The 57,671-nt window shown below is 39.0% G+C and carries 32 protein-coding genes, 2 tRNA genes and 3 rRNA genes (2 of these 37 running past the window's edge); 13 read left to right on the top strand and 24 right to left on the bottom strand.

Going from position 1 to position 57,671, the window contains the following annotated elements; all coding sequences use genetic code 11:
• The 10 genes from CYTFE_RS0120890 to CYTFE_RS0120840 all read right to left on the bottom strand — a co-directional run.
• A protein-coding gene (locus tag CYTFE_RS0120890; RefSeq protein ID WP_044212175.1) for a lipoprotein signal peptidase crosses the window boundary here: on the bottom strand, window positions 1-241 show its start. It extends 362 nt beyond the left edge of the window; only the first 241 of its 603 coding nucleotides appear in the window; the start codon lies at window positions 239-241; the stop codon falls past the left edge of the window.
• Window positions 242-311: 70 nt separating this feature from the next.
• Window positions 312-689 (bottom strand): TraR/DksA family transcriptional regulator, encoded by a 378-nt coding sequence (locus tag CYTFE_RS0120885; protein WP_027473414.1) that lies wholly within the window; start codon window positions 687-689, stop codon window positions 312-314.
• 16 nt (window positions 690-705) lie between these two features.
• Window positions 706-4,152, bottom strand: coding sequence for an isoleucine--tRNA ligase (gene ileS, locus CYTFE_RS0120880; RefSeq protein WP_027473413.1), 3,447 nt, complete (start codon window positions 4,150-4,152; stop codon window positions 706-708).
• Window positions 4,153-4,480: 328 nt separating this feature from the next.
• Entirely contained in the window at window positions 4,481-5,530 is a 1,050-nt protein-coding gene (locus tag CYTFE_RS0120875) for a 3-deoxy-7-phosphoheptulonate synthase (protein ID WP_027473412.1), read from the bottom strand.
• Between the two features lie 2,450 nt (window positions 5,531-7,980).
• Window positions 7,981-8,090, bottom strand: a 5S ribosomal RNA gene (gene rrf / locus CYTFE_RS0120865).
• Window positions 8,091-8,167: 77 nt separating this feature from the next.
• Window positions 8,168-10,965, bottom strand: a 23S ribosomal RNA gene (locus CYTFE_RS0120860).
• A 194-nt stretch (window positions 10,966-11,159) separates the two neighbouring features.
• Window positions 11,160-11,233 (bottom strand) — tRNA-Ala (locus tag CYTFE_RS0120855).
• A 6-nt stretch (window positions 11,234-11,239) separates the two neighbouring features.
• Window positions 11,240-11,313, bottom strand: a tRNA-Ile gene (locus CYTFE_RS0120850).
• Between the two features lie 65 nt (window positions 11,314-11,378).
• Window positions 11,379-12,900 (bottom strand): 16S ribosomal RNA (locus CYTFE_RS0120845).
• Together the 16S, 23S and 5S rRNA genes with 2 tRNA genes alongside form the textbook arrangement of a ribosomal RNA operon.
• Window positions 12,901-13,673: 773 nt before the next feature.
• The gene (locus CYTFE_RS0120840; RefSeq protein WP_027473411.1) at window positions 13,674-15,233 is read right to left on the bottom strand and encodes a sigma-54 interaction domain-containing protein; all 1,560 of its coding nucleotides are present in this window, start codon (window positions 15,231-15,233) and stop codon (window positions 13,674-13,676) included.
• A gap of 425 nt (window positions 15,234-15,658) precedes the next feature.
• Here CYTFE_RS0120840 and CYTFE_RS27505 point away from each other — a divergent pair, with 425 nt between their 5' ends.
• From CYTFE_RS27505 to CYTFE_RS0120770, 13 genes are all read left to right on the top strand, one after another.
• Window positions 15,659-16,297, top strand: coding sequence for a YiiX/YebB-like N1pC/P60 family cysteine hydrolase (locus tag CYTFE_RS27505; protein ID WP_044213962.1), 639 nt, complete (start codon window positions 15,659-15,661; stop codon window positions 16,295-16,297).
• A 12-nt stretch (window positions 16,298-16,309) separates the two neighbouring features.
• The gene (locus tag CYTFE_RS27500; RefSeq protein WP_044213961.1) at window positions 16,310-17,503 is read left to right on the top strand and encodes an aldo/keto reductase; all 1,194 of its coding nucleotides are present in this window, start codon (window positions 16,310-16,312) and stop codon (window positions 17,501-17,503) included.
• Window positions 17,504-18,188: 685 nt separating this feature from the next.
• On the top strand, window positions 18,189-19,013 hold the full coding sequence (gene nifH, locus CYTFE_RS0120820) for a nitrogenase iron protein (protein ID WP_027473409.1): 825 nt from the start codon (window positions 18,189-18,191) through the stop codon (window positions 19,011-19,013).
• 276 nt (window positions 19,014-19,289) lie between these two features.
• Window positions 19,290-19,616, top strand: a complete 327-nt coding sequence (locus tag CYTFE_RS0120815) for a P-II family nitrogen regulator (RefSeq protein ID WP_027473408.1) — start codon at window positions 19,290-19,292, stop codon at window positions 19,614-19,616.
• 210 nt (window positions 19,617-19,826) lie between these two features.
• Complete coding sequence (locus CYTFE_RS0120810) at window positions 19,827-20,204, top strand: P-II family nitrogen regulator (protein WP_027473407.1); 378 nt, start codon at window positions 19,827-19,829, stop codon at window positions 20,202-20,204.
• Window positions 20,205-20,239: 35 nt separating this feature from the next.
• Window positions 20,240-21,880 carry a nitrogenase molybdenum-iron protein alpha chain gene (gene nifD, locus CYTFE_RS0120805; protein ID WP_027473406.1) on the top strand — a complete coding sequence of 547 codons (1,641 nt, stop codon included), beginning with the start codon at window positions 20,240-20,242 and terminating at the stop codon, window positions 21,878-21,880.
• A 19-nt stretch (window positions 21,881-21,899) separates the two neighbouring features.
• Window positions 21,900-23,282 carry a nitrogenase molybdenum-iron protein subunit beta gene (nifK, locus tag CYTFE_RS0120800; RefSeq protein WP_027473405.1) on the top strand — a complete coding sequence of 461 codons (1,383 nt, stop codon included), beginning with the start codon at window positions 21,900-21,902 and terminating at the stop codon, window positions 23,280-23,282.
• Window positions 23,283-23,545: 263 nt separating this feature from the next.
• Window positions 23,546-24,877: a nitrogenase iron-molybdenum cofactor biosynthesis protein NifE gene (gene nifE / locus CYTFE_RS0120795; RefSeq protein WP_027473404.1), complete on the top strand. Its 1,332-nt coding sequence runs from the start codon at window positions 23,546-23,548 to the stop codon at window positions 24,875-24,877.
• A gap of 142 nt (window positions 24,878-25,019) precedes the next feature.
• On the top strand, window positions 25,020-26,432 hold the full coding sequence (locus CYTFE_RS0120790) for a nitrogenase component 1 (protein ID WP_044262971.1): 1,413 nt from the start codon (window positions 25,020-25,022) through the stop codon (window positions 26,430-26,432).
• 59 nt (window positions 26,433-26,491) lie between these two features.
• Window positions 26,492-27,757 (top strand): radical SAM protein, encoded by a 1,266-nt coding sequence (locus CYTFE_RS0120785; protein ID WP_027473402.1) that lies wholly within the window; start codon window positions 26,492-26,494, stop codon window positions 27,755-27,757.
• A 76-nt stretch (window positions 27,758-27,833) separates the two neighbouring features.
• Window positions 27,834-28,139, top strand: a complete 306-nt coding sequence (locus CYTFE_RS0120780) for a (2Fe-2S) ferredoxin domain-containing protein (RefSeq protein ID WP_027473401.1) — start codon at window positions 27,834-27,836, stop codon at window positions 28,137-28,139.
• An 84-nt stretch (window positions 28,140-28,223) separates the two neighbouring features.
• Window positions 28,224-29,333 carry a homocitrate synthase/isopropylmalate synthase family protein gene (locus CYTFE_RS0120775; protein WP_027473400.1) on the top strand — a complete coding sequence of 370 codons (1,110 nt, stop codon included), beginning with the start codon at window positions 28,224-28,226 and terminating at the stop codon, window positions 29,331-29,333.
• Window positions 29,334-29,345: 12 nt separating this feature from the next.
• The gene (locus CYTFE_RS0120770) at window positions 29,346-29,723 is read left to right on the top strand and encodes a hypothetical protein (protein WP_027473399.1); all 378 of its coding nucleotides are present in this window, start codon (window positions 29,346-29,348) and stop codon (window positions 29,721-29,723) included.
• 244 nt (window positions 29,724-29,967) lie between these two features.
• On the opposite strand, the gene bglX is transcribed toward CYTFE_RS0120770, so the two are convergent.
• The 14 genes from bglX to CYTFE_RS0120700 form a co-directional block, all read right to left on the bottom strand.
• A complete protein-coding gene (gene bglX / locus CYTFE_RS0120765) occupies window positions 29,968-32,244 on the bottom strand; it encodes a beta-glucosidase BglX (protein ID WP_027473398.1) in 2,277 nt (758 codons plus the stop codon).
• A 64-nt stretch (window positions 32,245-32,308) separates the two neighbouring features.
• Entirely contained in the window at window positions 32,309-33,844 is a 1,536-nt protein-coding gene (locus tag CYTFE_RS0120760; RefSeq protein ID WP_027473397.1) for a RagB/SusD family nutrient uptake outer membrane protein, read from the bottom strand.
• 18 nt (window positions 33,845-33,862) lie between these two features.
• On the bottom strand, window positions 33,863-36,922 hold the full coding sequence (locus tag CYTFE_RS0120755; protein WP_027473396.1) for a SusC/RagA family TonB-linked outer membrane protein: 3,060 nt from the start codon (window positions 36,920-36,922) through the stop codon (window positions 33,863-33,865).
• Between the two features lie 134 nt (window positions 36,923-37,056).
• Window positions 37,057-39,498 carry a GH36-type glycosyl hydrolase domain-containing protein gene (locus CYTFE_RS0120750; protein WP_027473395.1) on the bottom strand — a complete coding sequence of 814 codons (2,442 nt, stop codon included), beginning with the start codon at window positions 39,496-39,498 and terminating at the stop codon, window positions 37,057-37,059.
• 50 nt (window positions 39,499-39,548) lie between these two features.
• Window positions 39,549-41,162 carry an MFS transporter gene (locus CYTFE_RS0120745; protein ID WP_027473394.1) on the bottom strand — a complete coding sequence of 538 codons (1,614 nt, stop codon included), beginning with the start codon at window positions 41,160-41,162 and terminating at the stop codon, window positions 39,549-39,551.
• A gap of 27 nt (window positions 41,163-41,189) precedes the next feature.
• Window positions 41,190-41,918: an NUDIX hydrolase gene (locus CYTFE_RS0120740; RefSeq protein ID WP_027473393.1), complete on the bottom strand. Its 729-nt coding sequence runs from the start codon at window positions 41,916-41,918 to the stop codon at window positions 41,190-41,192.
• Between the two features lie 852 nt (window positions 41,919-42,770).
• A complete protein-coding gene (locus tag CYTFE_RS0120735) occupies window positions 42,771-44,267 on the bottom strand; it encodes an acyl-CoA dehydrogenase family protein (RefSeq protein WP_152541842.1) in 1,497 nt (498 codons plus the stop codon).
• Between the two features lie 287 nt (window positions 44,268-44,554).
• Window positions 44,555-46,417: an alpha-amylase family protein gene (locus CYTFE_RS0120730; protein ID WP_027473391.1), complete on the bottom strand. Its 1,863-nt coding sequence runs from the start codon at window positions 46,415-46,417 to the stop codon at window positions 44,555-44,557.
• A 68-nt stretch (window positions 46,418-46,485) separates the two neighbouring features.
• Complete coding sequence (locus tag CYTFE_RS0120725; protein WP_027473390.1) at window positions 46,486-48,873, bottom strand: glycoside hydrolase family 31 protein; 2,388 nt, start codon at window positions 48,871-48,873, stop codon at window positions 46,486-46,488.
• A gap of 1,021 nt (window positions 48,874-49,894) precedes the next feature.
• Window positions 49,895-50,416 carry a lipid-binding protein gene (locus CYTFE_RS0120720; RefSeq protein ID WP_027473389.1) on the bottom strand — a complete coding sequence of 174 codons (522 nt, stop codon included), beginning with the start codon at window positions 50,414-50,416 and terminating at the stop codon, window positions 49,895-49,897.
• Between the two features lie 18 nt (window positions 50,417-50,434).
• The gene (locus CYTFE_RS0120715) at window positions 50,435-51,148 is read right to left on the bottom strand and encodes a BT_2262 family domain-containing protein (protein ID WP_027473388.1); all 714 of its coding nucleotides are present in this window, start codon (window positions 51,146-51,148) and stop codon (window positions 50,435-50,437) included.
• A gap of 27 nt (window positions 51,149-51,175) precedes the next feature.
• Window positions 51,176-52,660, bottom strand: a complete 1,485-nt coding sequence (locus CYTFE_RS0120710) for a SusD/RagB family nutrient-binding outer membrane lipoprotein (RefSeq protein ID WP_027473387.1) — start codon at window positions 52,658-52,660, stop codon at window positions 51,176-51,178.
• Window positions 52,661-52,671: 11 nt separating this feature from the next.
• Complete coding sequence (locus CYTFE_RS0120705) at window positions 52,672-55,917, bottom strand: SusC/RagA family TonB-linked outer membrane protein (RefSeq protein ID WP_044262964.1); 3,246 nt, start codon at window positions 55,915-55,917, stop codon at window positions 52,672-52,674.
• An 827-nt stretch (window positions 55,918-56,744) separates the two neighbouring features.
• Window positions 56,745-57,671, bottom strand: the 3' portion of a protein-coding gene (locus tag CYTFE_RS0120700) for a sodium ion-translocating decarboxylase subunit beta (RefSeq protein ID WP_044214046.1). The gene runs 324 nt beyond the window's last position; only the last 927 of its 1,251 coding nucleotides appear in the window; the start codon falls outside the window, past its right edge; it ends in the stop codon at window positions 56,745-56,747.

The raw sequence follows: 57,671 nt of genomic DNA, 5'->3' as shown, positions 1-57,671 counted from the left end.
AACCAATACCAATAACCGCTACAATTCTAAATACACTGAGAATGACTTTACCAAACTTACCGGCCAATTCCATTCCAAAGGCCATTCCATTGTTTTCAATAAAATGAATGATAAACCAATCTCCAAAAACGCTGAATTCCTCACCCAGCATCATATGGGTTTTCACCCAAATCTTTAAAGCCTGATCCACCAAAAGCACCAAAAACACAATGACGACTGGCTTTTTTAATATTGAAAGCATAATAAATATTTACACAAAGTGACCTCTCCATTAGAGAGATCACTCTTTATTTTTAGGTTAAAACTACAATCTACTTTTGATTTCTTTTGGCATCAATACTTAGGGTAGCATGTGGAACAGCTCTCAGTCTTTCTTTAGAAATAAGCTTACCGGTTTCACGACAGACGCCATATGTTTTATTTTCAATGCGTACAAGAGCAGCTTGTAAATGCTGTATAAATTTCAGCTGACGCTGCGCCAGTTTACCTGCCTCTTCTTTAGAAAGCACAGCAGCCCCTTCTTCCAGAACCTTAAAGGTTGGAGAGGTATCCTGAGTATCATTTCCATCACCTTGCGTAATGGTATTTCTCAATAACTCATAATCTTTTTTTGCCTTACTTAACTTGGCATTTATAATTTGCTTAAATTCTTGTAATTCCTCATCGGAATATCGGGTCTTCTCAGCCATAACAGTTAAATTTGAATTACAACGTATTTTTTGTTACAAAGATGTAGGTTTCAACGTCATTGTCGACCTCTACGCGTTTGGCATCGGATTCGTTACATTTATCAACCAAATTTATCTCCTCAGCCAATGTTTGCGATGCAATATAATCTTTATAGTTGATTACAGCTTGATTAATTGCATCATTTTTTTCAATTTTCAGATTTATTTTATCTGTTACTTCAAAACCAGAATCCTTCCTCAAATTTTGAATTCTATTCACAAACTCTCTAGCAATTCCTTCTTGCTTTAGTTCCTCTGTAATATGTATATCCAATGCCACTGTAATTTTTCCTTCACTGGCTACCAACCAACCGGGAATATCTTCCGACATAATTTCAACATCTTCTATTGAAATTTCTACAGTTTGTCCATCAATTTGGGTACTTATTTTTTCCTCTTTCTCAATCAACGCGATTTCTTCCTGCCCCATCTGGTTGATAAATCCAGCTATCTGCTTCATCATTTTACCATACTTAGGCCCCAGGGTCTTAAAGTTTGGTTTAATCTTTTTCACCAATACACCAGATGTATCTGTGAGAAATTCCATCTCCTTAACATTCACCTCAGAAAGCACCAAATCTTTAATCTTATCCACCTGCTCTTGAAACTCCACATCTAAAATAGGTATCATCACCTTCTGAAGTGGCTGGCGAACTTTGATACTTTCTTTTCTTCTAAGTCCAAGAACCATGGACGAAATATTTTGCGCATAAAGCATTCTCTGTTCCAAGGCACGATGGATTCTATCTTCATCATGTTTAGGGAAAACAGTCAAATGTACCGAATTAAATGATCCTTCATCTTTTACAGAGAGTAAGTCATTATACAGTTGGTCCATATAAAAAGGAGCTATGGGTGCTGACAACCTACTCACTGTTTCCAAACAAGTATAAAGTGTTTGGTAAGCAGCTATCTTATCCTTAGAATATTCACCACCCCAAAATCTTTTTCTATTCAATCTCACATACCAGTTACTCAAATTCTCGGTTACAAAGTGTTGTATTGCTCTTCCAGCCCTGGTAGGCTCATACGACTCAAAGCTATCTGTCACTTCTTTAATCAGACTATTGAGCAAAGAAATAATCCACCTATCAATTTCAGGACGATCTTCCACCGGTACTTCCTCCTCTTGTCCTGTAAATCCATCCACATTGGCATATAACGCAAAGAAGGAATAAGTATTGTACAATGTACCAAAGAACTTACGTCTTACTTCATCAATACCATTGGCATCAAACTTCAGGTTATCCCATGGCTGTGCGTTGGTGATCATATACCACCGTAATGGATCAGATCCAAACTTATCAATCACCTCAAAAGGATCTACCGCATTGCCCAGACGTTTGGACATTTTGTTACCTTTTTTATCCAATACCAATCCGTTAGAAATGATATTCTTAAAGGCTACTGAATCAAAGAGCATTGTTCCCAGCGCATGTAAAGTAAAGAACCATCCTCTGGTTTGATCCACTCCCTCTGCAATAAAATCGGCAGGAAATACCAAGGCTGATCCATTCTTATCTTCGGTTTCAAATGGATAATGCATTTGTGCATAAGGCATAGCACCGGAATCAAACCACACATCAATCAGATCAGGCTCTCTAAACATTTTTTCACCATCATCCGATACTAAAATAATATCATCTACAAAAGGACGATGAAGATCCACTTGTTCATAATTTTCTTTTGAAAAATCACCTACTTTAAAGCTACCATAAGGACTTTTTTCCATGACACCAGCAGCAATTGCTTTATCAATTTCCTGGGTCAGTTCCTCAATAGAGCCAATGCATTTTTCTACTTTTCCATCTTCGGTTCTCCAGATAGGTAAGGGGGTTCCCCAATATCTCGAACGAGATAAATTCCAATCTACCAAATTCTCCAACCACTTTCCAAACCTACCTGTACCAGTGGATTCAGGCTTCCAGTTAATGGTCTTATTTAACTCCATCATCCGCTCTTTAACGGCAGTTGTTTTAATAAACCAGGAGTCCAACGGATAGTAGAGAACGGGTTTATCGGTTCTCCAACAATGGGGATAATTATGTGTATGCTTCTCCACCTTAAAAGCTCTGTTTTCCTGCTTCAACATCACAGAAATATCCACATCCAGAGTAGGATCTTTTTCGGTTAGTTGCTCATCATAATCGTTTTTCACATAACGACCTGCATATTCTTTATAGCTTTCTACATGAACAAAGTCCTTCATAAAAGATGGATCCAAATCTTCTAACAAGAAATACTTACCGGTTTTATCCACCATCGGGTTTTGTTTACCCTCTTTATCTATTAATATTAATGGTGCAATACCCGCCATTTTGGCAACCCGGTCATCATCGGCCCCAAAAGTAGGTGCAATATGCACCACCCCGGTACCATCTTCGGTGGTTACATAGTCACCCAAGATAACCCGGAAAGCATCTCCATCGGGTTTTACCCACGGAATCAATTGCTCATATACAACACCTTCCAACTGCTTTCCGCTATATTCTTCCATTATCTCAAATGGAATTTTCTTATCACCTGGCTTATAATCATCCAATGACAAATCCGCATTTTTAGGGTTAAAATGAGCGGAGACTAGTTTTTTTGCCAAGATGACCACCATAGGCTTTCCTGTATATGGATTAAAAGTCTTTACCTTTTGGTAAACCACTTGAGGCCCCACAGCCAAGGCTGTATTTGAAGGTAAGGTCCATGGCGTTGTTGTCCATGCAAGAAAAAACAGCTCGCTATCTACGCCTTCAAATAAAAAGTCTGACTTTTCATCTTTTACCACTTTAAATTGTGCCGTACATGTGGTATCCTTAACATCACGATAACAACCAGGTTGATTCAGTTCATGCGTACTCAATCCGGTTCCGGCAGCTGGTGAATATGGTTGTATGGTAAAACCTTTGTATAAATAACCTTTACTATAAAGTTCTTTTAGTAAGTACCATAATGTTTCAATATATTTATTGTCGTAAGTAATATATGGATGCTCCATATCTACCCAATATCCCATTTTGTGGGTTAAATCCTCCCACTTATCGGTATACTTCATCACATCTTTTCTGCATGAAGCATTGTATTCAGCGACAGATATTTTCTTGCCAATATCTTCTTTGGTAATCCCCAAAGATTTTTCCACTCCCAATTCAACAGGAAGTCCATGCGTATCCCAACCGGCTTTACGCTTCACCTCAAAACCTTGTTGTGTTTTGTATCTACATACAATATCTTTTAAAGACCGAGAAATAACATGGTGAATACCCGGAAGTCCATTGGCAGAAGGAGGTCCTTCGTAAAAAACAAACGTAGGATTACCTGCTCGGGTAGTCATACTCTTTTCGAAAGTATCATTCTCTTCCCACTTTTTTAACACTTCCCTATTTACTTGGGACAAATCTAATCCTTTGTATTCTTTGAACTTAGAACTCATCTGCAATTATTCTCCTAATTTTTAAAAAGTGTACAAATATAATAGATAGCATGATACTTGACAAAAGAGAGACCGTTTATTTATAGCCAAAATAATTTGAATACATTAAGCCTATAGTATTGACTCATTTATCGTAGTGATTTTAAGGCATACCTACCTGAACATATACAGCTCTACAACTAAACCTTTATTACATATATAACGTAAGCTTTTTTTTGTTTCCAACTATTCCTACTTCATGGCGTAAAAGAACAATCGTTCATTTTGAAAGATCCAAAATGAACGATTGAACAGGTTTCTTAACACAAAGAAGTATTCTCAAGGGAAATTATGACTGGATGGAAGTAGCAAAGGCTTTTAATAATTCTTCGGTTTCATCCCATCCAATACACTCATCGGTTACCGAAACACCGTATTGCAGGGTAGTAATATCAGCTGGAATAGATTGTTTCCCTGCAAAAAGATTACTCTCAATCATAACTCCCATAATAGATTTATTTCCTGTCTTTATCTGTTCTTCAATACTTTTTAGAACCAACCTTTGATTGGCAGCCTTTTTATTGCTATTGGCATGACTACAGTCAATCATCATCCGGGTTGGTAAACCAACCTTCGCCAGATACTTTTCGTACCGCGCAACACTATCGCTATCATAATTGGGTTCTTTACCTCCCCGTAGGATAATATGCGTATTCGAATTGCCCTTGGTTCTAACAACAGCCACATGACCATCCGGATCAATACTAATAAAATTATGAGGTGATGCGACAGATTCCAAAGCATTCACCGCAATCTTAATATTTCCGTCTGTCCCATTCTTAAAACCAACGACAGAGGAAAGACCACTGGCCATTTTTCGATGGCTTTGCGATTCAGTGGTTCTGGCTCCAATGGCTGTCCAGGAAATAAGATCTTGAATATACTGAGGCGTTACAATATCAAGCGCCTCTCCCGCCACAGGCAAACCTATTTCAGCTATATAAGTTAATAGTTCACGTGCTTGCTTTAAACCTTCTTCTAACTGATGGGAATCATCCAGAAAAGGATCATTAATTAATCCCTGCCATCCGACAGTAGTCCTCGGCTTCTCAAAATAGACCCGCATCACCAAGTATAAAGTATCACTTAGTTCGTCGGCTAACTTTTTTAACTTTTGTGCATAGGCTTTCGCTACATCTATATCATGAATAGAGCAGGGGCCAACAACCACTAATATTCGCTTATCCTCCCCACTAAGTATATTCTTGATTGTACCTTGCCCTTTTTCAATGGTTCTAATAATATTCTCATTTAAAGGATAAAGATCTTTTAGCTGGTTAGGAGTGATGATCGCATCCTCAGCACTGACGTTTATATTCTCAATTCTCTTATCTGTCATCTTCAGTCATACTTTTGTTTTTTGCAAATTCAATATGCACGCCGAAAATAACTGATATTTCTCATATTTAATAAGTAATTACGAAAAATCATGTTTTTAATGCTTAAATTTATCTTTCAATGGTCACCTGAAACCAGCCACCTTAGTCCTTCTTTTGTGTAAGAAAAGGTTTTCAATGCCCGAGAAACACAACTTAGCAACTATAACAACTCGCCATCTTAAAACTTCTCGCCACCGCCGGCCACGGCTATTGTTCTGGCCTGCCCTGCGGTCTTTTACTGATTGTTGTATATTTAAATGGGGATTATTCATTCATTGAGAGTTATTGAATATGGTTATGGATACGTTGTCACCCTCTATGTTTTACTTGAATGCATTTATTAAATTGGAAATATTGATTCTGTATAGAGAGGATAGATTGATTCTTTTGATACACACCTTGCTCTTGCTGCTTATGTACACGTCCTTTTTATTCGGGAAGGTAAAATTTTAAAAGGCCCTCATGATAACTTCGTTATTGTCATTGCCATAAAAAGAACCAAAAAGGTCTAGAACAATAGATCACTACCTCCCCGGCATCAGCGAACCCAAATGATGTATTAGAACTTCGTCATGAGAATTAAAAGTGCAATCAATCAAGAACTTGTTGAGATGAGGCATAGCACCAGCTATGGTGAATTGAAACAAGTTAGCTGGCGACTTGATTGGCAGCAATTTTAATTCGTAATAGATTTTCTAATGCAGCTTTTGGGTAATAATTCCGTCCGGCGCACAACCACCTCAAGTGCGCCCTTGAAACTCTCTCGCCACCGCCGGCCACGGCTATTGTTCTGGCCTGCCCTGCGGTCTTTTACTGATAGTTGTATATTTAAATGGGGATTATTCATTCATTGAGAGTTATTGAATATGGTTATGGATACGTTGTCACCCTCTATGTTTTACTTGAATGCATTTATTAAATTGGAAATATTGATTCTGTATAGAGAGGATAGATTGATTCTTTTGATACACACCTTGCTCTTGCTGCTTATGTACACGTCCTTTTTGTCATTGCCACAAAAAGGACCAAAAAAGTCTAGAACAATAGATCGCTATCAACCCGCACCGAGCTCCAATTCCATCCTGCACACTCTTCTTTCGCGCTAGGCCAGCCACACTACCACCTCGAGTGCGCCCTTGAAGCTCTCTCGCCACCGCCGGCCACGGCTATTGTTCTGGCCAACCCTGCGGTCTTTTGACTGTTAATTTTGTATATAAATAGAAGATATCCTTTGGGTGAGAGAACTTAAATATAGATTTTTATAATTGAGAAATTCTATGCTGTACTTGAAGTTCTATTAAAAAAGAAGGCTTGCAATACCTGAGAAACACAACTTCCCAACTCGTCAACTACAACGATTTAGACAACTCGCCAACTAAATAGCAATAAAAGAAGGCTTTTCTGAGATGAGGCATAGCACCAGCTATGGTGAGTTGAAGAAAAGTAACGAAGTGACTTCTTTTGAAGCCATTTTAAGGCGTAATAGATTTTCTAATGCATTTTCCGGGTTATAGCCTCTCACCAACGCCGGCCCCGGGGCTATTGTTCTGGCCTGCCCTGCGGTTTTTAAATTGAAACTTTCTTATTTAAATGGAAGATATCCTTTAATTGAGAAATCTTAAATACGGATTTTTTATAACTGAGAGCTTCTATGTTCTACCTGGATTTATATTTAAAACGTAGGTTACCAATATCTGAGAAACACAACTATAACAACTTCAACAACTCCACGACTTTAACAACTCCGCAACTTTACCAGCTCACCAACCTAACAAGCTAAAAACTTTACCAACTTCAACAACTCGCCAACTTCAACAACTTAACAACTCGCCAACTTCAAGCTTCTCGCCAACGCCGGCCCCGGGACTATTGTTCAGGCCTGCCCTGCGATCTTTTAACTGATAATTTTGTATATAAATAGAAGATATCCTTTGGATGAAAGAGCTTAAATATAGATTTTTATAATTGAGAAATTCTATGCTGTACTTGAAGTTCTATTAAAAAAGAAGGCTTGCAATACCTGAGAGACACAACTCAACAACTACACGACTTTACCAGCTAACAAGCTAACAAGCTAAAAACTTTACCAACTTCAACAACTCGCCACCATCAAGCTTCTCGCCAGCGCCGGCCACGGGGCTATTGTTCTGGCCTGCCCTGCGGTTCATTAATTGATAGCTTTGTACATTAATGGAAGATATTTATTAAATGAGAAACACAACTATAACAACTTCAACAACTCCACGACTTTAACAACTCCGCAACTTTACCAGCTCACCAACCTAACAAGCTAACATCTTTACCAACTCGCCAACTATATCAACTCGCCACCTCATGCGTCTTGCGTCTTGCACCACTTATAAAGCAAAAAAAAAGAGCAACTGGATAAAATCCAATTGCTCTCTTGTAAGATGGGCGGCGACCTACTCTCCCACTGTACGCAGTACCATCGGCGCTAACGGGCTTAACTTCTCTGTTCGGAATGGGAAGAGGTGGAACCCCGTCGCTATAACCACCTGAATATTGTTATATTCCTTTATATTTTTTTATTGTCACATCGGCTACAATCAAAATCACATTTCGGCGCTTAATGCTCCAACTAAAAGTTTCGGGCAATTAGTACCGCTCGGCTTTGGTGTTACCACCTTTACACCTACGGCCTATCAACGTCGTAGTCTACAACGTCCCTAATAAGGATATCTCATCTTGAAGCAGGCTTCGTGCTTAGATGCTTTCAGCACTTATCCCTTCCACACATAGCTACCCAGCGATGCTCCTGGCGGAACAACTGGTGCACCAGAGGTATGTCCAACGCGGTCCTCTCGTACTAACGTCAGGTCTTCTCAAATATCCTACGCCCACAACAGATAGGGACCGAACTGTCTCACGACGTTCTGAACCCAGCTCGCGTGCCACTTTAATGGGCGAACAGCCCAACCCTTGGGACCTTCTCCAGCCCCAGGATGTGACGAGCCGACATCGAGGTGCCAAACCGCTCCGTCGATATGAGCTCTTGGGAGCGATCAGCCTGTTATCCCCGGAGTACCTTTTATCCTTTGAGCGATGGCCCTTCCATGCGGAACCACCGGATCACTATGTCCTACTTTCGTACCTGGTCGGCTTGTCGGCCTCACAGTCAAGCTTCCTTGTGCCATTACACTCCACGGACGGTTACCAATCGTCCTGAGGAAACCTTTGAAAGCCTCCGTTACTCTTTTGGAGGCGACCACCCCAGTCAAACTACCCACCAAACAATGTCCGGATTAATCCGTTAGGCCACAGATAAGCAAAGGGACGTATTTCAAGGGCGGCTAAACTACACCTGACGATGCAGCATCAAAGCCTCCGTCCTATCCTACACATTACTTACCCACAACCAATGTTAAGTTGCAGTAAAGGTTCACGGGGTCTTTCCGTCCCGTTGCGGGTAATCGGCATCTTCACCGATACTACAATTTCACCGAGCTCATGGCCGAGACAGTGCGCACATCGTTACACCATTCGTGCAGGTCGGAACTTACCCGACAAGGAATTTCGCTACCTTAGGACCGTTATAGTTACGGCCGCCGTTTACTGGGGCTTCAATTCAATGCTTCGTCGAAACTAACATCTCCTCTTAACCTTCCAGCACCGGGCAGGTGTCAGGCCTTATACCTCTTCTTTCGAATTTGCAAAGCCATGTGTTTTTGATAAACAGTCGCATGCGCCATTTCTCTGCGGCCAGCCTAAACTGGCGCCCCTTTTCCCGAAGTTACGGGGCTAATTTGCCGAGTTCCTTAGCCATGAATCACTCGAGCGCCTCAGTATACTCAACCCAACTACGTGTGTCCGTTTACGGTACGGGTCCCTGTACTCGCTTTTCTCGGTACCGTTTGCTCTGCTTCGCTTCGGCCGAAGCCTAGGCTCTACGTACTATTCCGTCAGTACCTAGCAGTCTCAACAATACGTCACTTTTATTGTACAGGAAGTGCAGGAATATTAACCTGCTATCCATCCACTACCCCTTTCGGGTTCGCGTTAGGTCCCGACTAACCCTGATCCGATTAGCGTTGATCAGGAAACCTGAGTCTTTCGGCGTGCGGGTTTCTCGCCCGCATTATCGTTACTTATGCCTACATTTGCTTTTCCAATTACTCCACCGGACATCGCCATCCGGCTTCTGCGTCATTGGAATGCTCCCCTACCACTGTTAATAAATTAACAATCCATAGCTTCGGTAATATGCTTATGCCCGATTATTATCCATGCTCGATCGCTCGACTAGTGAGCTGTTACGCACTCTTTAAATGAATGGCTGCTTCCAAGCCAACATCCTAGCTGTCTCTGCAATCAAACCGCGTTTGTTCAACTTAGCATATATTTGGGGACCTTAGCTGATGGTCTGGGTTCTTTCCCTTTCGGACACGGACCTTAGCACCCATGCCCTCACTCCTGTTCATCATTATACAGCATTCGGAGTTTATCAGGAGTTGATAGGCGGTGAAGCCCTCTCGTCCAATCAGTAGCTCTACCTCTGTATAACTAAAACAAGGCTGCACCTAAATGCATTTCGGGGAGTACGAGCTATTTCCAGGTTTGATTGGCCTTTCACCCCTACCCACAGTTCATCCGAAGACTTTTCAACGTCTGGCGGTTCGGTCCTCCATTCCGTGTTACCGGAACTTCAACCTGACCATGGGTAGATCACCTGGTTTCGCGTCTAGCGCAGCTGACTTATTCGCCCTATTAAGACTCGCTTTCGCTTCGGCTCCGGGACTGAGGCCCTTAACCTTGCCAACTACGACTAACTCGTAGGCTCATTATGCAAAAGGCACGCCGTCACTGATTAATCAGCTCCGACCGCTTGTAAGCGCACGGTTTCAGGTACTATTTCACTCCCCTGTTAGGGGTACTTTTCACCTTTCCCTCACGGTACTGGTTCACTATCGGTCTTTCAGGAGTATTTAGCCTTACCGGATGGGCCCGGCAAATTCAGACAGGATTTCACGTGTCCCGCCCTACTCAGGATACCACTATCCTATAAAATATTACGTGTACTGGACTATCACCTTCTTTGGTCGTTCTTTCCAAAACGTTCTACTTCTATTTTATATTCATGTTGTGGTCCTATAACCCCTACAATGCCTAAACATTGTAGGTTTGGGCTAATCCCCGTTCGCTCGCCGCTACTAGGGGAATCATTATTATTTTCTTCTCCTCCAGGTACTTAGATGTTTCAGTTCCCTGGGTTTGCCCTCCTTGCGGAGTGACCGGTCATCAACCGGACGGGTTGCCCCATTCAGAAATCCACGGATCAACAAATATTTGCTTCTCCCCGTGGCTTATCGCAGCTTATCACGTCTTTCGTCGCCTCTGAAAGCCTAGGCATCCACCGTGCGCCCTTGCTTACTTTCTTGTTGGTTGATCCTTAACGATCTGCGTTAAGGCCAACTTATGATTTTGATTGTTTTGCCAATATGTCAATGTACGTTTTGTCCCGTTTTGGACAACGTGATTGATGCAATCACTCCTGATTTCATCCATCATTTTTCACCACAAAGCCACTATTATCATTATAATAGTACCAGTAAACTTTATAATTTTAAGGAGTGGAGAATATCGGAGTCGAACCGATGACCTCCTGCGTGCAAGGCAGGCGCTCTAGCCAACTGAGCTAATCCCCCTTAAAGTAGTCCTGCGCAGATTTGAACTGCGGACCCCTACATTATCAGTGTAGTGCTCTAACCAACTGAGCTACAGGACTATGTTATAATATGAAATACACGAAAAATAACAGTTCATCTTTAATAATTGTAAGTCTCTCTCCAGAAAGGAGGTGTTCCAGCCACACCTTCCGGTACGGCTACCTTGTTACGACTTAACCCTAGTTACCAGTTTTACCCTAGGCCGCTCCTTGCGGTAACGGACTTCAGGTACCCTCGGCTTCCATGGTTTGACGGGCGGTGTGTACAAGGCCCGGGAACGTATTCACCGCATCATGGCTGATATGCGATTACTAGCGAATCCAGCTTCACGGAGTCGAGTTGCAGACTCCGATCCGAACTGAGACCGGGTTTAGGGATTAGCGTCATGTCGCCATGTAGCTGCCCTTTGTACCGGCCATTGTAACACGTGTGTAGCCCTGGACGTAAGGGCCGTGCTGATTTGACGTCATCCCCACCTTCCTCGCGGTTTACACCGGCAGTCTTGTTAGAGTCCCCACCTTTACGTGCTGGTAACTAACAATAGGGGTTGCGCTCGTTATGGGACTTAACCCGACACCTCACGGCACGAGCTGACGACAACCATGCAGCACCTTGTAAGCAGTCCGAAGAAAAGAATATCTCTACTCTATGCAGCCTACATTTAAGTCCAGGTAAGGTTCCTCGCGTATCATCGAATTAAACCACATGTTCCTCCGCTTGTGCGGGCCCCCGTCAATTCCTTTGAGTTTCATTGTTGCCAACGTACTCCCCAGGTGGATTACTTAATGCTTTCGCTCAGTCGCTGACCATGTATTGCCAACAACGAGTAATCATCGTTTACGGCGTGGACTACCAGGGTATCTAATCCTGTTCGCTACCCACGCTTTCGTGCATCAGCGTCAATTATAGCTTAGTAAGCTGCCTTCGCAATCGGTGTTCTGTGTTATATCTATGCATTTCACCGCTACACAACACATTCCGCCTACCTCAACTAAATTCAAGACTAACAGTATCAATGGCAGTTTTACGGTTGAGCCGCAAGATTTCACCACTGACTTATTAGTCCGCCTACGCACCCTTTAAACCCAATAAATCCGGATAACGCTCGCATCCTCCGTATTACCGCGGCTGCTGGCACGGAGTTAGCCGATGCTTATTCGTACGGTACCGGCAAATATCTACTCGTAGATACGTTTCTTCCCGTACAAAAGCAGTTTACAACCCATAGGGCCGTCTTCCTGCACGCGACATGGCTGGTTCAGCCTTGCGGCCATTGACCAATATTCCTCACTGCTGCCTCCCGTAGGAGTCTGGTCCGTGTCTCAGTACCAGTGTGGGGGACCTTCCTCTCAGAACCCCTAGACATCGTCGCCTTGGTAAGCCGTTACCTTACCAACTAGCTAATGTCACGCATGACCATCTTTTACCGCCGAAGCTTTATATAATTTACCATGCGGTAAAGTATAACCATGGGGCATTAATCCAAATTTCTCCGGGCTATTCCCCTGTAAAAGGTAGGTTTCATACGCGTTACGCACCCGTGCGCCGGTCGTCATCTGTAGCAAGCTACAATGTTACCCCTCGACTTGCATGTGTTAGGCCTGTCGCTAGCGTTCATCCTGAGCCAGGATCAAACTCTTCGTTGTATAAAAATTATCTGTATAGATCTAGTAAACTATTTCTATAACTATTATTCTTTACAAGAGCCTTACTCAAAGAATCACTCTGTTATTTTTCCTTTTGTGCATTCCAATATTTTCAAAGAACGTCGATAAGTCTCCTTATCGTCTTTATATCTTTTAGGCCTTAAACCTAAGTTCAATCTGTTTATTTAAAACCAACCGATGTTAGTCTATGGCTGTAAAAGCGGATGCAAAGATAACAACTTTATTTCCTTAATTCCAAATGTTTTTTCAAGAAAAATTAAAAAATAAATTTTTTAATTTTTAACTCCTTAACCCTTTGTAATTAAACAGTTCCAAAGTTTCTCATCATCTCAGTTTTTGATCATTTTGCTACCGTTTTAGCGGCTGCAAAGATAAAAGTTTTTATTGAATCTGCAAAATATTTTTTTTAAAATATTTTAAAGCTCTTTTTCGAAACTTATGACCTATCCTAAAAACGTATCACTAAATACGTTTTCTACTTCCCTTTTGTCGCTCACTATCTCAGCTTATTACTACGCCTTTCGTTCAAAGCGGGTGCAAAGATAATCACTTTTTATTTTAATCTCCAAAAATTATTTTCACTTTTTTACAACAAATTTTATCCTCGTTATATTTCAAGTTAAAGCTAAGAAATAAGAAAATACTAAATATGAGTACATTACCAGATCAACACTAAAGAAAAACAATTCGTCCTTATACCCCCAAAAAACCATTGGGAAAACATCTTCGAAGTTCCATTGTAACATCCACATTCAAACTTTGTATCTCCACGCCTCTATCCTATACTTTTTAATACGTGTTCCCAATTTACGTTCCGTTATCTTTAATCTATCTGCCGCTTTACTTATATTTCCTTTTGTACTGGTTAATCCCTCAATAATCAGTTGTCTTTCCAGTCTTTCCAATACTCCAGTCATACCTTCCTGTGTACCCGTTGCTGTAGAATCGGCTGTTTGCAATGTCGGAGGAAGGTTATGACTATGGATGACATTATCACGAGCCAATATACATGCCCGCTCTATAACATTCTCTAACTCTCTAACATTACCAGGCCACGGATACACCATTAACATATCAATAGCTGAGGTAGTAATTCTTTTTATAGCTGCATTATTTTTTCGATTGAATTTATGAATAAAATGATCTACCAATAAAGGGATGTCATTTCTTCGTTCTCTCAATGAAGGCACAAAAATCGGGAATACATTAATTCGATAAAAAAGGTCTTCTCTAAACCTACCCTCCTCAATCAGTTTTTCGAGATTACAATTCGTCGCACATACAATACGCACATCAATTTTAATAGTGTCAGATCCTCCTAGCCTTTCAAATGCTCGCTCCTGAATTACCCGCAAAAGTTTCACTTGCGTAGATAAAGGCAAATCACCAATCTCATCCAGAAATATGGTTCCACCATGAGCCATTTCAAACCGTCCTTTACGCATCTGATCAGCACCTGTAAAAGCTCCCTTTTCGTGTCCAAAAAGCTCGCTTTCTATTAAAGAGTCGGGCAAAGCAGAACAGTTTACTTTCACCATCTTTTTGTTTTTTCGATTACTTTCTGAATGTATAGCATCCGCAACTAACTCCTTACCAATTCCACTCTCTCCTCTCACAAGAACGGTACTATTGGTTCGAGCAACCATTTCAATCAAAGAAAACAAATCTCGCATTTTACTACTATTCCCAATAATGTTGGTTGTAAAATTATTCGCCTTCACCTCCGACTCCAATTCTTGGTTCTTTTGCTTTAATTGTTCCAGTTCTTCAGCTTTTTCCTGACGTAATTTTACTGTTTTAGCAATCAAGGAGCCAACTATCGAAAGCAGATGGATATCTTCTTCATAAGTAATATGCGGATTAAAAGGCCGAACCACGCTTAGTGCTCCTGTTGTTTTATTTTGCACAACCACTGGAATACAAATAAAGCTAAGTTCTCGACCTTCTTTATTCAACTCAGACCGTGTTTTATTCAGAAAAAGGTTTGACTTAGATATTTCCTGTATAACAATGGGTTGTCCTAATTCTACAACCTTTCCAATTACACCTTCCCCCAAGCGATACTTTCCCAACATCTTCTGTTTCTGGCTCATTCCGTATGCCGCTTCAATATAAATATTGGAATTGTTGCGATTGAAAATAGTTAAAAAGCTTCGCTCTGCACCCAAATACTCCACTAACATTCTTAATATGGGAGACAGATCATTCTTGAGCTCTTTACTGGATATTAAACGTTGACTAATCTCAAAAAGCAAAGTCATCTCTTTAAGACCATAACATTCTCCACCTCCTTTTTTACAATGTGCATGCATAATTACTTCCTCTAATTACAATTCAAAACAAATATCGACTCAAATATAACAATTAAACACATCAACCCCATTTTCAATAGGGCAAGTGGAGCTTATTTATATCTTTTCTAACTAACACCCTATACATTTAAACTTGTCATTGATAAGTTTTGTATATTCTCCCCAAGCCATATAGCCCAACACCATGAGTAACTCCTTGTATATATAGTGGCTGCAAGAAAACGACGGTTTTTTCTATCTTTGATAAGAAAGCTTCAATGACAAGGCTTTCGATATTTTTGAAACCAAGGAGTTTACTAATGGTAAATGACTGTTTCAAAAATGAGAATAACACAGTATTTGGAGTTTTCTTGCAAAGACTAGATAAAAAAAATATACACCCCTATATGCTTTAATATTCATACTAAAAGTTATAATATTGCGCCATGCAAAAAATAACTATTAACATTATCATAATACTCTTATTAACTGTGGCTTGCTCTCATCAAAACAAAAACAAGCTTATTAAAACCGGTGACATCCTCTTCAGAGCTAATCACAAAAATGGTTTATCGAAAGCAATCAATGAGGTAACCCAAACCCAATCAAAAACCAACTATACTCATATGGGTATCTGTAAAGTGCTTGATGATTCGGTTTTTGTTATCCATGCACATCCATCCATAGGAGTATGCAAAGAACCACTCACAAACTTTTGTCACCCCAATGGTGACAGCTCTTACATCACTGATTTGTATAGAATAAAAGCCGAACTAAAGCCGAACATAAAACAAGCACTCATTCAAGCTGAAGATTTAATAGGAGAACCATACGACCACACCTACATATTATCTGAACCGGGCTACTACTGCTCTGAATTTATATATGAAATATTCAAGTCAGACACTCTATTCTCCCTAAACCCTATGACCTTTAAAGATCCAGCAAGTGGGAAATTTCATTCAGGATGGCTTGAACATTATCAAAAGCTGGGGCTTACTATCCCAGAAGGACTACCCGGCTGCAACCCCAATGAGATGGCAGCAGAAGGCAAACTAGATTTTATACTCAGATTAGAAAAATAGCAATACTTATTCATGGAATATCGCAGATTTGGAAAAACAGAGAAGAACATTAGCGCTATAACACTAGGCGGGATGAGATTTAAAAATGGGTGGGATAATCCAAAAGAAGAAATTCCTGCACTTACACAAGCACATTGTAATCACATCGTTGATTTAGCCTTCAAAAATGGAATTAACCATATTGAAACCGCACATGGTTATGTCAAAAGCGAAAAGGTATTAGGTATCACATTAAATGAGGAATTAAAGGCAGACCGATCGTCCTATTATTTAATGACTAAAGGAAACCCGCAGAATGCCAGTGAAACAAGAAAATTAGTCGAAGAACAACTCCAAACATTACAGACAGACTATTTTGATTTTTATGGATGGCATGGCATCAACACAAGCGAGCTCCTTCATACTTCTTGCAAAACAGGAGGACCTGTTGAAGAGTTATTAAAAATGAAAGAAGAAGGCATCATTAAACATGTTGGATTTAGCACCCACGGCCATTTAGAAACAATTGAAGAAGCCATTGGTACCAATTTATTTGAATTTGTAAACCTCCATTACTATTATTTTTATCAACGAAACCGAGCTGCTATACGGTTTGCTGAAAAAAAAGACATGGGTGTTTTTATCATCTCTCCCAATGACAAAGGAGGACAACTTTATAAAGCGCCCAACAAAGTAAAAAAAGCAATTCCACACGCTACACCAATTCAGTGGAATGCTCGGTTCTGCCTAAATACCCCGAATGTTCATACACTATCCTTTGGAATGACAGAAGAAGCTCACTTTGATGAAATGCAAGGAATATTTCAAAACAAACTCAATTCAATAAGCCTTCTTGATCAGCAAGCGAAAGAAAGACTGGACAAGATGCTAAATGACGATTCTTATTCATATTTTGACGGCTACAACATAGAAGATAAAAACTCACCTTTGGATCTACCTCAATTATTACATTGGAGAAAATTATGGAAATGTTATGATATGCTAGACTTTGCCAAATATCGTTACAAAGAACTTAAAACCCCCAATCATTGGGTTCCCGGAGTTTTTGCAACATCCGAAAACATAAACAAGTTTGATTTTTCAGCAATTCCAGATCATATCCCTCTTAAAGCAATGTTAAGCGAATTACACAAAGCTTTACACCAGGATTTTAAGCACCCAAAATCAATTAATGCAAAAGAACTTTCTCTGGCAAAAAAAGAATAAATCGATAAATAATATTGAAACATTCTTTAAGCTTGGCCTTGAAGGATTCCGCTGAAGCATTTGTGCTCCTGTTATTGAAAAGAAAATTATCTACCGATTGAGAAATATGGAATATAGTTATTGCCTAGTTTTGGCCCCTACGCTTTCCTTGTATAACTTTTCAAAATTGAACGTCCTTTTTTCTCAATGCGTGAACATGGATCAAAGATTCTCATAAATAGACAGCCCTCAACTTTTCAACTATTGACCTTCTAAACCCATAAACGCTCAAATCTCCTTAGCTCCTCACCTTAACAGAACACCAAACTAAACCATTAACCCAGTTCCTTCATATGTATAGATACACAAACCAAGGTAACGTTCATTTTCCTACACGAATGTAATTAAGCAAACAAGCCCTTAATTACATCACACTGTATTACAGACCATTACCTATTTTGTTACACATAAACTAAAAACAAGCACCTTTTCTACATATTTGTAATTCCCATTTCTGGCTCATCATTTACATGCCAAAAAGCAAACACACTACTATACACTATATATCAACCAATTACAACCAGTCCCTATTCAATCTATAATCACCCTATGCGCATTTTGGCACATCCTATGAAATACAAGAAAACACTCAAACTAAAAAGTAGAGCAACAGACAATTAGTATAAACCTATTAAAAATTTTAGAGATGAGAAAAATTGCGATTTACGGAAAAGGTGGAATTGGTAAAAGTACAACTACACAAAACACAGTAGCTGGTTTAGTAGAACTAGGCAAAAACATCATTGTAGTAGGATGTGACCCTAAAGCTGATTCAACTCGTTTATTACTAGGTGGACTTGCACAAAAAACAGTATTGGACACACTTCGTGAAGAAGGTGAAGATGTTGAGTTAGAAGATGTAGTAAAAGAAGGATATGGTAACGTTCGTTGTGTTGAATCAGGTGGTCCTGAACCAGGTGTAGGCTGTGCAGGTCGTGGTATTATTACTTCAATCAATCTTCTAGAACAATTAGGAGCATGGGATGAAAAATACAAAACAGATTATACCTTTTATGATGTACTAGGAGATGTGGTATGTGGAGGTTTTGCCATGCCGATTCGTGATGGTAAAGCAGAAGAAATATACATTGTTGTATCTGGAGAGATGATGGCCATGTATGCTGCCAATAACATTTGTAAAGGTATTCAAAAATATGCACAAGCAGGTACTGTTCGCTTAGGAGGCTTGATTTGCAACTCTCGTAAAGTAGACAACGAAAGAGAGATGATCGAAGAGTTGGCTAAACAATTAGGAACTCAAATGATTCATTTTGTACCTCGCGATAACATGGTTCAACAAGCTGAGATTCACAGAAAAACAGTGATCGAATTTGCACCTGAGCACCCCCAGGCTGATGAATACAGATCCTTATCCAAAGCTATTGACGCCAATGAAATGTTCATCATACCCACTCCTCTGGAAATGGAGAGCCTTGAAAAACTATTGATAGACTTTGGAATTGCCAACTAAGTATCATAGTTAGTAGCTGCAAGAAAACTACTGTTTTTTTCTGTCTTTGATAAAAAGCTTCAAAGACAAGGCTTTCGATATTTTTGAAACCAAGGAGTTTACTGATGGTAAATGACTGTTTCAAAAATGAGAATAACGCAGTATTTGGAGTTTTCTTGCAAAGATTAGTTACTAAATAAAGCCATAACATTTATAAATAAACAAACCAAGGTTTTTGAGATAAGTGCTATCTCTTATCTCAAAAACCAATTATCTAAAAAAAAGGAGACCCAGTATATGTTAATGATAAAAGCAATTATCCGTCCAGAAAAATCGAGTGCTGTTCTTAAAGCCTTATTTGAAGCAGGTTATATCGCAGTTACCAAAACACCAGTGGTAGGTAGAGGTAAGCAGCGAGGAATTAAAATTGGAGATGTAACCTACGATGAATTACCCAAAGAACAGCTCTTCATGGTTATAAAAGATGAAGACAAAGACTTTGCAGTCTCCACTATCATGGAGGCAGCCCGTTCAGGAGAAAAAGGAGCGTTTGGAGATGGTAAAATATTTATCACTCCTGTTGAAGAGGCCTATACTATATCAAGAGGTGTTAAGGAACTATAATGAAACGAGGTACAAAGAAGTTTTATACATGAATATAACTACTCCAAAAAACTTCATTCCATCCTTGGTAACCCGTTGGGATATCATCTCTTAATTCTTAAGCAATAAGTTTAAAATGGATGAAACGAGCCAAAACAAAGCCATTCTCTCATAGGGAAATAATTAAGATGGTGAGTTTCATCTAACCATTGAAAAGCAAAATTTAGACACATGAAAAAGGTAATGGCCATCATCAACATCGACAAGATGAATGCAACCAAAAAAGCACTCCTTGATGTCAATATTACTTCGATGACAGCATCGGGAAAAGTATTCGGAAGAGGAAAAGGTCTTTGGGAAGCAAAAATACTAGAAGGGGTTAAAAACGATCAACCAGAAGCACTTGAACACTTAGGAAAAGAACCCCGTCTCCGCCCACAAAGAGTATTGGAGATAGTTGTAAATGACTCTTTTGTTCAACCTGCTGTAGAAGCAATTATTGAAGCTAATCAAGATGCCCAACACGGATGTGGCAAAATATTTATCATGCCAGTAATGGATGTAATTCAGGTCAGAACCGGTATTACAGGTAGTAAGGCAGTCGATTAGGCTAAGTTTTTATAACGCATTAAAAACAAGAAAACATGGTTAAAAAGAAAGATTATTCAGCAGGATTACCAGATCCTACGCCCATAATAGATGAAATCATTAGCAAATACCCTAGTAAGGTTGCCAAGAAACGAAAAAAGGCGATGGTTGCTAACGATCCAGAGATAGATCAACCCGTTCAAGCCAACGTTCGTACCATTCCTGGAATTATCACACAACGAGGTTGTACCTATGCCGGCTGTAAAGGGGTAGTACTAGGCCCTACCAGAGATATCATTAACTTGGTTCACGGTCCTATTGGTTGTAGCTTTTACGCCTGGCTCACACGTCGTAATCAGACGAAACCAGAAACAGAAACCGCAGAGAACTATATGATGTACTCGTTCTCAACAGATATGCAGGATGAAAACATCGTGTTTGGTGGAGAAGTAAAGCTTAAGGAAGCGATACGAGAAGCTTATAAGCTATTTAACCCCAAGGCCATCGGGGTATTCTCAACATGTCCGGTTGGACTGATCGGAGATGATGTGCATGCCGTATCCCGCGATATGAAAGAAGAATTGGGAATCAATATTTTTGGTTTTTCTTGCGAAGGTTATCGGGGAGTATCTCAATCGGCTGGTCACCATATTGCGAACAATGGTATTTTCAAGCACGTGGTAGGAAACAATGATCGTCCACGCGAAGGTAAATTTCAAATTAACCTTTTAGGTGAGTACAATATTGGTGGTGATGCCTTTGAATTAGAACGATTATTTGAAGAAGCGGGCATTACTCTTGTATCTACCTACTCAGGAAACTCAACTGTAGAAAGCTTTGCCTACTCACATACGGTTGACTTAAATGTGGTAATGTGTCACCGTTCTATCAATTACATTGCGGAAATGATGGAGGAAAAATACGGTATTCCATGGATCAAAGGTAACTTCATAGGAGGAAGCTCCACTGCCAAAACACTTAGAAAAGTAGCCGAATTTTTCGACGACGCTGAACTTATTGAAAAAGTGGAAGAAATCATCGCTCGAGAAGAAGCTAAAGTAGAAGCAGTAAAGGCTGCTATTAAACCCAAAGTAGAAGGTAAATTGGCCATGATGTTTGTAGGAGGATCACGTGCCCACCATTACCAAGATCTTTTTGAAGAGCTGGGAATGCTAACCGTTTCAGCCGGATATGAGTTTGCACACCGCGATGACTACGAAGGACGCCATGTAATTCCTGATATCAAAATTGATGCAGACACCCGTAACATCGAGGAGTTAACCATCACTAAAACAGACAATCCAGAATTATGGCGTGACGACTTGGTGGCGAAAAAAGCAGAATTGGAAAAAAAAGGATACGAATTTAGTCACTACGCTGGCATGATGCCTCAGATGAAGAAGAATTCTTTGGTCATCGATGATGTATCTCACCACGAAACTGAAAAGTTAATTGAGTTTTATAAACCTGATCTATTCTGTGCAGGCATCAAAGAAAAATATGTAGTACAAAAGTCCGGTGTACCTTTAAAGCAGCTTCATAGCTACGATTATGGCGGGCCCTACGCTGGATTTGAAGGAGCCATCAACTTTTATAAAGAGATGGAGCGCATGTTGGTAACAAACGTTTGGAACCTGGTAGACACACCATGGAAAAGCGAACCTGAGATTGTAGGAAGCATGACTATTAACGCATAAACATTAGGAGGACTTTATTATGTTATTACGACATACAACAGAAAAAGAAATAGACAGAAAAGCGCTAACTATTAACCCGGCAAAAACCTGTCAGCCAGTAGGTGCCATGTACGCAGCCTTAGGCGTTCACGGATGTTTACCGCACAGCCATGGTTCACAAGGATGTTGCTCTTATCACCGATCCGCATTAACCCGTCACTACAAAGAGCCCGTGATGGCTGCTACCTCTTCATTTACGGAAGGATCTTCAGTGTTTGGAGGACAAGCCAACCTATTACAAGCCATAGGTACCATATTTTCGGTATACGATCCGGACATTATTGCTGTTCATTCAACCTGCTTATCAGAAACCATCGGTGATGACTTGAAGCAGATTGTTGCCAAAGCCAATGCAGATGGGAAAGTACCTGATGGAAAACATGTGATCGAAGCCTCTACACCCAGTTATGTTGGTTCTCATGTAACCGGATATCACAATATGCTTCAATCTATCGTTCAGCATTTCGCCATAAAAACAGACGAGGCTAAACGTCAGGTCAACCTATTGGCTGGTTGGGTAGAACCATCGGATATGCGAGAGCTCAAACGAATAAGCAAAATGATGGGTATCAAAACCGTTTTAGTTCCGGACACATCAGATGTACTAGACGCTCCTATGACCGGGAAATTCGAGATGTACCCCAAAGGAGGAACCACCATTCCGGAATTAGTAAGCATGGGAGATAGCATGAAAACAGTAGCTATTGGCGAATGGGCTACCAAAGGAGCTGCCATTGCCTTAGATAACAACTGCAAAGTTCCATTTGACATGCTTGATCTTCCTATTGGCGTAAAAGCAACAGACCGTTTCATCATGTCTTTATCAAAAGCAGGCGCTGTAGCAGTGCCAGAAGAGATTGATAGAGAAAGAGGTCGTTTGGTTGATATGATTACCGACATGCACCAGTACTTCTATGGAAAACGTGTTGCGCTATTCGGAGATCCTGATCAGCTACTTCCATTGTGCGAGTTTTTATTGGACCTGGATATGGTACCTGCTTATGTTGTTTCTGGTACTCCAGGAAAAACTTTTGGTAAAAGAATGAAGGAAATATTCGGTGACAAAATAGACCAAGTCAAATTCAAAAATGGTGCAAATGCCGATATGTTCCAATTACATCAATGGATTAAACAAGAAGGTGTTGATTTATTAATAGGTAACACCTATGGAAAATATATCGCTCTTGACGAGAAAATTCCTTTTTTAAGAATGGGATTCCCTATCGTCGACCGGGTAGGACACTCTTACTTCCCAACACTTGGGTATATGGGTGGTATCCGAATCCTTGAAAAAATATTGGATTTATTGATGCAATACCAAGACGAAAACAGTCCTGAAGAAAAAGTAGAACTTGTCATGTAATAAATGTAGATACAAGCATTCAGATCTCAGGTCAGCCATACCTACTATTGAAATGATCTTGATGCTTATGTCTAATCATCTAAGCTTGATTTAGCAAGCGACCTGTTTGTGTTTGCCAAAGGTTAAGACTGGTGAGGCAATTCTACTTTGGAACGCCAAAGTGTGAAATAATAGGTGGTATAATATTTTAATTGCCTCGCCAGCCTTTATCTTTTTTAGGTCAAATGTCTAAAAAATAATCTTTCTATTAAAAACAGTATTTCATGTCAAAATATATTAAAGATAGAACACCCCAGATTGTTACCATAGGCGAAGACCAACATGATTTAGCCTGCGAAAAAAAATCAGCCGCAGGTTCCGTAAGTCAAAGAGCTTGTGTATTTTGTGGTTCCAGGGTAGTCCTTTACCCCATAGCCGATGCCCTTCACCTTGTACATGGTCCTATAGGATGTGCCGCCTATACCTGGGATATCAGGGGAGCCATGTCTTCAGGCCCTCAATTGCACCGTTTAAGTTTTTCAACCGACCTACGAGAAAAAGACGTTGTTTTTGGAGGAGAAAAAAAATTATACAGTGCCCTGACCGAGCTAATTGAGTCATACAAACCCGAGGCTGTTTTTATATACAGCACATGTATAGTTGGTGTTATTGGTGATGATGTAGAAGCTGTTGCCAGACGACTAAGCAACGAAACAGGAGTTGATGTACTTCCTGTGATGAGTGAAGGCTTTAAAGGAACCAAAAAAGATGGCTACAAAGCGGCATGTGACGCTTTGATGAAATTGGTTGGAACGGATGATAACTACCTACCGCCCAAATACAGTATCAACATACTGGGAGATTTTAACTTGGCCGGTGAGCTTTGGATATTAGCCGAATATTATAAGAGAATTGGAGTAGAAATTATTGCGTGCCTGACAGGCGATGGCCGCGTGGAGCAAGTACGCAAATGCCATAAAGCATCATTAAATGTGGTACAGTGCTCCGGCAGTATGATGCATGTAGCCAAAGAAATGGAAAAAAAATACGATATACCCTTTAAGAAGGTATCTTACTTTGGTATTGAAGACATGTCGGATGCTCTCTACGAGGTGGCTCAACATTTTAACGACCCGGAATTAATGGCCAACGCCAGAACCTTGGTATCTGAGGAGATCGCAAAACTCATACCTGCTCTGCAACCTTATCGCCAGAAACTAGAAGGTAAAAAAGCTGCCATTTATGTAGGTGGTGCATTTAAGGCCATCAGCCTAGTAAAAGCCTTACGACTATTGGGCATGCAAACCGTAGTGGTGGGTTCGCAAACCGGAAACAAAGACGATTACAATCTACTACAAAAAATATGTGACAAAGGAACTGTAATTGTTGACGATTCAAATCCAAACGAATTATCCGACTTTGTAAAACAAACCGGAGCCGACCTCTTTATTGGAGGTGTAAAAGAACGCCCCATAGCCTATAAACTAGGACTTGGATTTTGCGATCATAACCACGAACGTAAAGAAGCACTTGCCGGATTTGTGGGAATGCTCAACTTCGCTAAAGAAGTGTACGCCTCAGTCTGCAGCCCGGTATGGAAGTTTATTCAAAAATAGTATCGCATAATATAATGAGTATCAAACAACAAGTTAGGTGAGATACAGAACGAACAAACGTGATACAAAAGTTTAACTGTCCTTCGTTGTCAACTATACATCAGTATATAAATAATGAATAAGGACTCCAGATACTAAAAAAATGGCCGACAAGATACCTGTATTAAAAGAACGTAAAAACTTCGTTGCCACGCGGAATGCCTGCAAAGTGTGTTCTCCACTGGGAGGAAGTATCGCATATAAAGGAATCAAAGGATGTGTTCCGGTAATACACGGCGGGCAAGGGTGTGCCACCTATATCCGACGATATTTAATAAGCCACTATAAAGAGCCGGTAGATATTGCCTCATCTAATTTTAGTGAAGAATCAACCATTTTTGGGGGTGAAGCGAACTTAAGCACCGCCATACAAAATGTGATTGCTCAATATAAACCTGAAGTAGTAGGTGTATGCACTACTTGCTTAAGCGAAACCATTGGTGACGATATTGGGCAAGCTTTAAAAAATTATCGTGCAGCACACAAGAACGAGCCCGAAGTGCCAGAGTTTGTATATTCATCTACGCCCAGCTATCAAGGATCACACATGGACGGTTTTCATGAGACAGTAGCAGCCATCACCAAAACCTTTGCCTCAAAAGTAGATAAGAACAATAAGGTGAATATTTTTCCTGGATTTATCTCCACCGAAGATTTAAGAATTTTAAAAGCTATTCTAGAGGATTTTGGCATCGACTATATCATGGTTCCTGATTATTCCGAAACATTAGACAATCCGGTATGGGATACCTATCACAGAATCCCCGATGGAGGAACTCCTGTGGATGAATTAAAGAAAATGGGAGGAGCCAAAGCCAGTATTGAATTTGGCCCCATATTAAACAAAGGAAATCTAGTGGGAAGAATCAAAAGCAAAAATATGGCGTACACAGGCGCCGAATATTTGGAAAAGGAATTTGGCGTGAAAAAACATACCATCAATCTACCTGTAGGCATTACACAGAGCGATCAACTTTTTCAAATATTAAGTGATATTAGCCAACAAGAAGTGCCCACCCAATACACCATGGAACGCGGCAGACTCATTGATGCTTATGCCGATGGACACAAATACGTCTTTGGAAAAAAAGCAGTGGTTTACGGTGAAGAAGACTTAGTCATAGCCTTGACAGGCTTCTTAGACGAAATAGGTGTTGAAGTGATTCTTGCTGCTTCTGGAGGAAATAGTGGTGCATTGAAGGAACAAATTGAAATATGTGCTCCTACACATGGCAAAACCATTCGGGTGATGGGTGATTTAGATTACGAAAAAATAAACGAACTATGTATTGATATGAAACCCGATTTTTTAATCGGCAACAGCAAAGGCTACTACATAGCACGTGAACTCAAGATACCTATTATTCGGGTAGGCTTTCCCATTCACGACCGGATGGGTGGCTCCCGGCTCAAACATGTTGCTTACAAAGGAGCACAGGAATTATTTGACAAAATTGGAAATGCCATGATGGAGTACAAGCAAGAAAACTCAGAAGTGGGCTATAAATATATATAAAAAGACTTAGTAACCATCAAGATCAAAACAGTAACACCTTGATACTAAAACACAAGCATATGATAGACTTCAAAAAACACCCCTGTTTCAATAAAGAAGCTAAAGGACAATATGCCAGAGTGCATTTACCAGTCGCCCCCAAGTGTAATATCAGTTGTAATTATTGCAACCGAAAGTTCGACTGCGTCAACGAGAGTAGACCCGGTGTGACCTCCAATATACTATCGCCCGAACAGTCTATCATATACTTAACAGCCCTACAGAAAAAAATGCCTCAGCTATCGGTCGTAGGCATTGCTGGTCCCGGCGATCCTTTCGCCAACCCAGAAGAAACTATGGAGACACTACGTCAGGTACGCTCTAATTTTCCGGAGATGATACTATGCGTATCTTCAAATGGCCTGAACATCGCACCTTATATCAATGAGTTAGCGACGTTAAAGGTGAGTCACGTAACCATTACGATCAATTCCCTCGATCCTAAAATTCTTGAAAAAGTATACCGATGGGTACGTTATGAGAAGAAAGGATATTTTGGATTGGCCGGAGCGGAACTCCTTCTGCGCAAACAACTGGAGGCCATTACAAAATTAAAGTCCGCAGGTATTACTGTAAAAGCCAATGCCATCGTAATTCCAGGAATCAACGATACACACTTGGGTGCACTCGCTAAAGGATTATCTGAGTTGGGTGTCGATTTGATGAACACGATTCCATTAATTCCTGTGGAAGAAACACCTTTTTCTGATTTAACAGAGCCTGGCAGTGCTCACATGAAAGAGATCAGAAAAGAAATTGGCGCTTTTTTACCGCCAATGACTCACTGCAGCCGATGCCGGGCAGATGCAGCGGGACTTCTGGGAAAAGATAGCACTGAAGCGATGGAACTACTGACCGAAGCAGCTAAAGTACGTATAGACAAGGGAGATGCTGATAAGCGCCCCTATGTAGCAGTGGCCAGCAATGAAGGTATTTTAGTGAACCAACATCTGGGAGAAGCAGACAGGCTATACGTTTTCAAAGAGACTCCCAACGGATACAAATTAGTAAACCAACGCGTTACACCCTCCAAAGGAAACGGAGACAGCCGGTGGGAAGAACTGGGCAATATACTGAGTGACTGCAAGGCTATACTCGTAGGAGGTATCGGGCCAAAGCCCTCTAAAATATTAGGAAAATCAGGATTGCAAGTGATAGAGATGTCGGGATTGATTGATCAGGGGATGGATGCTGTTTATAAAGGCACAGAACTCAGGACTATCACCAAAGCAGAAAGCTTTAAATGCGGTGCTGGTTGTTCAGGAACAGGCACTGGTTGCGGATGATGACAAGTTGAAACCGGTGTAAAAGAATATGACATAAATTGAAAAATAAACAAACAACCAATAAAAATTTATTTTAATGAAAAAGCCTGAATATCACATTTTGGTATGTAACTCATACCGTGTTGCCGGAGATGCCAAAGGGTTTTGCAACAAAAACGGAGCTGGTAATTTTATTCCCTACATCATGGAGGAGTGTAATGATAGAGGCATTGATGCTGCGGTTACCAGTACAGCCTGTTTAAATGTATGCAGCCAGGGGCCTATTATGGTTATTCACCCCAACAATCTATGGTATGGAGAGATCACAGAAGAAAAAATTGACGAAATATTGGATGCCCTTGAGGAAGGTAAAGCTGTTGAGGAGTACTTAATTTCAGATTAATCCTATTCTCGCAAATCATCCGGGTAATTTTTCACTAGTGTAGGGATGACATATATCGTTGTCCCTACATGCAATCATGGCCTTATGAAACAATATTTGATTGACACCACATTACGCGATGGAGAGCAAGCTGCTGGAGTCATTTTTTCACTGGAGGAAAAAATACGCATAGCACAAATGCTGGTAGAGTTAGGCATTCAAGAAGCCGAAATAGGAACTCCTGCCATATCCATCCAAGAAGAAAAAGACATTAAAACCTTGGTAAATCAAGGCTTTAATTTTGATATGCTGTGTTGGGCTCGTGCCACCGTTTCTGACATTATGGCCACCAAACGCACTGGAGTTAAACGCATCAGCATTTCTTTCCCGGTAAGCGATATTCAGCTGGCTGCCATGGGTAAAGATCGTAGTTGGGTGCTGAATCAAATGGAGACAATGATTGGACTCGCCCGCAACCATTTTGAATTTGTTGGCATTGGAGCACAAGATGCTTCACGAGCCAATTCAAATTTCTTAAAGGAATATATCAGTAAAGCAACCAGTATGGGTATTGAACGAATTCGTTTTGCCGATACAGTAGGCATCATGAATCCTATATCGGTATATGAAATGATAGCTGGCTACCGCTTTCTTTTTCCGAATATGAACTTGGAATTTCATGCCCATAACGATCTGGGAATGGCCACTGCCAATAGTGTTGCTGCCCTACAAGCCGGCGCAAACAGTATCGATGTTACGATTAATGGCTTAGGTGAGAGAGCCGGCAATGCCCCTCTGGAAGAAGTAGCTGCTGCTGCCAAATATTCCCTCCAGCTCGACCTCGGCATAAATCTTAAAGAGATAAACCGCGCTTGTCAATTTATAGAGACAGCTTCAAACCGTAAGATGAGTCAAACAAAACCCATCACAGGGGAATTGATAACCTGTCATGAGTCTGGCATTCATTGCCGTTCTTTACTGAATAACCCAATGAGTTATCATGCCTTTGATCCCAAAGAAATTGGTAAAAAACCTCAATTTATAATAGGCAAACACTCTGGAGTAGCTGCGGTATTAGATACACTCGCTCATATGGGAATCCATATTTCGAAAGAACAAGGAAAAGAAATCCTTCCTAAGGTGAAAAAGTTGGCCGCAAGCCAAAAACAGAGTATCGGCAAAAATGAATTGAGAGAATTAATATTAAACCTTTAACCCGGAAGATGCATGGAAAATTCTCAAAGATTCTACCAAACAGGTACTGAATATTATCAAAATGCGATGGATTTATCTGGATCCAACCAACAACCATCGTTAATCACCTATAACCTCATCAGTATGTCAGCCGAATTTTTGATGAGTGCTATCTTATATGAAAATGGGATAGAACCCTATAAAACAGGAAAAGATATATTAGCAACTTTAATAAAGAATAGTCTTATCCCGGAAAAAATCAAAATCAAAGCAATTCACCTTAAAAAGCAATGCGATTACAAAAAGAATACCGCCACCTTACAAATACATCACATCGTAGATTTATGCAAATGGCTTCAAGATATTAAATCATGGGTAGACACTCAACTAAAATCTGCAATAAGCATTTAAAAAATCTATTCCAAATTAAGATATTAATATCCACCTCATCTATTACGAAGGTAACCTTAACATTTGGCAAAAAAGATTTAGGTTACGCAGCGAGTCGGTTTTACAAATCGATTCTATAAAAGAAAGCCTGTACGCTTAGTTCCATGAACCACTGGGGTGGTGGAACATGCTACTAAGCTACAGGCTTTTTTTTTACTACACCCAAATCCAAAAGGAAATTGCCTATCGAAATTCTAATGTACTATTAAACAATAGAAAAATCTCCTTCTAATACATCAACAGAATTACCACCTACAAAAACTTTAAAGTTACCCGGTTCAACCACATAGGTGCCATCCGGAAAGAAATAACCCAATTCCTTTTTTGTAAGTTCAAATTCAACTACCTTGGATTCTCCAGGCTCCAGCTCTATTTTCTGAAAACCTTTTAGTTCCTTTACCGGACGAGCGTAGGTAGCTACCTCATCTCTTATATACAGTTGTACCACTTCCTTACCTTTCACAGCTCCTGTATTAGTCACCACAACTTTCACCTTTAACTTACCATCTTGTGCAATCTCTCTGGAGTCCATCATCAAATCCGCATATTCAAATGAAGTAAAACTCAAACCATAGCCAAAGGGAAATTGAGGAGAATTAGGACTATCCATATAATTAGACCATAAATTATCTTCAGGATATTTGGCTAGGGGGCGTCCCGTATTTTTGTGATTATAATATATAGGAACCTGTCCTACATTACGAGGAAAACTGATGGGCAATTTACCCGAAGGGTTATATTTACCAAACAAAATATCAGCAATGGCATTTCCTGCCTGAGATCCCAAGTGCCACGCTTCTATCATTGCAGGTGCCTTTTCAACCATTTCTGGCATCACCAAGGGACGACCATTCATAAGTACAATGATTATGTTTTTATTGACCTTATAAACCTGGTCAAAGAGTTCTTGTTGCAGGCCTTTCAATTTCAGATCTGTCACACTTCTACCCTCACCCGACATGAAAGCGTCCTCTCCGATAGCCATCACCACAACATCAGACTGGGCTGCAAACCTAACTGCTTCCGAAAATCCAGAGCGATCATTTTCATTCACTTTCAAATAAGTAGAAAATTTCCTTCCTCCTATTGCGAGATCACACCCTTTGGTATAATTTACTTCCACATCTCCTGCAACAGCCTTCTTAATTCCCTCCAGCAAAGACACCGCTGAGTTATTCTCTGCTCTGGCACGCCAATTCCCCAGGGGTGTATCCTTATCATCAGCCAACGGCCCTATTACGGCTATTGATTTCACCTTATTACTAATGGGCAATAACTTCTTCTCATTTTTCAACAAAACAATAGATTCTCTGGCTATACGCCGAGAGGCCTCCAAATGCTCTTTTGTATAAATATTGTTTTTCTCCCTTTCTTCACTACAATACTTATACGGATCCTCAAAAAGACCTAATCTGTATTTCACTCTAAGAATACGTAACACAGCATCATTGATCAGCTTAACATCTACCTCCCCATTATTTACCAGCTCTGTCAGATAATCCACATAGGCATAACCCTCCATATCCATATCGCAACCAGCGGTGATGGCTTTTTCGGCGCATTCCTTTAGGTTGGCCGCGGCACCGTGTGCGATCATCTCCCCTACACTATTCCAATCAGAAACCACAAAACCGTCGAAACCCCATTTACCTTTTAACAATTCACGCTGCAAATAAGGGTTTGCAGTAGAAGGTAAACCATCAATGGTATTAAAAGAATTCATAAAAGTGGCCACTCCGGCATCCACCGCAGCCTTAAACGGTGGCAACACAACATTATGAAGAGACTCTCCACCAATGTCCACTGCATTATAATCCCGACCAGACTCCGAGAAAGCATAGGCAGCAAAATGCTTTGCACAAGCAGCCACAGTGAGCACACTGTTCAAGCTATCACCCTGGAAGCCTTTCACCCTTGCTTCGGCGAATTTTGCACCCAGATAGCTATCTTCGCCGGCTCCTTCCATCACGCGCCCCCAGCGCGCATCACGTCCCACATCTACCATGGGAGCAAAGGTCCAATGTAATCCATTGGCTGCTGCCTCTTTGGCCGCAATAGATGCTGATAACCTGGCCAATTCAGGATCCCACGAAGCAGCTTCTGCCAATGGAATAGGAAAGATCGTTTTCTGGCCATGGATTACATCATAACCAAATATCAAGGGAATTCCTAACCTAGAATTCTCGACCACTATTTTTTGCGCATTACGAGTCGCTTCGGCGCCTACTACATTCAGCATAGAGCCTACCATCCCGCTCTTTAACAATTCAGAAAGCCTTTGGGCATTCTCCGAGTCGGGTGTTGGCCCTGTCATCTCCCAACGACTTGTAAACTGATTCAACTGACCTACCTTCTCTTCCAAAGTCATTTCTTTTAATAATGACTCAACAAACTCACTCTCCTCTGACTCATCTTTAGGCTGCGACTTACATGCGGCAGCGCATATCAGAATCAATAAAAAAAACAATACTCGTTGTTTCATATTATATGTATTTATAAAACAAAAGCCACCCATATAGGTAGCTTTTGCTCATGAATTAAAAATATTAATATCCTGGATTCTGATCTTCAGGAGAAATTGATGTATTTGCAATTATTTCATTTATAGGAATTGGAAATAACTCATGTTTACCTGTTACATAACCAATATTTGACATTTCGCTTGACGCTAATTCCCAACGAACTAAATCCCAATATCTACAACCTTCAAAGGCAAGTTCAAGTTGACGCTCATTTACAATCGCATTAAATAATGCATCTCCGGTAACAGTTACTTCAGCAAGATTAGCTCTATCTCTTACCTTATTTAATTCAATTAACGCTTGTGCATCATTATTATTAAAATGATATGCTTCAGCGGCCATTAACAATACATCAGCATAACGCAACAACCGCCAATTAGTACTATAATTAAGCTCAGCAATACCTGATGTGCTAGTTTCAGAAGAAGTAGTTACATACTTAACCCTCATATACCCCTCATAATCATGCGCTTCATCATCAACTATAACTCCACCTGTAGCTTCAAAATCAGCCGCAGACATAACAGTAGAGGCCATGCGTATGGTATCTCCAGCATCAATAAACGCCTGTCCTATTTCAGCAGATGGCATATTGAACCCCCAACCATTTAACATATTAAGTGATGACTCACTAATATCAAAAAGGCTCGAACGAGGCCCCTGAAGTTGAACTTCAATATTACTTTCATTAGTTCCATCCCATGGAAATGTTCCCCAGTCATAAACTTCTTGGGCTGTATAAGAAATTTCAAATAATGACTCAGGACCAAATTCTCCATTAACACTCCATACATTAGCAAAATCTGGTTCTAAATCATACTCTCCACTACTAATTACATTTGCAAATTGTGTTTCTGCCTCTGCATATTTTTTCTGATACAAATACACTTTACCTAAATAAGCCTGAGCTGCACCTTTCGACATTCTATATCGATCACCAGAACTGTACTCACTTTTCATAGGTAAATCAGCAATAGCTTCTATTAAATCCGTTTCAATTTGCGCATATACTGCAGCTGCTGTCGAGCGAGGTAAGTGATACTCAGCTTCATCAGTAGGATTAACAATCATTAAAGGAACTCCCCCAAATAAAGTTACCAATTCGAAATAATTATATGCTCTCAAAGCCTTGGCCTCTGCAATCATTTTTACTTTCAAATCAGTATCTCCATCTACCTTATTAATAATTGTATTAGCAGTACTAATCGCTTTATATAGATTACTCCACACTCCTTCAATTTTGTCATTATCTGATTGTATTTCAAAATCATCTATATTTTGATAACCCGGTTGATCACCTTCAGTAGAACCTGCCAAACAATCGTCAGCTGGCAAATTTTTCACAAAATAAAGACTTGTCCATGCCCCACTTGAAAAATTCTCTTGCATTGCATCATAAATACCTACGACTACAGCCTTTACTTCTTCATCGGTTTTTAAGTATACATCACTAGATAACACTCCTATAGGATCTACACTTAAAAACTCATCTTCGTTACAGGACGCTATTAATAATACAAATAGCAATGCTGGGATTTTATATAATAATGATATTTTCATTCTATTGTAGTTTTATGATTAAAAATTAACTGATAGTCCAAATAGAACTTTCCCTCCAATAGGATAAATTCCTCGATCAACACCTTGACGGTTATCAGTAGCACTACCTGCTTCAGGATCTAATCCTTCATAATCAGTAAAAGTAAAATAGTCATCTAAGGAGACAAATACTCTTGCCGTGTTAAAACCTACTTTATCAATTACATTTTTAGGTAAAGTATATCCTAACTGAATTTGCTTAACACGTAAATACGAACCATCAGCCACCATTAAATCACTTCGGTAAATGTAATCACTTGTATTATTTGCTGCAGGCATGCTGGCATCGGTGTTTGTTGATGTCCAACGATCCTCAAACATAAAAGCTGGTTTGTTTGAAAAAACCCTATCAGAACGAAACCATCCCATAAAGACATCATTTCCTTGCGAACCTTGTAAAAAGAGATTAAAATCAAAACCTTTATATTGAGCATTAAATGTAGCTCCATATAAATAATCAGCATGTGGATCGCCAATGTAAGTTTGATCAGCTGCAGTTATTACCCCATCTCCATCAACATCAACCACATTAGGCTCACCAGTTGAGGCATCAATACCATCCGTTTTATAACCTTTAAAATACCAGACAGGATAATCTTCTTCAAACCATGTTAAATTATACCCCCGAAGATTATCTCCACTACGAGGTACTCCATCTTTCACTTTTGTAACTTCATTATCTTGGGTAGATAAATTAAAGTTTATACTATACTTAAAGTTATTATCATGATTACGATACCCTACTTCAAAATCAAAACCTTTATTAGTTACATCTCCTCCGTTCTCATATGGATACTCATTTCCTACTGAAAAAGGTCCTTGAGCTATTAGAATTAAATCTTTGGTTACCTTATTATAATAATCTACACCTAACGAGATTTTCCCCCCCATAGCACGTAAGTCTAAACCAACATCAATTTGCTCGGTTTTTTCCCATTGCAAATCTTTATTAATTAACTTATCAAGTTCGGCACCTGATTGATAAACGTCATCTGCATCTGGATATTGAATTCCTGAAAATGTAAAAAACTCTTTATCTTCATTTCCCGGAAGATTAGCTTTACTACCATTTTGGCCCCAACTAGCTCTAAACTTAGCATAATCTATTCCTGGGACATTAAAAAAATCTTCTTCAGACATAATCCAGCCAAGTGAAAATGCTGGAAAAACAGCTGCTCTGTTATCTTCTGGGAATACACTAGCTGCATCACGACGGATTGAAGCTTCGAACATATAACGATCTTTAAAATCATAAGATAAACGACCAAACATCGATACCATAGTTTCTTCAGTATAAGAACCATCCACATCATCAAGTTCATCAGATGTTGTATAACCCTGATATGCATACTGATTACCCTCTGCAATTAATTCACCTGAGTGCATATTGTACACTGGAGCAACATATTCTTCAGCAGAATAACCCGCCAATACAGATATATTATGTTCGTCTATATTAAAATCATAAGAGGCAAAATTCTCCCACAACCATGTATACCATTTAGATACATCATCATCAACAGCAGTGCTAGAGTTTTGGCGCTCACTAGAAAAATAATACTCCGAAGTCCAGGAATGATCTATTTCGTAAGCTAAATCAATACCAACCCTAGAAGTTATCCTTAAACCTTTAGCAGGTTTAACCGTAGCAAATGCAGTACCTAAAAATTTATCTTCTGTAATTTTATTATGATACGTTTCTAGTAAAGCTAGCGGATTTACAATTTCTCCGGTAACATAGGCAGGTAACCCAAAATAATTATCATTCTCATCCCGGAGAATTGTATGTCCATCATCTTGAAGAGATAGTACATTATTAGGAGTGCCAGTATAAGTAACAGGTGTTAATGGATCCATTAATAAAGCAGCATTAACAACACTACCATATTCATCGTCCTCTCCAATATACTTTTGGTTTGAGTGAGAATAACTAAAGTTAGTACCCACATCAAGCCAATCCTTTACTTCACTTTTTAAATTTACTCTAGAAGTAAACCTTTCATATTTAGCTTTATCATCACCAACGATACCATTTTGAGTAAAATAAGAACCAGAAACCATATAAGTAGTTTTTTCATTTCCTCCAGAAAAACTAAGGTGATGTTTCTGCATTGGAGTTGTTTCAAAAAGTTCATCCAACCAATCAGTATCTGTTCCATCAAGAGTTACAGATCCTGCTCCCGACTCATCCATCCATGTTGCATATTGCTCTGCATTCATCAATTCAGTATTACTTCGAGAGCTCTGCATTGCATACTGAAAATCATAGCTCACCTTAGAAGTTCCTAACTTGCCCATTTTCGTTGTGATTATAATCACACCATTAGATCCCTCTGTACCATAAATAGCAGCAGAAGCAGCATCCTTTAGTACCTCCATGGATTCGATATCACCAGGGTCAATATTATTAATGTCTCCTGCTTTCATTCCATCGACAATAAACAATGGATTAGAATCTCCGTTAGAATTTACTCCCCGAATTCTGATTTTAGCACCTGCGCCAGGGGATCCAGATGTCGACAAAACAGAGACACCAGCAGTTCTTCCTTGCATAGCCTGATCGGCACGAGACACTGGAATAGACTGTAAGTCCTCTCCTTTTACACTTGAAATAGAAGCTGTAGTTAAACTTTTTTTCTGAACACCGTAACCAACTACCACCACTTCATCAACATCCAGCGTTTCTTCAGCTAACTTAACATCGATGCTTGTTTGGTCTCCCACAGCTATCTCCTGACTAGTATAGCCAATAAAGCTAATAACAAGAATGTCTGTTGGGGCTGCCATCAGGCTAAAGTCGCCATCAACAGACGTAACTGTACCTGAGGTGGTTCCTTTGATAACAATATTAACACCAGGCAATGGGTCGCCTTCTAAGTTGGTAATAGATCCTGTAATTTCTTTGGTCTGTGCCATCAAACTTGTTGATACGAACAATACCAAGAGAAAAGAAATGACCGTTTTTATCCAATGCGTATTGGATATTCCTTTAGCATGTGCATACGATACACAACGCTTTTTTTGATTAGACTTTTTCATACATTTGCATCATTAAAGTGATTCAATTCCGTTATTTAAAGGTTTTGATATTGTAACCCGGAGTAAGCTGCAACTTATTTTCCGGGTTCTTTTTTCTAAGACTTACTTTTACATAGGCTTACATTTTTAATTAACTATTCATTTCCCAGCACAACCAAAACATGATGTGCACCCCCGGGCATAATGGGTATTATGTTTCCTTCAATTTCTTTTCCATCCACGGTTATGGACTTCAGTCCCTTACTCACCTTATCAGGGTTCCGAACCTCAATTTTATATACACTATTTCTAAATTTCCGCTCCACTTGATAACCTTTCCAATTCTTAGGAATACAAGGGTCAATTTTTAACCCTTCGTAATGAGGCTGAATACCCAGAATGTATTGCGTAATGGTATAATAATTCCACGCAGCCGTACCTGATAACCACGAATTTTTTGCTTCTCCCGGTTTATAAGCGTCTTTACCGGCAATCATCTGCGCATACATATAGGGCTCTGTTTTATGCAGATCACTGATCTCCTGAAGATAGGAAGGACAAATCTTTCTAAAATATTCCCAAGCTTCATCTCCCCTTCCCAGTTTTGTTTCTCCAATCATGATCCAAGGGTTATTATGACAAAAAATACCTGCATTTTCTTTGTAGCCAGGTGGGTAACTCGATATTTCGCCATATTCTATAATATATTCAGAAAAAGCTGGATTATTTAAGACGATACCATAGGGAGTATCCAGTTTCTCTTTCACACTATCCAATGCTTTCTTCACCATTCCTTCCTCCTTACCTATTTCGGCCATGGTACACCACCCATTGGATTCCACAAATATTTTTCCCTCTTCATTTTCATTACTGCCCACTTTGTTACCATAAAAATCGTAGGCTCTCAAAAACCATTCTCCATCCCAGCCATGCTGTTTAATTGCTTCTACCATATTATCCACATGAACCTGTGCACGAGCAGCTTCCTCATTTTTACCCAGTACTTTGCACAGTTCAATATAATCACGACCGTAAACAACAAACAAACCGGCAATCATTAAGGATTCGGCTTTTGACCCCTCTGTTTTATTTCCGGTAGTTTGGTAAGACTCATTAGGATCCGTTGAAAAACAGTTCAAGTTTAGGCAGTCATTCCAGTCGGCTCTTCCTATCAGAGGCAAGCCGTGTGGCCCCAAATGGTTGACCACATGATCAAAAGAAAGCGTAAGATGATTAAACAATGGCTTGGCCACCCGCATATCATTATCAAAAGGAACCTGTTCTTCGAGAATAGAAAAATCACCCGTTTCTTTAATATAAGCAGTAACCCCTAGAATCAACCACATTGGGTCATCATTAAAACCACCACCTATATCATCATTACCTCTCTTAGTCAGTGGTTGATACTGATGATAACATGCCCCATCCAAGAACTGTGTTGAAGCGATATCTATTATTCGTTGCCTTGCTCTTTCGGGTACCTGATGAACAAAACCTATCAAATCCTGATTGGAATCCCGGAAACCCATTCCACGGCCTATCCCACTCTCAAAGAAAGAAGCCGATCGTGAAAAACAAAAGGTAATCATACATTGGTATTGATTCCAAATATTGACCATACGATCTAACTTATCATCACCCGAGTTCAACACAAAGCCAGTCAACAAACTATCCCAATAAGCTTTTAATTCTCCGAAGGCCTGATCCACTTTAGCTGCAGTATCGAACTTTGCCATTGTTTCTATTGCCTTGGTCTTATTGATCACTCCTTTACGCTCCCATTTTTCATGATCTTTATTTTCAACATATCCTAAGATAAAAACAAAATCTTTAGATGCTCCAGGTTGCAACTCAACCTCCAGATAATGAGAAGCTATAGGCGACCACCCATGAGCTACAGACATAGTTGCCTGTCCATCCTCAACAGCTTGCGGCTCTTCAAAACCATTGTACAGTCCCATAAAAGATTCTCTATCGGTATCATATCCATCAATTTTATGATTTACCGAATAATAGGCATAATGATTTCTTCGCTCCTTATATTCCGTTTTATGGTAAATAGTTGAACCTTCAATTTCAACCTCCCCTGTCGACAAATTACGCTGAAAGTTCTCCATATCAGTAGCCGCATTCCATAAAGCCCACTCCATAAAAGAAAAGAGTTTTATTTTTTTTACCCCATCACTATGGTTTGTCAAAGTCACTTTCTGCACTTCAGCCCAGGTATTAAGAGGAACAAAGAACAAACATGAAGCCGATACCCCATTCTTTTCTCCTATGATGTTGGTATAGTTCATCCCGTGCCTGCACTCATACTTATCCAAAGGTGTTTTACAAGGTTTCCATCCGGGCGACCATACGGTATCCTCATCTTTTATATAGAAATATCGTCCACCACTATCCATGGGCACATTATTATAACGATATCTCGTTAAGCGCCTATACTTGGCATCCTTATAGAAACTATATCCTCCTGCCGTATTAGAAATCAAGGAAAAGAAATCCTCTGATCCCAGATAATTAATCCAAGGCCAAGGTGTTTGGGGATCGGTGATCACATATTCCTTATTTTTATCATCAAAAAATCCGTACTTCATTTTTTTTCTTGTTAAATTACCCTACTTAAATTTTCAATATAAACAACTCCCTAAATCCTTTCTTTCTCTCTTCTACTATTTAATGCTACAGTTATTTCGTCCAACTTACTTTGTGTTAATGGATAAATAGTCATCAGAACTGCCGCCAGCAATGCTACTAAAGCAGGAATCCAGCTCATCAACATTTTTATGGCAGGCACTGCTCCTTCAATAGAGCTGGCATCCAATCCATCATAATGGTATATGGATAAAATCAATCCTATAATAGCCCCTGCCAGTCCTCCTCCAAATTTCGTCACAAAGGAGCCAGCTGAATATATCAATCCGGTTGCCCTGCGTCCGTTTTTATATTCAGAATAGTCTGCTGCATCTCCCAGCATGGCAAAAAACAAAGTAGGAAAAATAGCAGAGGCAAATTCAGAAACAATTCCAATAACAAAAATGGCACTTACATCTTGGGGTCCACAAAATACAATCAAGGCATTCACACCTCCAGAAAACAACAAAGCATATATGAACAGTTTTCTTTTTCCTAATCTTTTACCCAACGGTGCAGTAACCATAGCTCCAAATATGGAGGCAATCATAAGTCCTACGAGAAAAGAAGCGGCTAGTAATTGGTTGTGCAAATAATGGGTAAAATAGATAATGACAATACCTTGCTTAATGGAATTATAAATAGTAAACAATAAACCTATTCCCAACAATACTAACCACGGCTTATTGTGTACTAAATCTTTCAAATCTTTTCCCAAGTTACTTTTTTGAGATGGGGAAGGCTGAACCCTTTCCTTTGTACTTAAAAAGGTGATCACCATAAAAATGGCCAGAAAAAAAGACAGTACATAAATAGAATAACTATAACCTTTTTTTTGGTTGATTAATCTGATCTTCTCAGGCTTCACTCCTTCTTCACCTTCCACAATAAACGTGTAGGCTGTATTAGGTTCCATGGAAAAACTTTTATAATTAGATGGATGATTGGCCGTATCCACCTCTGCACTTGCCCAAGTAAACAAAGCAATACCATCTACTGTTTTGATATTGGCATTTTCAACCGTCTCTGGTGTTGAGACAGTGACTTCATATTTACTGGGGGCCAACTCATTCACTTCGATACTCGGGTTCACGTTGCCAAAATAGGCTACTAAAAACAGCAAAGCACCCTGAACCAACATTCCTCCGGCAAAAGCGCCTACCATACGATAAGAACCAATACTCGTCCGCTCCTTATTATCACCGGTCATTACCGCCATCAAAGCACCATAGGGTATATTGTTAGCTGTATAAATGAGTGTAAACAAGATATAAGTTGTATATGCATATACAACCTTACCGGTTTCACTTAAATCTGGACTTGTAAATAATAAGGACAAGATAGCTGCCAACGGAAATGCTGTCCACAAAACCCATGGACGGAATTTTCCGTATTTGGTATTTGTTCTATCCCCCACAATCCCCATTAACACATCACTAAAACCATCACTTGACCTGGCTATTAAGAGCAACAATCCGGCTGTAGCAGGTGTAATTCCAAAAACATCGGTATAAAAGAATAACAGAAAGGTAGACACACCACGCCATGCTATGTTGGCTGCACCGTCTCCCAATGCATATCCTATTTTTTCTTTAATTGAAACTTTATGTATTAAATTATTTTTCATGCTCGTTTCATATTTGACAATGTGGGCTTACACCCAAAAATCAATGAGTTCTTTTTTAGTTTTTTCATACACATCACGACTAAACATATATAGTCTAGCTGGCTTATGCGCCACTCCTGTCTGTTTTTCATCCAGCGGAATTAAATATTTCATTCTCGAAACTTTCTTTCTAAAATTCCGCTTATCGAATTCTGTACCTAATATAATCTCGTAAACCCGTTGTAATTGTGTCAGTGTAAATTTTTCGGGCAACAGCTCAAAACCAATGGGCTCATGTTTTACCTTTTCGCGCAATGCAACAACCGCCTTCTCCAATATTTCATTATGATCAAAAGCCAATTCACCAATTTCATGATATGGAACCCATTTTACATTCCGACCTTTCCACTGCAGCGTGACATCTCGTTTTGACAGTAATGCAAAATGACCGATAGACACAATTCTTTTGTCTGGATTTCTACCATCATGAAGCAACCATTTCCTATCGTTCTCTTTTTTTAATCTATCAGGATGTGCAAATGTTTTAAACTGCTCCAGATAAATTCCTGTTAACCCCGTCAGGTCAAACAGTACCCTATTAGCCGCATCATTGATGGTCTCGTCCTCATAAATATGATTCCCGGTGAGTGTTAAGTCCGAAAACTCCTCCACGCCATTTTCATCCCTTAGTGTTCTTTCTACAACTAGAACATTCAGATTTTCAAAATCAAACCCAAATATCACACAGTCAACCGATATGTAATCATTATACTTCATGCAAAAATCATTATATCCACCTACTAATTTTATGCTTAGTGTATATTATACACTTTATTAATTTTTGGCAATATAAGTAATTAAAAAACATGTGTCAACATATTTTAACAATAAAATACATAAAAAATCAAAGCTTATTGTACTTCATACACTTTCCTTGCTTGATTCATCAAGGTTTGGAGGTGGTAGAAAACCTGTTCGATAAAGCTATTTTAGAATACATCTAAATAATAATGGCAACAATAATGATCTTATGCTGGATTATTCTTCGTAACAAAAGAAACCTCAATAGTCCTGAAATACAATAAAAGTAGTGATATACTAAAAGGAGGACCAATAGTACTTAACCATTCAATATAAAAAAATAGGATTTTAAGAATCATTTAAGGAGTGATGTCTATGAAAACCTGCACAAACAGATTAACAACCATCAACCTGATTGATACCGTGGTTTTGAAACGACCAACAGATATCGGATCAGTGCCAAAAGTTGAGTATTTAACTAGATATTATCCACTAATTAAATCATGTTGAATGCTGTTTTGCAAGTTGTAACTTCTTGTGTTTTACTTGAACTCATTTTTTAAAATTAATATTTTCGATAGGTTCTACTTGGATTTGTTTTCAAAATTGAATAACAACACCCTTAACTTCAAACCCTTCCACCTTTTACCCGAAACCTCTTAACGCGCGAACTTAACAACTCATCACTTTAATATCCCTTCTGGTGAAAACAAAGCCAGTAGCTCCGATGATACATCATGCAGAGCAAACAAAAAAAGGTATAGTTATGCATCTGCATACTTATACCTTTATATTTTTAGCCATCGCACCTAAGTGCTTACAACAATATTAACAATGAAACCAGGAGGACGACTCCTTATAATCTTCAACGGGTTGAATGGCAGATGTAAACTGATAAGAACTAACCAACATAGCTACTTCGTGTTTCAGATTTTCGATACAATTCGCAACCAAATCCTGTCTAAACCCTTTCGTCTCCATCATAAAAACATGATTAGCAGAAACAATTCGGCTCAATATTTTACCCATATCCACACTTTTTCGCTGTGGCATCTTTGGGGTAATCACAAAATCTACCAAGCTATCAAAACGCTCGGCTACCTGTTGGGTTAATTTAAATCCCTTTAAAAATGACAATAGGTTCATATTTTTTTGACGCACCATCAACTTACTCACCATCTCAAAGATCTGCGTATAGAGCATATCATTAGATCCCTCAAAAATTCTGAAAGGACGTGAATCAATAATACCACGTGCACTAACACTCTCGGCTTTATAACCGTTGGCTCCTTTAAGTTGTGTAAGTACTTGCGCTGCCATTTGCATCAGATCAGTCACATAAGCCTTCATACTATTTGCTTCGATGGCATCTGGCGACAAGTTTTTTTCCACTCCTGCATAAGCCGCACTGCGGGCACACATAGCAGAACAAACAGTAAATGCACTCTGTATTTTATTGATTTGATGCTGAACCTGATCCAATTGGATAAGTGGTTTACCGCTCACCATTCTCGATTTACAATGAGCAATGGCTTCGTCCAACATTCTACGAATAAAACCCATACCCATACCTGGGAATTGATAACGGCTGCGATGTAATAGATCCATCATCAAATTAAGGCCCGACGATTCAGGTATCAGCTTATAGCTTTGTGGTATAATAACATCAATTTTATTTTTTCCATATGGGATAGGAAAAAGTCCCAGGTTATTATAATACTCTTCTACGATGATACGTTGCTGAGACTGCTGCACATCACAAACAAAAAAATCTATATCTCTGGCCAGATCCCCATTATCCAATTTTTTCCTTGAGGTAATCAACCAATAATCAGCCATACCTGTCAGCCCTTGCCAATGCTTTGTTCCTTTAACATGATAATTAGTTCCATCCTGTTCACAGTAGGTCTGCATGCTCAATGCATCACTACCAAAATCAGGTTCTGTGATCATTAACCCGCCCATATTTTGTTGAGTCATAAATCTATTAAAGATACTCTTTCGAGCTTCCTCACTTCCATATTTACCGACAGGCTCAAGAAATAAGGCGATGTTAATTCCAAAAGTCAACGACAAAGGAAGAGACTCATAAGATGCTGCATCAAGCATAGCCAAACACTCTCTCATGATCACTCCTCTCCCTCCATATTCTTTTGGAATACCTACTGACAAAGGATTTTTTGCCATTATATCTCGTAGTACCAACGCCGGGAATCCTCTTTTTTGAATAAACTGTTCAATATTGTCTCGCTGGTAAAAAACACTCTTAAGTGTTTCTTTAAATGACTCTAAGTACTGTGAAAAAGGCAACAGTTCTGTATCCATTAGTAATTTCATTTATATTTAACTTCCTATACCTATAAAAATAGTAACATTTTATAACGCTTGCAAGTCCCCATCTCCACTGAAGAGATATACTCCATAAACACGACTATGGACTTCGCTATAACTAGCATATAATACCACCCAATAGCGTAAATGTTCATTAAACGCAACTATTTTAAACATATAGTTATAATCGTCGAAAAATATAAGTCAGTAATATTTTACAAAAGCAAGGCGGATAGATGAGGTATCATTCTGAATCCAACTTGCTTTACATTACGAATAAATTACTTCCATTTAAATATAAAGGATTGCAAAGGAGCAATATGAACTGGCATACTTGCATTTGTTTGGTTCACAACCAGCTTTGCTTTTTCCTGCAGGAACAGCTGATCAACAGCCATATATTCACCTTCTTTCAAATCCATTTGAGCAACAATACCGGCAGGTATCTTCAAATCTAAATCATACGTTTCCTGCTCACTAAAATTAGAGATAATTACCAGCTTTTCATCTTGACTCCAACGAACACAGGAATACACTTTATGATTATAGCCTTCGGTATATTTTCGATTATAGGCATGAATATCGGCATAGCTCCCCATTAAGGCACTACTCTGCGTTGTAAAATTCAATAAGCGTTGATAAAAATGACGCAACTCTTTTTCTTCTTCGGTCAATTGTCCTCCATCAAACTTACCCTCATTCATCCACCTTTGGTGATGAGGGACTCCAATATAATCGAAAATAGAAGTTCGTGACGATTTTCCAAAGCCTGCATTTTCAGCACCAGGCTCCCCCACTTCCTGACCAAAATAAAGCATCGTAGGTGAGGTACTCAGTGTAGCCGAAACCACCATGGCCGGCATTCCTTTACGAGCATCACCTGCAAATTCAGGAGAGGCAATGCGCTGCTCATCATGATTCTCTAAGAAATGGAGCATATGATGTTCTATGTCGACTAACTTATGCTGAATAGGTGCAATATAATCAGTAGAACCACCACCTTGCATGATATGCTTTAGGGTATCATACAAATCCACCTTGTCGTATAGATAGTCCATCTTTCCCTTAAAAATATAATCGCGGTATAAATCTGGTTGATAGACCTCAGCTAACAAAAAAGCATCAGGATTTTTCATTTTAACAGATGAGTTCATAAAACTCCAAAACTCAACAGGTACCATTTCGGCCATATCATACCTAAAACCATCCACCCCTTTATCCAACCAAAAAAAAGCAATATCCCTAAACTTCACCCAAGAATCTGGAACATCTTTCCCTTTCCAGAAAGCATAATGCTCCTTATAATCCAAGGTATCAAAACCTGCCGGTAACAAATCAAAATCATAACTCCCATCCGGTTTAACACCATAATTCACCTTAACAGTTTCGTACCAATCGTAATGACTTGGCTGAGCCAAACGTGAACCGTTACCTGTCCATTTTGCAGGACGCTCTGAAAATTGTCCATCCACCAAGCTATTCTTCTCTCCACCCAATGGTTCATAACCATCCATGGGAATGGGCACCTTAAAAGTTTCATGAGGGATATAGTAAAAATTATTGTTTCGGGCATACACCACACTGGTATCATCATTGGCTCCAAAATCAACAATGCCTTTAGGATTGTTCAACCCCTGGTATCGGCGTGCCACATGATTGGGAACAATATCTATGATCACTTTCATTCCATGCCGATGCGTTCTATCTACCAGTTCCTGAAACTCATCCAATCGCTTAGCAGGGTCAAGCGCCAAATCAGGATCAACCTGATAATAATCCTTCACAGCATAGGGTGAACCTGCACGCCCCTTCACTACATCCGGATCATCACAGGAAATACCATAATGACTATAATCTGTTCCTGTTGCATGGTGTGGCACTCCTGTGTACCATATATGCGTAACTCCCAACTTCTTTACTTCAGTCAAGGCCTTATCACTGAAATCATTGAACTTACCTACTCCATTTTCTTCAATTGTACCCCATGGTTTATTATGCGTATTCGTATTCCCAAACAAGCGTGTAAACACCTGATACACCACTACTTTTCTTTGCTTTGAAACTGTTTGAACTTGACTTTGCCGAGGGTTTGAACAAGCTAGCACCCATGTCGATATAACAACTAAATAAAGGTAGTTTTTCATATATTTTTATTTTAATTTTTATTTATCACATCCATCAATTGCTACATTAAACCATAAAGAAGTCAACCTCATTGTATGCGCAGTGCCATAGAATCAAGATCCATGGTAAAATCCAATTGTAATAACTGTTTTTCCTTGTCCCATGAAAAATCATGCTTCTCCTTATTAATAATTACTCGTTGCGGTTCTTTCTTCAGTTGATGAACCAACAACGAAAAATCTCTACGCTCAGGCTTCCCTTTGTAATCAAAGGCTTCCCTCCTAATATCAATACGTAAGCCATCGTCCTCCTTAGATGCATTAAAATACAATTTCTCATACAGCTTATTTTTCCAGCTACCACTGGTTCTACCATCATCCTCATACATAAAATCATGTGACTGTTTTACGCTGGAATCATCATAATAATGCAATAAGAGCTTTTGGGTATTATATGCTTCCATATTGCTAAAAACAGGAACCATCGGTACAAAAGATCCTCCTTTTACAAAAACTGGAATATTATTGATATCAACCTTTATAGATTTAATCTGTCCCCCCTCTACTTTTTCATCTGTAAAAAAATTATACCAATTACTTCCCTGAGGGAATTGTACGCTCCACTCTTTAACTTCTTTTTCAGTCACTGGAGCCACCAATAAATTATCACCCCATAAGTAAGTATTTTTCTCCTTTAACAAAGCGCTATCATCATCCATATAGATTAAAGGGCGCATTAAAGGAGTTCCTTTTGTGCTGTTCACATAAGCCATCGTATATAAATATGGTGTCAGTGCATAACGCAATTTAATGTACCTACGAGTAATATCCTGGGTACGTTTATCCCAAAAAACAGGTTCAGGAGGCACATCTTCCTGCGCATGCGTACGATATACAGGTTGAAAAACACCATACTGCAACCAACGCGTATATAATTCGGCATCTTTATAATCACCCGCAAAACCACCCAAGTCAGAATGCATATAAGCCAGCCCCTGCATTCCCATTTGTAAAGAAATCTCGACCTGCGACTGTAAGCCTTCCCATGACCTGCTAACATCACCGGACCATGGTATCATTCCGTAACGCTGCGATCCCGCAAATCCCGATCGCATCAATATCACTGGACGCGTGTTGGAGAAATCACGCTGATAGCCTTCATAAACCGTTTTAGCCCACTCATGTCCATAAACATTATGCAATAAATTTGCTGGTCCATTAACGTGTTGAAGCGCATCCGGATGTACCTCCGGCTCCCCCAAATCACCCCACCATCCGTCCACTCCACTTAAGGTATGCTTTTTGTAAACACTCCAAAACCAATCTTTTGTCGCTGGTTTAAAAATATCTAAGAGAGCAGTAGTGCCAAAGTAAAAATCATAAATATATGGTTGCCCCAGAGAGTCAGTCCCCAATAGATTCTGGACAGCACATTCTTTAAATTTAGCACTCTTCTCAAGAACAAAAGGTTCGGTAATCAAGATGGTCTTAACCCCTTTATTATGCAAACGCTGCATCATTTGCTCAGGCATTGGAAAAGCATTTTTATCCCATTCCAGGTTACCCATATGACCTTTCAAATCGGGACCAAACCAATATAAATCCAAAACTATACCATCCAACGGAAAATCATGTTTCTGATATAAATCCACCACGTCTTCCACTTGTTTCTGAGAACGATATCCCATTCGAGAACTAATATTACCTAAGGCCCAACGAGGAGGCATTGGCTGCTTTCCTGTTATGCAAATATAATTCTCAGTCAAAGTCTGCCAGCTGTCAGAAGCTGTCACCACGTAGCTCAACCTTCCACCTACCGATTCAAACTGTAAGATGTCGTGTTCTGTTTTACCCAAGTCCATATAACCATCCGTCGTATTATCAAATAGTAACATATATTTATGCGAAGACATAACAATGGGCATTGAATAATACATCAGTTCGGCTTTGGTACCATAGCCATAACTGGCCTGATTATATAGGCGAAGGCGATTACCACGGCGATCCATGCCCAACACACGTTCACCACCCCCCATCAGCTTCTCATCATCCTCGAGCCTCATTCTAAAGCCCTTCACTGAATCATTCATCACGAGCCCTTGTTCTTCAGCAAAAAGAAGTCTTCCATCGCGGTAATAGGAAATATGCAATGGGCTTTTTTGAATTTTAACAGTAATACTTCCTGTACCATAACTGACAATATCCTCGTCGTTATGAAAAAAGGTAGAAATATGCGCTTTTTTATCATGCACAAGAGCATAAGACGGCGGATTTATATGTCCGTCTATCAAATATTCCACTTCAATAGCATGATTAGATAAAGGCCTAAAACAAATTCCAAATTCATTCGTCTGAAGATAAAGGCAAGAATCACGTTGTTCCACTTCGGTAACATACCTCTCTTCTTGATGACAATGGCAGCCGGCTAGGACTAATATGGAAACAATGAAGGTTCCCCAGAAGAATTTTTGTTGCATATTTTGATCTTTTTTATGATGGGGTGCAAGATCGAAAGATTTATTGAATCCTAAAAAAAATATAAATACACAATATCATATAACACTGATTACATGATAGATACACATCAATACTACAAGATTAATATAGATACACAAAAATAAATAATCGGTCATAATACAGGTGTAACAGTCATACCTATGAAACCAGTGCCAGAAGTTGGGGATAAAGTTGTTTATAGCAGTCTTGCAAATATTTTTGCCATTCTGAACAAGAAGAACTTTACATCAAAAACACCTCTGAATTACCTTCTGAAATCCTTTACTATTGCATTCCAGATGATGTATTAGAACTTCATCATGAGCGTTGAAATGGCAATAAAAGAAGACTTTTCTGAGACGGGACATAGTACCTACCATGGTGAGTTGAAGAAAAGTAACGTCGTGACTTCTTTTGAAGCCATTTAAAGGCGTAATAGATTTTCTAATGCATTTTCCGGGTTACAGCTCTCGCCACCGCCGTCCACGGCTATTGTCCTGGCCAACCCAGCGGTCGTTTTATTGATAGTTTAGTTTCTAAATGGAAGATATCTATTAATAGAGAGGTCTGAATATGGATTTATATAACTGAAAACTTCTATGTTCTACTTGGATTTATATTTTAAACCTAGATTTCCAATATCTCAAAAACACAACTCACAACTCATCAACTTAAACAACTACGACAACTCACAATCTTATAAGCTCTCGCCAACTTCATAACCCTACTGGTAAAAATAAAGCCAGTAGCACCGATGATAATTCTTCTTGCACAATATATTTTATCCGTTTCTATGTAACAGCTAAATACTTTTTTAACATACCCAACTTTAGTGCGTGATCCGACCTATGCAAACGAAAATAAAAAACTCCGAGCACGACATATTATCGTACACGGAGTTCTTTTCAAAGGGCAGACCAGCTAAGCCTACCCTATTTGCATTATTAAACCTTATTTAAGATTATTTCTATCTATTAATAATCAACGATTTAGACAATAAATTTATTCATCGCCTGCTAATCCAGTATAACGATATCCCGCAACTCTATATGAATCAAAACCGTAGGTAGCAGGATTAGTATCATCATCAAATTCAACAAAAAAAGAAATACTGTCAGCCGGCATTCCAGAAGGAGTAGTAGCTTGATTAGGTAGTATTACACCCAAAATACTGACCTTACTATCGTAAGCCACATTTTGTCCATCAACAACAGTAAACAACATTTCTTCATCATCTAATATATCGACTTTAACCTTAAAATCCCAGAAATTTCCATTATCGCTAATCCACATTTCATTGGAAACATTGTCAGCAGTATTGTAAGTATCTAAATGGAAAGACCCAAGGTTATAAAGATCTTCATCCTCATAGACAACTTCTCCATCAGCATCAATCGCTACAGCTGTAACATACCATTCTCCAGCCATAGATTCTGTAGCCGTTCCTCCAATATCTTCTTTATCACAGGAAACAACCAAAAAGGAGCTAACCAGAAATAATATATATATATAAATATTTTTCATAATTTAATCTGCTTTACATTAATCAAAAATAATATTAAACTCAAGAATGCCAGCATAATCAATCGTCCAAGCTATGTTACCTGTAGATGGATCATAGAAGCCATTTCTCATACCATCTGCACTGTCACCCCAAGATGGCACAGAACTACTAATTAAAGAAATCGTATTATCCTCATTTAATTTAAAATATCCATTCATTGCATAACCCGATCCATAACCAGCTCTTTGATCATAATAGCCACCTAATAAATCAGAACAATAGAAAACGCCTGGTTCTGTCTGTAAAAACAGAACTTCATAACCCGCAAAATCAGTTCTTGCATCGTCAGAATCATGATTAATACGATGCGTATCAGTTAGTACAGAGTGCATACTTGTAGAAATAACGGAAGGTGTAGTATCTGCTACATAAACAGTTCTGCTCTTACTAACTGGATAACCATCTGAATTAGTAATCTCGTATGTTACTAAATAAACACCAGGAACATTTACATCAACATTAGAAGTTACGATAACCTCATCTGAAACATCTTCACCAGATAAGAAAGAAGTATATCCAGGATCCTCGAAATCAACTCCCTTTTCTATAATTACAGAAGACTCTCCAATCAAATCAAGTGTAGGGTAAACAGTTAAACCGGTCTCCCCACCTGTCGAATCATCATCACAACTTAAACTAATTAAAGAAATAAGCGTAATTATAAATATTTTTAATATTAATTTATCTTTCATATTTCGTAAATTTTAACCATTTAAAATCTATTCGGCCCAAAATACGGGGCTATCATCACCTTTGTATTCGGGGGTATTACTATTCCTACTAGAAGAGCTTTCTGCATAAGGAAACCGTTGAAGAATTTCATTATCGCCTAAACTTGTATTCATTTTTATTGGCGTATATAATGAGCCTGGAACATAAAGATCTTGCTGGAAAACATCGCTGCCTTCATCATAAATTGCATCACCGGTTACTGTACCAAATGCTGGGTAATTTAATCGACGCATCTCGCACCACGCTTCAAAGTTATTTGTTCCTCCCAACGCAATCCATTTTTGAATTCCAATCAACTCTTTATAGTTAGCTTGGTCATATGGATACGTGTCTGAATAAATATTTTCAGCCATTCCGCTCACTCCTGCAGATTCAAAGGAAGCCTTTATAGCATTTTCATAGTGCATTTTGGCATTCGCTTCAGTTCCAAAACGTGCATGATATTCTGCTAAGAAGAACTCTATTTCCGAAACAGAAATTAAGTAAACGGGCATATCATAAGTAAATACAGGACGGCAGAAATAATCAGATTTATACTGTGTAGATGTGCCAAAATTAGTTCCAGAAACACCTCCTTTATATTCTCCCTTGTCACTTTTTTCAAAAAATTGACTCAAACGTCCGTCATTACTATCAATCATAGTTTGCATAAGTGCAATATTTCCTATAACATTAATTTGAGTTGATCCGAAATAATTGGCATACTCTTCTTGGTAAAACGGGCTAGCCTTACCTGTTTCATCTGTCCAACAATCATCATAAGACACATCACTTGTTGGGAAATCATCCTCAGCAATTAGAGCAGCTAACTCACTACTAACGTCTGAAGTACTACTCATCCTCATCAACAATTTAAGTTTTAGCGCCTTTGCAAATGAGATCCATTCTTTAGCAGTTGTTGTACCAAAAAGAAAATTAGTTGCCACAGCATCTGTAGGGCTAACTAATGACAAAGCATTATCCAATTCTGCAAGTATCGCTTTATAAACATCAATGCCCTCATCGTAATTTGGAGAGAGATTAGTAATATCCAAAGCTTCTGTATAAGGAACTTCACCATAACAATCTACCAACACCTGATAGGTAAAAACTCTCAAAGTAGTTGCAGCAAGATAAGTACCCCATTCCTCATTTTCCTCAGACAATTTTAGAATAGTTTTTATATTATTAAGCACACGTGCAGTCAACTGAGTATAAGTCCCACTTGACCTTGTCGCAGACATTTTAAACTCAGAATAGTCAAGATAATTACTTGTCCCAAAGTTATGTGCATAATGTTGTGCATAATACCCACCTACAATACGAAGAAAGTTACCATAACTGGATGCCAAGTTCATTTCAACACCCGGCAATACCATATCAGAAGTAATATTCTCTTCAGTCGGAGAGTTAGGATCCTGATTAATATCAAGATAATCATCACAGGCTGTGATACCTAATGTAAAAATTAATAAGAATATAATATTTTTCATGTGTCCTAAATTTAATAAGTTATTTTTAGGTTAAAGCCATAGATACGGTTTGCGGGATTCACGTATAATTCACCGAACTGTCCTTCTAAATCCGTCCCTGTTGTGCTACTTTCAGGATCAACGTAATAATTGTCATCAGCAGTCCAAATGAAAGCATTATTACAAAAAGCAGAGACTGAAACATCACTCAAAGGAGTTGACATCAACCATTTCTTAGGAACATTATAAGATAGTGTAATGTTTCTAATTTTCGCATATGTTCTATCCACTAAATAGGCCTCGCCTCCATTTCCATAACCAAATTTATTATAGTAATCTTGAATACTACTATCGCTTAGCTTAAGAACTTCCGTATTTTCACTATATGACATTGTTCCATCCCCATTATCGGTAGCTTGAACCGAATTAGGTATGATAAATGGATTCCTATTGTTGTATGTTGTAGCTATCCCGTTCCCAGTAAACTGCATCAAATTTTTAGTACGTGAAAACATAGTACCTCCATAACGAACATCCAATGCTGCACTCAAAGAAAATCCATAGGCTGATAATGTTGTATTAACACCTCCAGTCCAATCATGGTTCATATCGCGTCCAGTATCTTCAACATCCTCACCTAAAACTGGCTGACCATGACTATCTACGATAGGACTACCAAAAAATTCACTTTCATCATCAGTAACATATTGAGGCAAGTATGTATAGTACTGTCCCATTGGTTTACCTTCCTCTGCATACATATAAACTGCATCATCTCCTGCAGCAAATCGATATATTTGCACTTTACCTCCTTCTACGCTTTCAGGTAAACTAAGTACCTTGTTTTTATTAACTGAAAAGTTAACATCAACATCCCATCTAAAATTATTAGTCCTAATAGGTGTAGTACTCAACAATAATTCGAAACCTTTATTTTCTACCTCTCCAAAGTTTAAAACATTATATGAATATCCAGTTGATGGATCAACTGGCAACTCAAAAATTTGCTTATCAGTTTTTCTATTGTAATAAGATGCATCTAGACCAAGACGACCATTTAAGAATTGTAAATTCATTCCGATTTCGGATTCGGTAGTCATTTCAGGACTTAAAGTAGCACTCCCTGCAATCGTTGATGCAATAAATGAGTTACTACTATTCATAGGAAATGAAGCAATATTAGAACCATAATATCCATGAGCATATCCTTGTACATAACGAGTACCCGTTTGATACACATCTGCATCATTTCCCGTTTTACCATATGCCAATCTAATTTTCCCGAAAGACAGGACATTATTTCTAGGCAATAATTCTGTGAATAACCAACTTAGTGTTGTTCCATAATAGAAATAACTATTATCATCAATCGGTAAGGTAGATGACCAATCATTACGGGCACTTAAATTAAGGAATAACATTTCATTGTAACCAAATGTAGCATCCCCAAATAATCCTATTACACGTTTTTTTTGTTGAGCTTCCCCCAATGTTGATTTAGTAGAACCATTACTTAAATCCCAAAAACCTGTATCGAAAGTCAAAACATCTGTTTGCCCAATTAAAGCTGTGGCACTCGTTTCATTTATATTAACACCTCCAATAGCTGCAAATGATATATTATTAAATTTAGTATCATAATTAGCTAAAAAGTCATGATTCAACTCATAAGAACGACGATACCTCGCATACACATTACCATCTTGGTTCATATTCACTGGCGAATAACCATAATCTTCATTGATCAACTCATCGTCAACAGCAATTTGAGGCGTTCCAATTTTCAAATCATAATCACTATAATCAAAACCAAACCTATAAGTAAGTGTCAAATCTTTTATTGGATTAATATCCAACTGCAACTTACCATATATCTGTTTAGAATCAAGATGGTTATAATTATTCTCTAACGACCAATATGGATTCGTAACACCATAAGGCGTAAAATAAGCCTGAGGCTGATTAAAAGGACTAGAAGTATCCTCCATATCTACAATTGAAATATCACGTGGCATTTCATAAAGACCATCAATAACTGATGTTCCTTGATAGCTACTCACTAAATCTGTTTCAGAACGAGCAAAATTCACTGAAGATGAAATCTTCAACCATTCTGTCGCTTTATAATTAGTACGATAGGCAATCGTATTCCGTTTATATGAGTCAGCATCTGAAGGCATAATACCATCATCGTTTGAATACGCATAAGATAGGTAGTAATCCATCTTTTCATCTTCAGAGATCCCACTAATAGACAAACTGTGACTTTGGGAAACTCCTATTTCAAAGAAATCTTTCACATTATCATTCTTTGCTGAATAAGTATGAATTAATTGTTCATTATTGTAGATAGGTCCGTAAACCTGAGTGGATCCATCCAAAGCTGGTCCCCAAGAACCATTTTCTATATAGGTCTGCTTGCCATTCCATCCTTGTCCAAAGTCATTTTGAAAATCAGGTAATAATGACACTTCACGAAACTGAAGACCTCCATTATAAGTAACCGTAAAGTTCTTTTCCTTACCTTTCTTACCCGTTTTGGTTGTAATAATAATCACTCCATTAGAAGCGCGACTACCATACAAGGCTGTTGCAGCTGCACCTTTAAGAACGGTCATAGATTCAATATCATCAGCAGACACATTAGACAATCCACTCGTGCTAACAGCTTGACCTGATTTATCTAATTCATTCAAGTTTAGAGTACTACTTTGTAAAGGTATACCATCCACAACATACAATGGCTGATTACTTCCATTAATCGAACTAAAGCCCCTAATAACAACAGATGAAGCAGCACCTGGATCTGAAGAATTAGTCTGTACTTGAACTCCTGCTACTTTTCCAGACAAGGAACTCGAAACATTCGTATTACGAGCCTTAATTAATTCTTCATTATTAACAGTCGTTGCAGCATATCCCAAGGTTTTTTCACTTCTCTTAATCCCCATAGCCGTAACCACTACCTCATCGATATCTTCTGAATCAGACTCCATGGTTACATTAATAGTAGACTGGCCGGTTAATGCAACTTCCTGCGTTGCCATTCCAACAAAAGTAAAAACGATGCTCGCTGCATCTTCTGGTACATTTAACTGATAAGTACCATCCGGACGGGAAATAGTCCCGATTGTTGTGCCCTTCACTACAATAGATACTCCAGGAATTGCTTCGCCAAAATTGTCGACAACTTTTCCTGCAATAGCTTTTGTTTGGGCTGTCAAAGTCTGTGATCCTACAAAAAGAATCAACGACAGAAATAATGCTAATTTCCGCATAAAACAAAAGGTTTAAATTAATAATTGTGTATTTATTAAAAGACAATGCTATTTAGAACTACAGCATACAAAAAAAACTGTACGCGACATTTCTCAACCAGACACAGCGATTGTGTCAGATAACTCTTCAAGGAGCATTTGAATATCTCCTAAGTAGTAAATTGTTTTGAGATTATTTTTTCGACTTCCATACGACTAAAGGTTTTTGTAATTAGTATTTTCATTATGTGAGTTAAATTATTTACGAAAGTGGGGGAACACTTATAATTCGTAAATATATTGGCAAATATATAATTAATTTTGATACCATGTAACAATTTAGCAAATGGAATATACAAGTTGTTTCAATTCGTTATTAAAATTAGCCTTTTTATCACTATCCATCGCACACATCCAATTTCACTATTTTCGAACAAACAACACTATTATTTCAAGGGTCAAAGCTAAAACATTTATATTATTTTTCCAAATACCCCTACTTATAACACCTGTTAAAAAAATATTCATTTTTAATAAGTGAAAAAACACATTTTAGGGGGGTATAGATTTAAATAAACGTTTTTTTTAAACTTTTTACGCCATATATCATACTTTGACAAAACTCATACAAAATTAAAATAAAATTTCACATATGCAAATTTTTATTTCTTTTTGTTAATTTTTGTAAATTAATGCAAGCGCTAAAAAAAAGCAAAACACCTTCTCCCCCTTAACAGTATACAAAACAATAGGTAGCGCACCCTCGTTGAAACTCATCCAAGTAATTAACGAAAAAAAAGGCTGTCCGGAAAAGGACAGCCTTAAAAAATAAAATACTGATATATCTTTTACAATAGAAAACTTAACATGATACCAGCCGCAACTGCAGAACCAATCACCCCCGAAACGTTGGGAGCCATGGCATGCATTAACAGATGGTTATTAGGATCGGTCTTTAAACCCTCATGCTGAACCACACGAGCCGAATCCGGCACTGCAGAAACTCCAGCGGCACCGATCAAAGGATTTATTTTATTATCCTTTCTGAGGAATAAATTAAGCAATCTGGCAAACAACAAACCACCAGCAGTAGCAACCATAAACGACAAGGCACCTAATGCAAATATCTTCAAAGAATCGGTTGTTAAAAAATAATCCGCTTGCGTAGATGCCCCTACGGTTAAGCCCAACAATATGGTAACAATATTAATCATAGAATTACGGGCTGTATCAGCCAACCGCTCAGTCACTCCCGATTCCTTCAATAAATTACCAAAAAAGAGCATACCTAGGAGAGGTAACGCAGAAGGCGATATAAAAGTCGTAAGCAACAATCCTATCAGAGGAAATAACACTTTTTCTGTTTTAGAAACTGCTCGGGGAGGTTTCATCTTTATGGCTCGTTCTTTTTTAGGAACGATTAAGCGCATAATAGGAGGCTGTATTACAGGCACCAGTGCCATATAGGAATAGGCGGCAATTGCAATAGCCCCCATTAAACTTGGAGCTAATTTGGACGAAAGAAAGATAGCCGTAGGACCATCTGCACCTCCAATAATACCAATAGCACCAGCCTCTTGAGGCGTAAAACCAAGTGCGGATGCTCCTAAGAATGTCGCAAAAATACCAATTTGTGCAGCTGCACCTAAAATCATTAATTTTGGATTAGAAATAAGCGAAGAAAAATCTGTCATGGCCCCAATTCCCAAAAATATCAGTGGCGGATACACACCTTGCTTAACCCCAAAGTAGAGGTAGCTCAACACTGAGCCCTC

The sequence above is a fragment of the Saccharicrinis fermentans DSM 9555 = JCM 21142 genome, from assembly GCF_000517085.1.
Classification (GTDB): domain Bacteria; phylum Bacteroidota; class Bacteroidia; order Bacteroidales; family Marinilabiliaceae; genus Saccharicrinis; species Saccharicrinis fermentans.
The sequence above is the reverse complement of the archived record's forward strand: the minus strand, read 5'-3'. Positions and strand labels throughout refer to the sequence as shown.

Bases quoted from the DNA above. Each gene is read 5' to 3' on its own strand.
- CYTFE_RS0120885 (WP_027473414.1), bottom strand. From the start codon at position 689: ATGGCTGAGAAGACCCGATATTCCGATGAGGAATTACAAGAATTTAAG.
- ileS (WP_027473413.1), bottom strand. From the start codon at position 4,152: ATGAGTTCTAAGTTCAAAGAATACAAAGGATTAGATTTGTCCCAAGTA.
- CYTFE_RS0120875 (WP_027473412.1), bottom strand. From the start codon at position 5,530: ATGACAGATAAGAGAATTGAGAATATAAACGTCAGTGCTGAGGATGCG.
- CYTFE_RS0120840 (WP_027473411.1), bottom strand. From the start codon at position 15,233: ATGCATGCACATTGTAAAAAAGGAGGTGGAGAATGTTATGGTCTTAAA.
- CYTFE_RS27505 (WP_044213962.1), top strand. From the start codon at position 15,659: ATGCAAAAAATAACTATTAACATTATCATAATACTCTTATTAACTGTG.
- CYTFE_RS27500 (WP_044213961.1), top strand. From the start codon at position 16,310: ATGGAATATCGCAGATTTGGAAAAACAGAGAAGAACATTAGCGCTATA.
- nifH (WP_027473409.1), top strand. From the start codon at position 18,189: ATGAGAAAAATTGCGATTTACGGAAAAGGTGGAATTGGTAAAAGTACA.
- CYTFE_RS0120815 (WP_027473408.1), top strand. From the start codon at position 19,290: ATGTTAATGATAAAAGCAATTATCCGTCCAGAAAAATCGAGTGCTGTT.
- CYTFE_RS0120810 (WP_027473407.1), top strand. From the start codon at position 19,827: ATGAAAAAGGTAATGGCCATCATCAACATCGACAAGATGAATGCAACC.
- nifD (WP_027473406.1), top strand. From the start codon at position 20,240: ATGGTTAAAAAGAAAGATTATTCAGCAGGATTACCAGATCCTACGCCC.
- nifK (WP_027473405.1), top strand. From the start codon at position 21,900: ATGTTATTACGACATACAACAGAAAAAGAAATAGACAGAAAAGCGCTA.
- nifE (WP_027473404.1), top strand. From the start codon at position 23,546: ATGTCAAAATATATTAAAGATAGAACACCCCAGATTGTTACCATAGGC.
- CYTFE_RS0120790 (WP_044262971.1), top strand. From the start codon at position 25,020: ATGGCCGACAAGATACCTGTATTAAAAGAACGTAAAAACTTCGTTGCC.
- CYTFE_RS0120785 (WP_027473402.1), top strand. From the start codon at position 26,492: ATGATAGACTTCAAAAAACACCCCTGTTTCAATAAAGAAGCTAAAGGA.
- CYTFE_RS0120780 (WP_027473401.1), top strand. From the start codon at position 27,834: ATGAAAAAGCCTGAATATCACATTTTGGTATGTAACTCATACCGTGTT.
- CYTFE_RS0120775 (WP_027473400.1), top strand. From the start codon at position 28,224: ATGAAACAATATTTGATTGACACCACATTACGCGATGGAGAGCAAGCT.
- CYTFE_RS0120770 (WP_027473399.1), top strand. From the start codon at position 29,346: ATGGAAAATTCTCAAAGATTCTACCAAACAGGTACTGAATATTATCAA.
- bglX (WP_027473398.1), bottom strand. From the start codon at position 32,244: ATGAAACAACGAGTATTGTTTTTTTTATTGATTCTGATATGCGCTGCC.
- CYTFE_RS0120760 (WP_027473397.1), bottom strand. From the start codon at position 33,844: ATGAAAATATCATTATTATATAAAATCCCAGCATTGCTATTTGTATTA.
- CYTFE_RS0120755 (WP_027473396.1), bottom strand. From the start codon at position 36,922: ATGAAAAAGTCTAATCAAAAAAAGCGTTGTGTATCGTATGCACATGCT.
- CYTFE_RS0120750 (WP_027473395.1), bottom strand. From the start codon at position 39,498: ATGAAGTACGGATTTTTTGATGATAAAAATAAGGAATATGTGATCACC.
- CYTFE_RS0120745 (WP_027473394.1), bottom strand. From the start codon at position 41,162: ATGAAAAATAATTTAATACATAAAGTTTCAATTAAAGAAAAAATAGGA.
- CYTFE_RS0120740 (WP_027473393.1), bottom strand. From the start codon at position 41,918: ATGAAGTATAATGATTACATATCGGTTGACTGTGTGATATTTGGGTTT.
- CYTFE_RS0120735 (WP_152541842.1), bottom strand. From the start codon at position 44,267: ATGGATACAGAACTGTTGCCTTTTTCACAGTACTTAGAGTCATTTAAA.
- CYTFE_RS0120730 (WP_027473391.1), bottom strand. From the start codon at position 46,417: ATGAAAAACTACCTTTATTTAGTTGTTATATCGACATGGGTGCTAGCT.
- CYTFE_RS0120725 (WP_027473390.1), bottom strand. From the start codon at position 48,873: ATGCAACAAAAATTCTTCTGGGGAACCTTCATTGTTTCCATATTAGTC.
- CYTFE_RS0120720 (WP_027473389.1), bottom strand. From the start codon at position 50,416: ATGAAAAATATTTATATATATATATTATTTCTGGTTAGCTCCTTTTTG.
- CYTFE_RS0120715 (WP_027473388.1), bottom strand. From the start codon at position 51,148: ATGAAAGATAAATTAATATTAAAAATATTTATAATTACGCTTATTTCT.
- CYTFE_RS0120710 (WP_027473387.1), bottom strand. From the start codon at position 52,660: ATGAAAAATATTATATTCTTATTAATTTTTACATTAGGTATCACAGCC.
- CYTFE_RS0120705 (WP_044262964.1), bottom strand. From the start codon at position 55,917: ATGCGGAAATTAGCATTATTTCTGTCGTTGATTCTTTTTGTAGGATCA.